Origin of the sequence: Rhizobium phaseoli (genome assembly GCF_003985125.1) — a bacterium.
In the GTDB taxonomy this organism is placed as follows: Bacteria; Pseudomonadota; Alphaproteobacteria; order Rhizobiales; family Rhizobiaceae; genus Rhizobium; species Rhizobium phaseoli.
In genome coordinates, this window is record NZ_ML133583.1 from 56,303 (window position 1) to 112,637 (window position 56,335).

Genomic DNA, 56,335 nt, shown 5'->3' on the forward strand with positions numbered 1-56,335 from the left:
CGCTGTCAGCCGCTCCTGAACGAAATCCTGTTTCAGATTGGTGCGAAGTTGGACCGAAGCTTTGCGCAACGGGATTTCGCCAGGCTTGCGCTCGACGACTCCGTTAAGCTGCCAGTAACCATCTTCCAACTTTGCCGTGGCGGCATCCTGTCTCAGAATGACTCGACCGCTTGAATCGAAATGGATCAACACGGCGTCGATCAGCTTGGTGCCGTTCTCCTGGACCGTCTGGGCGCCGATGATGACATCGTCGCGGCCGCTGATCTGGCGCAGCCACGGAATCTGCGGCGCCTTGCGCAGAACCGCGTTTTCGCCGCGCCAATCGGATTCGACGAGCAGCGCCTGACGCTGTCCCCAGGCGGCAAGCGGATTGAGCGCCGTTGTCGTCAGCACGCCGAGTGCCAGCGAGCCGGCGATGAAGGGAAACATGAACTGCCAGACCGAGATGCCGGCTGCGCGTGTGACGACAAGCTCATATTTCCGATTGAGACCGATTAGCACCGTCATGCCGACGAAGAGCGCGACGAACGGGATCGTCTGCTGCAGGATGAGGGGCAGGCGCACGGCCGTCATCACGATGCCGCCGCCGATGGTGTAACCGGGCAGGCCGGACATGCGCCCCGCCGTCTCGCTGAAATCGAGGAGAAAGGCGATCGCCGACGCGCCGATCAGGAACCAGCCCGTCGTCGCCAGGTAGCGGCGAAAGAAATAACGCGACAATGTTCCGAACATCATTGGGCGGCGCCCCCGCCGGACCTGCTGGTCGCGGCAAGCAGTCGTTCCTGCGTTCGTCTCCAGGAGGCCGATATCCGCTCCCAGACGAACGAAGGCATGACCAGTCGCTTGTGCAGGCTGAGGAAGATAATCGAGACGATGCTGCTGACGATCGGGAGACCGTAGAGAACGGCGATATATTCCGGATCGGTGTCGATCTGGTTTGCCGCGTAGAAAGCAGCCCACCGCAGCGCGAAGGCATAGGCGAGCGCGCTCACCATCGGATGCAGCCGCGCTTCGCGGTGCGAGCGTGCATCACCGGCGATAGCCAGCGAAAACAGGGCGAAGACGACAGGAAGAATCCAGTCCGTCAGCCGCCGATGCAGCTCCGCGCGATAGCTCTGCGGCCGGATCGTATAGTCCTTGTCGTTCGGATCCGGATTGAACAGGAACCACAGGTCGCGGTCGCTGGCTTTCAACGTCGCCTGGCCCCGGCTCTCCGTCATGTCCGAGAGATCGAAGGAATAGGAATCGAAATTGATGACCGAGACGTTGCCGTCCGGTGTTTTGCGATGCACCTCGCCGTCATGCATGATCAACGTCGTGCCGGTATCGTCGACCGCGCCTTCCTTGGCGTAATAGATCAGCTCGTAGGCCGGGTCCCGCTCGTCGGCGACGAATAGGCCCTTCAGCATGCGGCCCGCCAGACGCTTGGAGATCTGCACATAGAGACCCTCGTCGATCTTGCGAAAGGTCTTTTCCTCGATAACCGAGGAGAGAAGATCGGCATAGGTTTCGGCGATCATCTGGCGCGCCACGGTCTTTGCCCGCGGCTCGACGATATTGTCGACGAAAAACGAGAAGACACTGATAACGGCGGCAAGCAGCAGGATCGGGCGGACCAGAATGCTGCGCCGTGCCCCGGCCGCGTCGATGACCGTCAGCTCGGAATCGTTGTTCATCGTCGTCAGCGTCTGAGTGATGGCGATGACAAGCGCGAAGGGCAGCACGACAGGAATGATCGACGGCAGGATCATCGTCGCCAGCTTGGCGAACGAGCCGATCGACTGGCCGCTGTCGGTGACGAGGTTGATGCGCTGCAGCACCTGTGTCGTCCAAATGATCGCCAGCACGGGCAGGAGCGCCACGAGAAACATCTGGCCGACCCGCCGCAATATGTATGTCTCGAGTAGTTTCATGCCGGCCCTTGAAAGCACCTGCAGGCCCAAACGGCTTGCAGGAGAATCCCTCTACGCTCTTTGTCGCGCTTTTGCGACAAGCAGGTGTCAAAAATTCATTCAAATTTCAGAATTTTTTTGGCTCTGTTGCGACTCAGTTAATGCCAGCAGCGCTGCGAAGACGACCAGCGAGGAGAGCCATCCGAGCGTCACGTCGGAGAGATAATGCGCGCCGAAGGATAGCCGCATGGCCGGCGTCAGGATCGAGATCGCGACGACGGGTGGCACCAGCGCGTAGCGCAGCGATTTCGGGACGAAGAGCAGCAGGCAGAACAGCCAGCCGGCGCTCGCCGCCTCGCCGGAGACGAAGGAGCAGTTCGAGACGCATTTGCCGGCAAGCGAACCGGCCTCGACGAAATGCAGGGCGCCGCCGAAAATATCCGTCTGCACCGGCCGCGGCCGGCCCCAATGTTCCTTCAGGATGACATTGACGAGCAGCACCGGCCCGATCAGCAGGGTTCCGAGCGCAACTTTGAGCTTGCGCGCCCGATCGGCGTTGAAGGTCGCGCCGTGCTGCTGGTAGCATTCGATGAGTTTCCACGCCATCACGATCGCCACGACATAGGGAAGGCGGAAGAAGATGGTGCGCAGCAGGTCGAAGTTCCCCGAATCGCGATAGGGAAAGCCGCCGCAGATGCTTCCGGCAGCGACGGTCGCGTCACAACCGGTGCTCACGAAAAAAAGCTGGGAAAAATAGATGTCGATCCCGGGGAAGGCGCGGAAGACGATCAGCAGCCCCCACCAGGCCCAGAACAACAGCACGAATGCACCGAAAGTCGTCTTCGGCAGGCGGATCACCGGGCGCCGCCATCGATTTTTCGAAAAAACTGTCAACGCGAATATCTACGAAACTGACGAAAACATCTGGGCCTGGACGGCCGCGGGCGACCATAACAAGTGTCGCTAGCCATTGACAGACCCGGCAAACGCGAAATTATCCGCCGGGACGGATTTCCAAGAATCCCAGCGGAGAAGACATGTCAGCAAAGTTCGAAATTTCATTCTCGAAGTCGGCGAAGCTCAACAGTGGCCTGGCGATCCTGTTGAAGACCGCGGAGGCCGACGCCGCCGCCGGCGCTGAAACAGCCGATCCGGCGGGCGTTGTCGCCAAGGCTGCGAAGATCGCGCGATTCTCCGGAAAATCCATGGCCGCGCTCGATATCGTCGCCCCGGAAGGCGCACCGGTCGAGCGCATCGTCGTTCTCGGTCTCGGCAAGGCGGCTGAATTGACCGCTCATGACTGGCTGAAGGCTGGCGGCGCTGCGGCATCGAAAATCAAGAATACCGACAGGGCGGCCGTCTTCCTCGACGTCCCCGGCCTGACGACGGACGCGCGCGCGGCCGCCGATTTTGCGCTCGGCATGCTGCTGCGCGCCTACAGCTTCGATTCCTATAAGACAAAGAAGAATGATGACGAGGAAAAGCCGCCGAAATCTGTCAAGGTGACGATCGTCACCGCCGATGCGAGCGGCGCCAAGAAGGCGTTTTCCGATTCCGAAGCGATCGCAGGCGGCGTCAATCTTGCTCGTGACCTTGTCAACGAACCGCCAAATGCGCTTGGCCCCGTTGAATTCGCCGCCAGGGCGAAGGAACTGGAAACGCTCGGTGTCGAGGTGGAGATCCTGACCGAGAAGGAAATGCGCCGTCTCGGCATGGGCGCTCTGCTCGGCGTCGCTCAAGGGTCCGTGCGCCCGCCGCGCCTGGCGGTCATGCAGTGGAAGGGCGGCAGAGCCAAAGATCGTCCGATCGCCTTCATCGGCAAGGGCGTCGTCTTCGATACCGGCGGCATTTCGATCAAGCCGGCCGCCGGCATGGAAGACATGAAGGGCGATATGGGCGGCGCCGCAGCCGTGACCGGGCTCATGCATGTGCTCGCCTCCCGCAAGGCGGCCGTCAACGCCGTTGGCATCATCGGCCTGGTCGAGAACATGCCTGACGGCAACGCCCAGCGTCCCGGCGATATCGTCACCTCCATGTCCGGCCAGACGATCGAAGTGATCAATACCGATGCCGAGGGTCGCCTCGTGCTCTGCGATGCGCTGTGGTATTGCAACGATCGCTTCAAGCCGCAATTCATGATCAATCTCGCCACCCTGACCGGCGCGATCGTCGTCGCCCTCGGCAACGTGCACGCCGGGCTGTTTTCCAACGACGACCAGCTTTCCGCCCGGCTGACGGCAGCCGGCCTTTCGACCAACGAGAAACTCTGGCGTATGCCGCTCGGCAAGGATTACGACAAGCTGATCGACAGCAAGTTCGCCGATATGAAAAACACCGGTGGCCGCCACGCCGGCTCGATCACCGCCGCGCACTTCCTCAAGCGTTTCGTGCAGGAGACGCCCTGGGCGCATCTCGATATTGCCGGCACGGCGATGGGCTCGCCGCAGGACGAGATCAACCAGTCGTGGGGTTCCGGTTTCGGTGTGCGCCTGCTCGACGAACTCGTCCGCGCCCATTATGAATCCTGATGACCGACATTCTCTTCTATCATCTGACCGAAACCAGGCTGGAAGACGCGCTTCCGCCGCTCATCGACAAAAGCGTCGAGCGCGGCTGGCGCGTCGCCGTCCAGACGCGTGAGCCGGCGCGGCGCGATGCTCTCGATGCGCATCTTTGGACGTACCGCGAAGACAGCTTCCTGCCGCACGGCACCGACGAGGCCGATTTCGCCGAGAGCCAGCCGGTGCTTTTGACGGTGACGTCGGACAACGCAAATGCGGCGACGGTGCGTTTCATCGTCGACGGCGCCGAGCCGCCGCCGGCAGACCCTTACGAGCGCATCGTTTTCATGTTCGACGGTCACGATCAGGCGCAACTGGAAGCAGCGCGCGCGCAATGGAAGAGGCTGAAAGGCGAGGGGCATAATCTCACCTATTGGCAGCAGACGCCGGAAGGACGGTGGGAGAAGAAGGCCTGAGCAGACCCCCAGGAAGGATGGCCCTTGCCGTCGGGCTGACAGCAAGGACCGCCAAGTGGCTCAATCGTGGAAGGCTTCGACGAATTTCCGCTTGCCGAGCATGAAGGCGTCGGCGACATGCCGCAGCGGCGCCAGATCGACATCCGATTTGCCGGCCTTGATGATTTCGGCAAAGCGACGGTAGAGTGAGGGATATTCCTGCTCCGGTTCGGCGAAAGTCAGCGTGCCGTTGATCGAAAGCTTGGCGCCGCCTTCGGCAAGCACCATCTGGCCGGCCGCCGTTTCGGCGACAATGTCCCAGCTCTGCTTGCCGGTCTGGCGCCAGTCGAATTCGGCGCGAACCGGCAGGCCGTCGGCATTGCGGAAATGAATGTCGGCGGCGATCGGCGCATCGCGGTTTTCAGGGAATTCGAGCACTGCCTCGGTGATGAAGATCGGACGCGGCAGGATGTGGGTGACGATCGAAAGCGCATTGATGCCGGGATCGAAAACGCCGAGACCGCCGGCTTGCCAGATCCATTCCTGGTTCGGATGCCAGTGGCGGACATCCTCTTTCCAGATCACATGCACGCTTTTAATCGTCGTCGAAGCGAGAAACGCCTTGGCGGCTTCGACCGCCGGCGCATAACGCGAATGCCAGCTGGCAAACAGCGACGCGCCCTGCTTTGCGGCAAGCGCCTCGAGGTCGGCCACTTCGCTCAGCGTCGCGCCGGGCGGCTTTTCCAGGAAGACGTGCTTGCCGGCGACGAGCGCTTTATAAGCGGCCTCGTAGCGGTATTGCGGCGGCATGCACAGCGAAACGGCGTCGATCGAAGGCTCGGCCTCGAGCATCGCCTCGATCGTCGTATAGCTGTTGATGCCTTCGACCGTGCCATGGCGGCTGGCCGTGGCGACGAGCTTGAAATCGGCGTTCTTGGCGATGGAGGGGAGGTGCTGGTCGCGGACGATCTTGCCGACGCCGACGATGGCGAGATTGATAGGGGACATGGTGTTTCGCTCGAACCTGTGAAAAGTATGATTTATTGGGCTTCTTGTAGCAGAAAGAGGAGCGCCGACAAGCTCTCCCTTCCATTCTATTGCATCATCCTAACCCATGATGGCCCGTCTACCTCATGATAGTTTGGCGAAGGAAGCTGTAACCCAGCGCCGCGCGGGCGGCGCGCTCTTGCGAATTGCCGTCGCCGCCATGCCCGCCCAGGCCGAACTCATGGAAGAGCGGCTCGTGTCCTTCCTCCTCCAGCCGCGCGGCAAAACGGCGTGCATGCGAGGGATGCACTCGGTCGTCATTGGTGGAGCTTTCGATATAAATCGGCGGATAGGCGATCTCGCTCGCCGGCCTGACATTGTGAAGCGGTGAATAACCGAGCATGAAGTCCCGATCCACCGGGACCTCCGGATCGCCATATTCGTCCATCCAGGCCTGTCCTGCGCTGAACAGGTGGAAGCGTGTCATGTCGAGCACCGGCACCTGGCACCAGATCGCACCGAAATCGTGCGGATAGCGCGTCAGCATCACGCCGGTCAGCAGGCCGCCATTGCTGCCGCCCTGGCAGGCGATCCGCGCGGGCACGGTGTAGCCGCGGGCGACAAGATCGCGCGCGATGGCGACGAAATCGGCAAAGGCCCGGTCTCGCCCCTGCCGCTTGGCGCTGCGATACCAGTCGGGCCCGAATTCACCGCCGCCACGGATATAGGCCTGTACATAGGCGCCGCCTTGCTCAAGCCAGCGACCGGTCACGCCGGAATAATTCGGCGACAGCGCGACGTCGAAGCCGCCATAGCCGTAGATCAGCACCGGCAGCGCGCCCTTGGTCCAGTGTCGCGGCAGGACCAGCCGGTAGGCAACTCTGGTTCCGTCTTCGGAAATCGCCTCCAGCAGTTCGGATGACATGCCGGTGGCATCAAAATAGCTCGGCGCCGCGGCTGTGAAGACCGGCTCGGGCTGTCTGCTGCGATCGGAGAGTTCGAGGCGATAGCAGGTGGGCGGCTGCAGGAAACCCTGACCGACAATGTAGAGCGTGTCGTCGCCAAGATGCAGATCCGCATAGAGCGGCCTGAAATAAGCCGTCTGCATGTCCGGCGGCAAGACGATTTCTCGCTGTTCGGCATCGGGCTTCGTCAGGTCGAGCACCATGAGACGCGGATGCAGCCGGTCGGAGACGATGAACACACACCATTCACGCATCAGCATCATCTGCGAGACGGACTGGCCCTCGCCAGGCTGAAACAGGATCCGCTGCGGCCCGAGCGGCATCGTTTCCGACCTGGGATCAAAGCGTTGCAGCACGAGGCTGCCGGTCGCGACGCGCTCGTCGGTCTTAGCCCGCCAAAGGCAATGATCGCGATTGAACTGAAAATCAGCCTCTTTGGGCAGGTCGATGCGCCGTTGCCTGCCGTCATCGGAAATCAGGTAAGCGCTGGCGACTCCGATCTCGTGCGCGGCGACGAAGATGTCGATCAAGCCGGTATCCGCTGAGCTGCCCGATAGGGCAGGGTCGATAACGAGATCGAAGCCATAGACGTCCTCGTCGGCGGCTTCGAACAGGATGGCGGCATCTTCCGGCCGCCGGCCGCGTTTCAATCGCCGCCCGACGCGCGGCCATCCCGAACGGGTCGCCGAAAACCGGTCGATCGAACCGAAATAGCAAATCTCGTCGCGGCTTAGCCAATTGGCATGCGATCGTGCGGCCGGCGTGTCGAAGCCGCCCGTCACGATCTGCTTGCTCTCGGCGTCGAATTCGAGCAGGCGGACGAGGTCCGAGCCGCCGTCCGAAAGCGTGAGCAGCACGCGCGTCGGTTCCCAGGGGCAGGTGACGACGCCACGCCAGCTCCAGCGCTTGCCTTCGCCGAGGCAGAAGGCATCGAGATCGAAGACCACCTCCCAATCGGCCTCCGGCAACGGCTGCTGCTCGGCCGGCAGGCGCAGCCAGACGCCGAGCGGATTGTCCTTGGACTGGCGGAAATCGAACAGCCACCCGCCGCGGCGCATCGGCACGATCAGCCGGTCCTGCCGCTCGATCAGCGCTTTGATCGCATCACGATCCCTGGCGAATTCCGGCGTTCTCAACGCCGCATTGGACAGCGCATTATGTTCGTCGATGAACTGGCGGGTGCGCGGATCCTCGTCCGCTTCGAGATGAAGGTTCATGTCCAACCTGCCGGCTCCTGTTGGCGTCTTTTAAGATGCTGTAGCATTTTGAATTATGCAGGAGCCAATATTTCGTAGAGTTAGGGCGAAATTGGCGCAGGCCGCGTCAGGCCGAGATGATCGCGAAGCGTCGGGCCGCCATATTCCCTGCGGAACAGACCGCGTTCCTGCAGGATCGGCACGACCAGCTGCGTGAAGTCTTCCAGGCCTCCGGGAAAAAACGGCGGCATGACGTTGAAGCCGTCGGCGGCGCGGCTGTCGAACCATTGCTGCATCCTGTCGGCGATTTCGACCGGCGTGCCGAGGACGATGTGATGGCCGCGGCCGGCGGCAACGCGCAGCGCCAGCTGCCGGATCGTCAGATCCTCGCGTCTTGCCAGCGCCGTCAGCAGTTCGGCGCGGCTGCGCAACTGATCGGAGATCGGCAGATCCGGCAGCGGGCCGTCGAGATCGTATTCGGCAAGGCTGTGGCCGATGCGTTCTTCCAGAAGCGGCATGGCGCTTTTGATATCCGTCCACCTGTCGAGTTCTGCGAGCTTGTCCGCGGCCTCCTTGGTCGTGCGGCCGATCACCGGCAGGAAGCCCGGCATGACGGCGACGTCGTCCGGCTGACGCCCGAAGCGAGCGACACGCTCCTTGAGGCTTCTGTAAAAAGCCTGCGCCTCTTCGAGGCTCTGCTGCGCGGTGAACACCACGTCGGCGGTGCGGGCGGCAAGATCCTGGCCCGGCCCGGACGAGCCGGCCTGGATCAGGATCGGGTGGCCCTGCGGTGCGCGCGGAATGTTCAGCGGTCCCTTGACCGAGAAATACTTGCCCTTGTGATCGAGGACACGGAGCTTGGCCGGGTCGGCATAGACGCCGCTCTGCTTGTCCTTGACGAAGGCATCGTCGTCCCAGCTGTCCCAGAGCCCGCGCACGACGTCGACAAATTCCTCGGCCACGGCGTAACGCTCGTCATGCTCGGGATGGGCCTTGGAGAAATTGTTCGCCGTGCGGGCATAGGAGGTCGTGACGATATTCCAGGCGGCGCGGCCGTGGCTCAGATGGTCGATCGAGGCGAAGGCGCGGGCCGTGTGATAGGGCTCTCCGTAGGTCGTCGACGCCGTTGCCGCCAGCCCAATCTTGTCGGTCACTACGGCCAGCGCTGAAAGCAGCGTCAGCGGTTCAAAACGAGCGATCGTCGAGGGATGCGCATCGACGCCGCTGGTCAATCCGTCGGCCAGGAAGACCATATCGAATTTCGCCGCCTCGGCGATCTCAGACACGCGCCTCAGCAGGTTGAAATTCTCGCTTCCCGCCTCGGCGTCAGGATGACGCCAGCCGGATACGTGGTGGCCGGCCCCTTGCAGGAACAGGCCCAGATGGATTTCTCTCTTGCGGGTCATGGCAAAATCTTTCGTCAAACGAGGTTTTGGGCGGCATCTTGATTGAGCAGCGCCAGCAGTTTTCGAAGGTCGGCGGCGCTGTGCATGGTCCGGACGAGTGAGGGGATGTCGGCGAAGGCCGGATGGTGACCGGTCGCGTCACGAAATTTTTCCGTCGGATCGGTCAGCCCCGGCAGACCGTCGAAACGGCGCTGTATCGTGCTGCCGTCGGCAAGCGCGATATCGACGATCACGAAGCGGGTCCGTGGATCGCTCGACATGCGCGGCGCGGCTTCGTCATGATGGCGCCCGGCGCGCTTGGCGAGCGCCATCAGCCGTGGCGCGACCGGCAGCCCGTCAAAATGATCGAGCCGTAGGGCGCCATCGATCAGGGCCGCCGCGAACACGTATTCCGGGCTGAAGCGCGCCTCGATCCCGTTGGTCGGCTCGCTCACCACCAAGGCTGCATCGGCACCGGGCGGATAGGTAAAGGTGATACGCTCGATTGCCTCTGCGCGCAGGCCTTGCCCGTGGAGATCGATGCCGAGAGAAGCGACCGGATGGCTGGCTGTGCAACAGGGATAGGCCTTCAGCGTCAGCCCTGGCGCGACGATCTGCCAGGGCGAGCCCCAGTTCTCGGTCAAGGCTGACAGGCGTTCCGCTCCGAAGGCAAAGACCGAATGGAAGCCGACGGGGTTGTCGAGGAAATCGGACGCGCCGCCAAAACTGGCCGCCGCCAAACGCGCCGACAGGAGCCCCGATCGCGCCGCCATGCCGGCATGAAAGGGTTTGGCGTCCTTGCCGAACTGCAGCCGCAGGCCGGACGATTGCGTTGCCGCAAGGCCGAGTGCGACAGCGGTCTCGTCCACCGAGGCGCGCGTCAAATGGGCGATTGCGGCTGCCGCGCCCACCGTGCCGAGCGTTGCCGTGGCATGGAAACCCTTCTCGTAATGCTTCGAGCCGAGCGACAAACCCAGCCGCGCCATGGCTTCGAGCCCGACGATATAGGAGGCGACCAGCGCCTCCGCGGAAAATTTGCGCTCGGCGGCCAACGCCAGCAGCGCCGGGATGATCACCGTTGTCGGATGGCCGCGCACGCTTGCATGCACGTCGTCATAGTCAAGCACATGGCCGGCATAGCCGTTGACGACCGCCGCCGCCAGCGGATCGGTTCGGCGCGCGCTGCCGATCAGGATCGCCGTACCCGGCAGATCGGCTCCGACGGCATCGGACAGAAGGCCGGTCGTCCTGTCTCGGGCGCCGGCAATCGCGCAGGCGAGAAAATCGATGATCGCCAGGCGGGCCGCGTCCATCGCCGCGACATCCTTCAACGGGTCCGAGGCGATGATCGCCTCGGCGAATGCCGACGTTAAAGGTGCGAATGTTCTCGTCATGACAATATCCTAAATACCTTCGCCCCGCTCCATTCCGCGCCCGCCGGCAAGGCCCCCGACGAATTGGCGGATGCGGGGATTGTCGAACGTATGGAATACTTCCTTAGGGGAGCCGTGGCCGACGATGCGTCCGTTCTCGGTGAAGACGACGGTGTCGCTGATCTCTTCGGCGAAGCGCATTTCATGGGTCACCAGGATGCTGGTCATGCCGTCGCGGATGAGGTCGCGGATCACCCACAGCACTTCGCCGACCGTCTCCGGATCGAGCGCCGAGGTGACTTCGTCGAACAGCACCAGTTCCGGCTTCATCGCCAGCGCGCGGGCAATCGCCACGCGCTGTTGCTGGCCGCCGGAAAGCTGGCCGGGATAGGCGCCTGCTTTTTCGGAGAGCCGCACCTTTTCGAGCAGCTCGCGCGCCAGTTTTTCCGCCTCGCCCCGCGCGACACCGAGGATGCGGGTCGGAGCCAGGACGATATTGTCCAGCACCGTCAGGTGAGGAAAAAGATTATATTGCTGAAAGACGATGCCGACACGCTTGCGCAGCGCAATGCGCTCGCTTTCCGTGGCCAACTGGTCGACGCGGGTGCCGCCGACCGTGATGCTGCCGCGCTGCGGCGTGACCAATGCGTTGATGCAGCGCAGGATCGTCGACTTTCCAGAGCCGGATGGGCCGATAATGGAAACTGCATTGCCCTTGTTGACCGTCAGGTCGATGCCCCTCAGCACCTCGGTCTGGCCGAAGGAAAGGTGCACATCTTCCAGTCGTACGATCGCGTCGTCGGTTTTCATGTTCATCGTCTCAAATCCTGGAGCCCGCGTTGAAGTGCTGCTCGAGGCGTCGGGTCAGGCGGGCGATCGGGTAGCAAAGCGTGAAAAAGGCGGCCATCACCACGATGTAGGCGATGATCGTGAAATCGAGCCGGCGCACGGCCGTGCTGGCATCGGTTGCCGCATGCAGGAGTTCGTGCACGCCGACCAGCGAGGCAAGCGACGTGCCCATGGTGATGGACGCCAATATGTTCATCCATGGCGGCAGTGAGCGCCGCAGGCATTGCGGCAGAATGATCCAGCGCAGCGCCTGGCTGCGGGAAAACCCCAGTCCCTTTGCCGCTTCCCATTGCGTGGTCGGGATCGAAAGGATGGCGCCGCGGGTGATCTCGGCCACATAGGCGCTGGCCGGTATGGCAAGGCCGATTACCGCTTTCAGCCAGTCCGGGAAGGGCAGATAGTTGCCGAACACGACGATCTCGAAGGGAAAGATGTAAGTCGTGGCGAAAATCAGCACGAGATGCGGGGCATTGCGGAAGGCCTGAACATAGGCGACGACCGGGTAGCGCACCGGCCTGTAGGGCACCAGTTGGAGAATGCCGAATATGGTTCCGACCACCGTTCCCAATGTCATCGCACTGAGGCTGATGACGACGTTCATCAGGAAGCCGGAGGCGAGATAGGGAAGCCACTCCACCAGTTCGCGCCCAAGGGTGAGATCGGCCAGCGACCAGAGGAGAATGAGGGCAGGGAGTGCTGCGAAGCCGATATTGCGCAGCAGGTGGCCGCTCTTGCGCGGCTCGGAAAGCGCCACCGTCGTCATAGGCCATACCCCGGAACGGCGAGCTTGCGCTCTACCCATAGGCCGACGCGGGCGACGACTAGATTGATGAGACTGAAGAACAGCAGGATGACGATCATCAATGACACCACATTGTCGCGCTGCGTCCACACCATGATAGAGGCATAGGTGATCTCGCTGACTGCAATCGCATTGCCCACCGTCGTCAGTTTCACGAGGTTGATGAGGTTGTTGACGATCGCCGGCAGCGACGCCCGGAATGCCAGGGGAATTTCGACGTAACGAAGGATCTGCAGCTTGCTGAAGCCGATACCGCGCGCCGCCTCCACGGTCGAGGCCGGAACCGCTTCGATACCCGCTCGGATCGCCTCGGCATGCAAGGCGGCAATGTGCAGCCCGACCACCGCCACCACCCAGAAGAACGGCGTCAGCGGATTGTTCTGCGCGCCGCCGACCAGGTTCGACACGAAGGTATTGAGGACGAGGAAACTGAACATCAGTTGCACCAGCGTCGGCGTGTTTCGGGTGATTTCCACGGAAGCGCGCACCGGCGCGGAGAGCCAGAGCCTGTCCGATGTCAGGCAGGTGGCAAACAGCAGTCCGGCAATCAGGCTGACCGGGATCAGCAGGGCGATCAGATAGAGCGTGGTAATGAAACCGTCACGCCATATCTGCGCTTCGTAGCCCGTTGCCAGAAACTCGTAGTTCAGGCCAAGCCTGTTCGTCAGGTCGACGAACAGGCCGGTTATGCCGCTATTCCACATGTCGATCTACGACCGGTCTTATTTGCTGGCTGTCAGGGTCTTGCGCTCCTGCTCGAGATATTCGGTGTTGCTGAGCCTGTTCGCCTTGGCAAACTCCAGCAGTTTTCCGGAGGTATGAAGCTGCCGGACCGTCTTATCGAGTGCCTCGGCCGTTTCCTTTTCGCCTTTGCGAACCCAGATGACGGAATCGGAAGGGATCAGTTCCGTCGGGAAGAGAATGGCGTAGTCCTTCCAATCCTCAGGGCGATCCTGCAGCAACAGGCCAAGGGTTGCGCCGACATGCACCGCGACCACGCAATTGCCCCCCTGCAGCGCCAGCAGCGATTCCGGCTGGCTCGGCAGGCCTTTTACCTCGGCGCCGTATTTTTCGATCAGCGGCTGGGTGTAGTTCGACCCCTGCGAAACGCAGACCGGCTTCCCCTTGAGATCCGCCCAGTCCTTCAGGCCGCTGTCCTTGCGTCCGACGGCAGCGCCGCCGCTGCGGTCGTATGGCGTCGGCACCCAGTCAAGGACTTTGGCGCGATCTTCGGTGTATTGCATGTTGGCAATCAGAATATCGACCTTGCCCTGCTGGAGAAATTGCACCCGGTTCGGCGGCGTGACGGTGATCGTTTCGAGTTTGACTCCGAGATCGTCGGCCAGCGCTTTGGCGATATCGAGATTGTATCCCTTCTGCGTTTGCGAGGTCGGATCGATATAGCCGAAGGGCGCACCGGACAGGATGACGCCGACGGTGAGGGCGCCGCGGGCTTTGATGCGATCAAGCGTGGCATCCGCGAATGCCTGGGTCGCGGCCAGCAGCGAAATCGACATGGCGAAAAGCGCCTTTGGCAGAATTTTATGTGACATGTTTGAGCTCCATTACGAAACGAAGGAAGGAAAGAAAGGGATGGAAAAGAGAAGTCCGGACGACATCGAAGTCGGCGATGCGGTGGGCGCTTCGGGTATGATCTCGCTCATGCCTCGTCTCCGGATGCGTCGAAATCGCCGGCCTGAAGAAGAGCCGCGACCGCCTTTCGGGCAATCTCCACCGGCCTCGCTTCCGGTCGCAGGACCGATGCGGCAAGCATGCCTTCGTAGACGACAAGCAATTGCTCGCTGATCTCGTCGTGAGCCGGGCCTTGCGGGACAAGCCGGCCGAAGAGGGCGCGAAGAAAGGCCTTATGCGTGCGCGCCACGTCCCGGATCGCTGCCGAGCCGGGGTTTTCGGTCACCGCAATGAGGAAGGCGCAGCCCCGGAAGCTTTCGCTGCGGGTCTTGTCGGCCAGGCTATCGAAGATCGCGAAAATGGCCGGCGCACTGCTTTTGCCGGCGACGAGCTTCTCCAGTTGATCGCTGACCAAGGTATGGCGGTGGCTGAGATAGGTGACGATGAGACCCTCTTTGCCGTCGAAATGACGGTAGAGAGTGGCGCGGGCAATCCTTAGCTCCCGGACGATTTCATCGATGCCGACCAGATAGGTGCCACGCCGGTAGAAAAGGTCGCTGAGTGCCTCGACTATTCTTCCGCGGGTCGACATTTGGGCAGTTTTGAAAGGCATCGGTGACCGGTGAGAGAGAAGGAACGTTCTTTCTCGAAAAGATCACTATCACGATCGTTTTTGTAGATTTTATTTTTTCAAATTCATGGGAGCTTTGAAAAATCCTCCGCGCGAGACGCCGTTGATTGGCCTCTCGTCTAACGCGTCGTCACGAAATCGGCCGAGGCGACGAGATTGTTCGGCGCCTGCGTCTTCTTGAATTTCAGCGTCACCACCTTGTAGCCTTCGGCCTCGAGTTCCGAAAGCAGGGTCGGCAGCATCTTCGCCGTGCGCTTGTGGATGTCATGCATGAGAATGATGCCGTGGCCACGCTTGTGCAACTGGTCCATCGTCCGCTGCGTGACGGAGACCGGCGTCGTGGCGAAATAGTCCTTGCTGTCGATGTCGACGTCCATGACCACCATGTCGCGCATGGCGATGGCGGCACGCAGCCTGTGGCTCTCGGAAAGATAGGGGAAGCGGAAGAAGGAGACATCGGTTCCCGTCGCCTTGGTCACTGCCAACTGGCCCTTTATCACCTCCGCCATCGCCGCGTCGAAACCCAGTGAACTGAGGTTTGCGTGGTCATAGGTGTGGCTGCCGATCGTATTGCCGCCCATCGCAACTTTGCGGGCAAGTGCCGGATGCATCTCGGCCATCTCGCCGACCATCATGAAGGCGCCCTTGACGCCGAACTGGTCGAGGATCGTCAGCACCTTGTCGGTCCTGCCCGGGATCGGACCGTCGTCGAAGCTTAGGATCACTTCCTTGTCCTGCAGCTTGAGATCGGCGAGCGAGGAGACCTCGAGCGTCCGCCCGGAAAGATGATGCGGCCCGGCAAAGTCGGGCGTCGCGTCGTCAACGGCCGGGGCGGGTTTCCGCCCCTCGGGCTCGATCACCGAAGACGTCTTGATCGATGTGTCTGGGGCTTGTTTGGTTGTGCTGCAGGCGGAGAGGGTGGCTGTGACCGCCATAAAGGAAAGCAGGAAAAATCGGTGCATTGAAAGGGCTCAACAAATCAGTAACGAATGTTGAGACAACCTTTCGAATTATGGTTAACGATCGGTTGAGAGCGGCCGGAATTGTGCCTAAACGCGGCAGGTTGCCGCGGTTTCCCGAGCCACTGTGGCTATCCTGCCATCGCTTCTTCATATTGTGACGACAGCATCAGCCAGTCTTCCTCGGCGGCTGCGAGTTTTGCCGCGGCTTCACCGCGCTGCTTTGCCTTTTCGGCGGCTTTGGCAGGCGTCTTCTCGTAGAGAGCAGGATCTGCAAGTTCCGCATCAAGCGCCTGAATCTGTTTCTCCAGCTTCGCCGTCAAGGATTCGATTTCGTTGATCTTTTTCTTCAGCGGCGTCAGCGAGGCGCGCTTTTCCGCATTGAGCTTGCGCTGATCAGCCTTGGAGGTCGCATCGTCGGCCGGCTGCGGCTTTTCTTCTTTTTTCTTGCCGGAAGCGACGATCAGGTCGCGATATTCGTCCATGTCGCCTTCGAAGGCGGTGACCGTGCCGCCGTTGACCAGCCAGAGCCGGTCGACGGTGGCCTCGATGAGGTGACGGTCGTGCGAGATCAGGATGACGGCGCCTTGGTAGTCGTTCAGCGCCTCGATCAGCGCGCGGCGGCTGTCGATGTCGAGATGGTTGGTCGGCTCGTCGAGGATGAGCAGGTTCGGCGCATGGAAGGCGGCAAGCCCCATCAGCAGGCGAGCTTTTTCACCGCCGGAAAGATCCTTGGCGGCGGTCGCCATCTTCTCGGTCGCCAGTCCCATCTGGGCGACGCGGGCACGCACTTTGGCCTCCGGGTCGCCAGGCATCAGCCGCCGCACATGCTCCACCGCCGACTGCTCGGGGATGAGGTCGTCGAGCTGGTGCTGCGCGAAAAAGCCGATCTTCAGGGAAGGCGCAAGCTTCACTTCGCCGCTCTCCGGGGCAAGCCTGCCGGAGATGAATTTCGCGAAGGTCGATTTGCCGTTGCCGTTCGAACCGAGAAGGGCGATGCGATCGTCATTATCGATGCGCAGATTGAGGTTCTTCAGGATCGGCTTGCCGGGCTGGTAGCCGACGGCGCCGCCCTGGACCGCGACGATCGGCGAGGCCGGCTGCTTTTCCGGCTCGGGAAAGGTGATCGGCTGCACATGGTCTTCGATCACGGCCGCGACCGTTCCCATGCGCTCGAGCGCCTTGACGCGTGATTGCGCCTGACGGGCCTTGGAGGCTTTGGCCTTGAAGCGGTCGATGAAGCTCTGCAGATGTTTGCGCGCCGCCTCGTTCTTCGCCTTGGCCTTCGTCTGCAGTTCGTCGGCTTCCGCCTTCTGCCGCTCGAACTGGTCGTAATTGCCGCGGTAGAAGGTGAGCTTCTTCTGGTCGAGATGGACGATGGAATTGACCGCGTTGTTCAGGAGATCGCGGTCGTGGCTGATAATGATGACCGTATGGGGATAGCGGCGGATATAATCCTCCAGCCACATCGTGCCTTCGAGGTCGAGATAGTTGGTCGGCTCGTCGAGCAGAAGCAGGTCCGGCTCGGCAAACAGCACGGCGGCAAGGGCAACGCGCATGCGCCAGCCGCCGGAGAAGGAGGAGGCGGGCCGGGCTTGCGCTTCCCTGTCGAAGCCGAGGCCGGCGAGAATGCTCGCCGCGCGCGCTTCGGCCGAATGCGCATCGATATCGACGAGGCGCATCTGGATTTCGGCGATGCGGTGCGGATCGCTTGCCGTTTCCGCTTCGGCAAGCAGGGCGGCGCGCTCCTTGTCGGCGGCAAGCACGATCTCGATCAGCGGCTGCTCGGTTCCCGGCGCCTCCTGGGCCACCTGGCCGATACGCGCCGCCTTCGGGATCGACACCGATCCGCTCTCCGAGCCGAGATCGCCGGTAATGACGCGAAACAGCGTGGACTTGCCGGCGCCGTTGCGCCCGACGAGGCCCGCCTTGGTGCCCGAAGGCAGCGACAGGCTGGCATTGTCAAGAAGCAGGCGCCCGGCGATGCGGGCGGAAATTTCGGTGAGCGTGATCATGGCCGGCGTTTTGGCCGAAAGCGCCCGCCAAGGCAAGAGCAAGACCACTTGTCCGCACGCCGCCCTCAGCGGCCGAAGGCCTGCACCGGCTGGCGCGGGTTCGATTGCGCGGCGAGAAGGGCAACGCGGGCATTGGCCTGCAGCTGTCCCGGTGTTGAGGCGTCGGCGCTGAGCGCCACGCCGACCGAGATGGTCAGCCTGCCGCTATCGCCCTTGTCTGAGGTCGCGAAGACCAGATTGTCTTCGACGGAGGCGCGCAGGCGCTCGGCAATCGCCATCGCATCCTGCATGCCGACATTGGAAAACAGCAAGGCGAATTCGTCCGCCTCGGTGCGGGCGACGAAGTCGTTCTTCTTGATCGATTTTTGGAAGAGGCCGGCGAGCTTCTTCAAGAGCTTGTTGCCTGCCGGCGTGCCATATCTCTCATTGAGATCGGTGAAATTGTCGACATCGACCATGAACAGCGCGCTGCCGGCGGCCCCCTCTTCGCGCTCATAGAGGTCAGCCATCACGCGGTTGAGCGCGATGCGATTGGGAAGTCCGGTGATCCTGTCGGCGACGGCGGCCAACTGCATCGCCGAAATGCCGCGCTCGAGCGTTTCCAGCCTCTTGATGTCATCCGCCAGCCTCGCGCCGATTTCCGTCTCCGCCGACAGCACGCTCGTCAGCGAGGCCGAGAGGTAGTCGAGCTCGCCGATGAAGGCGGCAAGGCTCTGGTCTTCATGACTGGAAACGGATTTCAGGATCGTGTCGCAGGCGCGCGCGAAGGCGTCCCGATGCCGCAGCCCTTCGGCAAGCTTCTCCGCCACCTCGCGCAGCAACCGGCTCGCCTCGTTCCGCGACGTCTCGCCCGCCAGCCCGCAATGGCCGACGAGGTGGTATTTCAGCCCGAGTTCGTCAAGCATCGCCTGTTGCGGCTGAGGCCCGAGCGCAGCGATATCCTGTGCGAGGCCGCCGTTGAGACCGACGATCGCCTCATGGAAGAGCTCGTAATTGCGCGGCAGCCCGGCGACATTGAGACGTGCCATGTGCTGGGCGATCTTCTGGATGTCCGCGATGGGCCCAGCACGAACCGCCTCGCGTGGCACCAGTGCGTTTGCGCTTGCATTCTGCATGATGATCCCTCGCGGCCGGCCTTTTCCCTTCATTCCGCTATGCCCGCAAGCTTTTAAAAGAGGCTGAATCTCAGGGTGGGAAGCGCTGGATTCCAGGCGCAACCGGTAAAGGCGGTTAATGCCCTGTTGATGCGAAGACGCTCACATCCACGCGCGACCCTCGCTGCGCAGGAAATAGATGAGGTCGAGGCCGAGGCTCGGCTTACCGAGCGCCGTCAGCGTCATGTGGCACTGGCCGCGATGGTGGGTCTGGTGGTTGAAGAGGTGCGAAAGTGCTGTCCACAGCGGCTGGGTCATCGCGATCTGCTGCGTCACCGGCATATAGGTGAAGTTGCCCGCAAGAGTCGCCTCATCAAGCGTGCCCGTCCAGGCAATGATGCGTTCGTCCTCAGTCCTGCGCGCAGCGGCAAGCGCATCGAATTCCTCGAAGAGCACGGCATCGAGGGTCGTCGGCGCTTCGCCGATGCCGGTGAAGCGCTTCATCCATATTCGGTCGGCGACCATCAGATGATTGAGCGTGCGGTGTAGCGAGCCGAAGAAGGCGCCGCGGTCGCTGCGGAATTCCGCGTCGCTGAGCGCAGCCGCTGCCGCATAGACCTGGGCATTGGCCCAGCGATTGTAGGCGGCAAACATCCTGTATTGCCTGAGCATGCGCTCCTCCTGTCTTGAGAAGGTAATCTAGCTTGCTTCCGCAGAAATCGCAGTGATGACGCCATGAAATTTCCTGATTTGATCGCAGGCGGTTTATGTCGTCGAATGCAGGGAGTTGCGATCTCGAAAGGACTGTCATGACCAGAGCCCTCTATTCCCTGTGCGGCGCCGATGAGCGGCGCTTCTTTTCGCCTCATTGCTGGAAGGCGGTAATGGCGCTGGCGCATAAGGGACTCGATTTCGAAGAGATTCCGACGACCTACGCCCGCATCCGCGAAATCGGCGGCGGTGTCTCTCCGACTCTGCCCGTTCTCGACGACAACGGCCGACTGATCCCCGACAGTTTCGCCATCGCCCTCTATCTCGAAGAAGCCTATCCCGAGCGGCCGTCGCTGTTTGGCGGCGAGGGCGGCAAGGCGTTGTCGCGCCTGGTGGAAGGCTATTCGCAGATGATCATCCATCCGGCGATCACCCGCATCGCTCTTCTCGACATCCATGCGATCCTCGACGAAGGAGACAAGGCCTATTTCCGTGAAAGCCGCGAGGCCCGTCTCGGCAAATCGTTCGAGGTCATTGCCGCCGACTGCGAAGCGGAGAAGGCTGCTTTCGGCGCCAAGCTGGAGCCGATCCGGCATATGCTGAAGTTCCAGCCCTTCATAGGCGGGCAGACGCCGCTTTTTGCCGACTACATCGTCTTCGGCGCGCTGCAATGGCTGCGTGTCTGCACCGGCTTCAGCATGCTCGCCGCCGACGATCCCGTCCTGGCCTGGTTCGAACGCTGCCTCGATCTCCATGAAAGCCGCGGCCGGACTGTGACAGCGGCGTGAAATTGCCGCCGACCTCTTGTTTTCGCGCGTTGGGGCGGGTAAAGACCGCCCACTTTTCCCGAGAAAACAGAGGATTTGACTATGGCGATTGAACGCACCTTCTCGATGATCAAGCCGGATGCAACCAAGCGCAATCTGACGGGCGCCATCACCAAGATGCTCGAAGATGCCGGCCTGCGCGTCGTCGCTTCCAAGCGCGTCTGGATGAGCCGCCGCGAAGCCGAAGGCTTCTACGCCGTTCACAAGGATCGTCCCTTCTTCGGCGAACTCGTCGAAGGCATGACCTCCGGCCCGACCGTCGTTCAGGTTCTGGAAGGCGAAGGCGCCATCCTCAAGAACCGCGAAATCATGGGCGCGACCAACCCGGCAAACGCTGACGAAGGCACGATCCGCAAGGTTCATGCGCTCTCGATCGGCGAAAACTCCGTTCACGGCTCGGATGCTCCGGAAACGGCTGCTCAGGAAATCAAGTACTGGTTCTCCGATACCGAAATCGTCGGCTGAGGCCACGCTTCGGCATTTGCTCGCAATGCCTTGAATTGACTCTCGAAAGCCGGGGCCTCGCTCCGGCTTTTCTATTCTGGTTCTATCCCGGGCATTTGTCGGTATTCGAGAAATCGACGCTGCCGTCCGGCTTGAAGGCCTCCGGGTTCTTGTCATAAAGCGCACCAACGACGAGCGGCTTGCTCGGCAGCACGGTCTGATCGAGGTCGGAGCGGAACTGCGTCTTCAATTCCTGCAGCACCTTGCCGTCCTTGTCGACCAGCCGGATGCTGACGGAATAGGGACGGTCCTTGCGCACGCAGTGCAGGTTTTGGCTCTGCAGTGCGATCTTGTCGTCGATCGGGTAGATTTTCTGGTTCAGCACCAGCGGCGCGCCGCCTTGAGGATTTTCGAATTCGGCGATGATGACGGAACCGTCGGGAATGGGGCCGGTCTTCTTCAGCGTCAGCAGATAGGTGGCGCTCGCCACCCGATAGTTGAAGACGAAGAGGTGGCCGGTCACTTCGACCAGATTTTCGGCCTGGCGCTGGCAGGCTGACAGCAGGAGGCCGATTGCCGCCGCCGTGACGATCAGATGTTTCCTCATGGGATTTCCTCCTTCTTGCGGCGATAATGCCGGTTCGCCTTGGCGCGGTTGCCGCAGACCGCCATGTCGCACCAGGCCCGGCTCCTGTTCTTGCTGCGGTCGATGAACAGCCAGCCGCAATTGCCGCAGATCTTCATGCGTTCCGGATCGGGCATGGCGATCAGCCGCAGCACCGAATGGGCGGTCGCCGTTGCCAGGCTTGCAGGGTTTGCTTCGTGCAGAACTGTCGCCAGCGCATCCAGCAGCCCGGCGAGCAACCTGTTGTCACCGCCATCGAGTATACGCTTGCGGAAATACCGGTCGATCGCTTCCCGCAGCGCGATGAAATCAGCCGTGTTTTCCGCTGGCACCGGCGCGATGTCGCCGAACAGGGCGCGTTCGGCGCAGAATTCGGCGGCGGCTCGTGGAAAGCTCCGCATCTGGTCACCGGCCGCAAAGCGGTCAATCCGCCGCGCGGCGTCATGGCGCAAAACGACGCTGTTGGCGACATCGAGCGCCAGCGCGCCGCCGGCAAAGCGGTGAGGGGTCCAAGAAAAGCTCATGAGGAAAATATAACTGGCTAAATGCTTTTTGCCAGTTATATTTTATGGGATCCGGAGGATCTGGAATGGCCTACCTTCTGCAGCAGCTGGCGAATGCGGTTCCGCTTGCCGCCCTCTATGCCGCGCTCGCCTTCGGTTATGCCATCGCCTTCGGCGTCACCAAACGGGCCGATATCACTTATGGGGCGATCTTCGCCTTCTCCGGCCAGATCCTTCTGCTTTTCACCGAGCTCGCCTTCAACCGCTTCTGGCTGGTGTTGCCGGCGGCACTTGCCGTCGGCGCTGGCGCCGCGATCGTCTATTCGCTGGCGGCGGGCATCTGGATCGGCCGCTCGATCATGCTGCCGCTGGTCAGCAAATCGCCGAATACGGTGATCGTCGCCGCTCTCGGCATCATGATCGTGCTGATGGAGACCGCCCGGCTTGCCGCCGATACCAGGGCGATCTGGCTGCCGCCGTTTCTCAACGACACGGTCGTCTTCTGGAGCGACGGCCCGTTCAAGGTGACCCTCACTTATATCCAGCTGATCGACACGGCGCTGATGTCGGCCATCGTCGTGATCGGGACGCTGATCCTCAGGCGCACGGCCTGGGGCCGCATCTGGCGCGCCGTCACCGACGATCCGCTGGCCGCCGAGCTTTGCGGCACCAGCGCCAGCCGCGTCTACCTCGTCGCCTATGCGGCGGCCGCCCTCGTCGCCACGATCTGCGGCATCCTCGCCACCTTCTACTACGGCTCGATGGATTTCGGCGCCGGCCTGATGTTCGGGCTGAAAGTGCTGCTGATCGCCGCTGTCGGCGGCTATTCCGATCCGCTGCGCTCGGCCGGCGGCGCTGCCGGGCTCGCCGTCGTCGAAACCCTCTGGAGCGCCTATGGCCCCTTCGTCTGGCGCGATCTCGTTATCTTCTCGCTGCTCGTCCTATTGCTGGTCATGAGCCGCAGGGAGCGCGTGGTGCTCTGAGCAATTCCAGCAAAAGTCTGCAGCGGTTTTGCATCTGGACTTGCGCTGATTTATTTCCACTTGTCGCGCGCCGCATCGTCGGCGTCTTTCGCCGCGACCCAGTCGCCGGAGGCGCCGTCCTTGCCGTGCTCCTTCTTCCAGAAGGGCGCTGCGGTCTTTAGGAAATCCATGACGAAGTTGGCGCCGTCGAACGCTGCCTGCCGGTGCGGCGCGGCCGCGACGACGAGCACGATATTCTCACCCACGGCGATCTTGCCATAACGATGGATAGTGGTCAGCCCGAGCAGCCCGAAACGGGCGATGGCGAGTTCGCCGATGCGGGTCATCTCCGCTTCGGCCATGCCGGGGTAATGTTCGAGTTCGAGCGCCGCAAGCGTGCCGCCGTCATCGCGGCAGAGGCCGGAGAAGGTGACGATGGCGCCGACGCCGGGTTTACCTTTGGAGAGCAGGTCGACCTCGGCCTGCAGATCGAAATCTTCGTGTTGGACGCGGATGGTGGGTGCGACGGTCAATGCAACCTCCCCCTTCTCCCCGGCGGGGAGAAGATGTCCGAAGGACAGATGAGGGGGGTGAGCGGCAAAAGCCGCGAACGCACTGAGCGCAAGCGAAGGGCAGTCTGCCACGCGGCCCCCTCATCCGCCCTTCGGGCACCTTCTCCCCGAGGGGAGAAGGGGGAACACGCCTCACGCGACTTCATCCCGCATCACCCCCCCGTCATCGGCGGAAATATTCCAATTTCTCGCGCCCCCGCGATCGGCTCGTCATGCTCGACATGCTCCATATCGAGCGCCACGCGGATCACGTCTGGATATTGAAGTGCGGCCTCATATTCTTCGCCCAGCGTCTTCAAATGATTCAGAAGATCGGCGACGGTGACGACGGAGGAGGGGAGGTCGATTTCCTCCTCACCCTTGCCGATGCGCTCGCGCACCCAGGCGAAATAGACAAGTCGCGTCATTCCTCGTCATCCACGATATGTTTCAGCCCGGCGCGGAAATAGTCGTAGCCGGTATAGATGGTCAGCAGCGCGGCGATCCACAGCAGCGCGATGCCGGTCTGTGTCGTATAAGGGAAAATCTCATCGCCGGCCGGGCCGGCGAGCAGAAAGGCGATGGCGACGAGCTGCAGCGTCGTCTTCCATTTGGCGATGCGCGTCACCGGCACGCTGACCTTCAGCGCCGCCAGATATTCGCGCAGGCCGGACACCAGGATTTCGCGGCAGAGAATGGTGATCGCCGCCCAGATCGACCAGCCGGCGATGGTCTGGTCAGCCGCGACCAAGAGAAGGATCGAGGCGACGAGCAGCTTGTCGGCGATCGGATCGAGCATGCGGCCGATGTTCGACGTCTGGTTCCAGATGCGGGCGAGATAGCCGTCGAGAAAATCGGTGATCGAGGCGATGATGAAGATCCACAGCGCCACCCAGCGCGCCGTATTGCTGATCGACAATCTGCCTTCGATAAAGAAGCAGAGAACAATCACCGGCACGGCGAGGATGCGGCCGTAGGTCAGAAGGTTGGGGATGCTGTACGCACGCGATGCCATGGATCGTTTCTCTGAACTAATGCGCTGCGATAGCGCCGCGCGTCTTTGCGAAAATCGATTCCGATTTTCGGGGCCGATGCCGTAGATGACGGCTTTGACCGCAGACCGTCAACATTGTTTCTGTCTTTTCACTGCCTTTGCGTGGAATTTGCGACGGCCGCCGGCTATTTCGCGGCGTCGTCGTGGAAATGGTTGTAAACTTGCCTGGCGACGGCTTCCGAGATGCCCTCTACGGCCATCAGGTCGGAAAGAGCGGCGCGCGAAACCGCTTTCGCCGTGCCGAAATGCTGCAGCAGCGCCCGCTTGCGCGACGGGCCGATGCCGCCGATCTCGTCGAGCGGGTTCTTGACCATTTCTTTCTTGCGCCGCGCCCGGTGCGAGCCGATCGCGAAGCGGTGCGCCTCGTCGCGCATGCGCTGGATGAAGTAGAGCACCGGATCGCGCGGCGGCAGCGTGAAGCTTTCGCGTCCCGGCGGAAAGAAGCGCTCGCGCCCGGCATCGCGGTCGACACCCTTGGCGATGCCGATCGCCGTCACGCTGTCGGTGATGCCGAGTTCGGCGAGGATGGCGCGCACGGCCGTCATCTGCCCCTGGCCGCCGTCGATCAGGATCACATCGGGCCAGGCCGGGAAGGGCAGGTCGGCGGCGTCGGTGGCGGTTGCCTGCGCCATCCGGTCGGGAATGCCTTCCTCTTTGATCAGCCGCGAGAACCGTCGCGTCATCACCTCCTTCATCATGCCGAAGTCGTCGCCGGGAGTGATGTCGGTCGATTTGATGTTGAACTTGCGGTACTGGTTCTTCACGAAGCCTTCCGGCCCCGCCACCACCATGCCGCCGACGGCATTGGTGCCCATGATATGCGAATTGTCGTAGATCTCGATGCGCTGCGGCGCATGGGCGAGCCCGAAGGTTTCCTTGAAGCCTTCGAGCAGCCGTGACTGCGACGCCGTCTCGGCGAGCTTTCGCCCATGCGCCTCGCGCGCGTTGCCGACGACATGATCGACGAGATCGCGCTTTTCGCCGCGCTGCGGCACCAGGATCGAAACCTTGTGGCCGGCCTTTTCGCTGAGTGCCGCGGCGAGCAGCTCCAGTTCCTCGACGGTTTCCGACAGCATGATCTGCTTCGGCACCGGCTTGTCGTCATAGAACTGCGCCAGAAAGGCATTGAGTACTTCGGCGCCGGAAAGCTGCGGGTCGGCTTTCGGGAAATAGGCGCGGTTGCCCCAGTTCTGGCCGGTGCGGAAGAAGAACACCTGGATGCAGGAGACGCCGCCTTCGTGATGGATGGCGAAAACGTCAGCCTCCTCGACGCCGGCAGGATTGATGCCCTGGTGGCTCTGCACATGCGACAGTGCCGCCAGGCGATCGCGATAGATCGCCGCCCGCTCGAAGTCGAGATCCTCGGCCGCCTGGTTCATGGCTTCGGCCATATGCGATTTCACCTTCTGGCTTTTGCCCGAAAGGAAGTCCTTGGCTTCCTGCACCAGTTCGGCGTACCCCTCGTCGCTGACCTCGTGCGTGCAGGGCCCGGAGCAGCGCTTGATCTGGTAGAGCAGGCAGGGTCGCGTGCGCGTTTCGAAGACACTGTCGGTGCAGGTGCGGATCAGGAAGGCGCGCTGCAGCGAATTGATCGTTCGCCCGACGGCGCCGGCCGACGCGAAAGGTCCGAAGTAATCGCCCTTTCTGGCCCTCGCACCGCGATGTTTGAAGATCGCCGGCGCCCGGTGATCTCCCGTGATGAGAATATAGGGAAACGACTTGTCGTCACGCAGCAGAACGTTAAAGCGCGGCCGCAAGCGCTTGATCAGATTCGCTTCCAAGAGCAGCGCTTCGGTTTCCGTGCGCGTCGTCACGAATTCCATGTTCGCCGTCTGCCGCACCATCTGGGCGATGCGGTTGGAATGCACGCGGCCGACCGCGTAATTGCCGACGCGCTTCTTAAGGCTGCGTGCCTTGCCGACATAAAGCACGTCGCCTTCGGCATTGAACATGCGGTAGACGCCGGGGCTGTTCGGCAGCCGCTTGACGAATTCGCCGATCAGGTCCGCGCCGATGAGCCCGGTCTCGTTGAGGCTGCCGGCATTCCAGTCGACTGCTGCCGCGAGGGGGGCGGCGGCAACCTCGCCTTCCACCTCAATATCGTCTTCGTTCTCATCCGTGTCGTCGTAGAGAACGCCGCCATCCGGCAGCTTTCGTCCGTTCATTCCGTAATCTCCGCCACGTCGGGCGTCTGCCAGGCGAGGTGCTGGCCGCCGTCGAGGGCAATCATCTGGCCGGTGATCGAGGGCGTGTCGAAGAGGAAGCGAATCGTTCGTCCGAACTCGCCGAATCCCGGCCCCGCCTTCATGATAAGCCCGTCGATCTGAGCCTGGAAGTCCTCTTCCGATTGCCGCGTGCTGCGCACCGTCGGGCCGGGGCCGATGGCGTTGACGCGCAGCTTCGGCGCAAAGGTCTGCGCCATCGTCTGCGTCGCCGTCCACAGCGCCGCCTTGGAGAGCGTATAGGAATAGAAGCCCGGATTGAGCGCCCAGACGCGCTGGTCGATGATGTTGACGATCAGTCCGGTCGTGTCATCAGGCAGCTGTTCGGCAAAGGCTGCGGCAAGAATCGACGGCGCCCGCACATGGATGTCGAAATGCTGCGCCCATGCTTCCGCGTCGAAACTGCGAGCCGAATCCTGGCGGAAGATAGAGGCATTGTTGACCAGCAGGTCGATCGGACCGAGTTCTTCCGACGCTCTTTTTATCAGTTCGCTCGTTTCACCGATATCGGTAAGGTCGGCCTTGAGCGCGACCGCCCGATATGCCTTCCGCCGCAATTCCGCCGCCAGCTCTTCGGCTTCGCCGAGGGAGCCGTTCGCATGGATGGCGACGGAAAAGCCATGTGCAGCAAGGTCTTCGGCGATTGCCCGGCCTATTCTCTTGGCAGCCCCCGTTATAAGGGCCGCGCGAAGTCTTTTGTGGTTCAAAATCTTGCTTTCTGATCCCGCGAGTCTGTTGGCAGACTATATAGGAGGCCGGCGAGATTATATAAATAGGCCGCCGCGGTTGCCTTCATTGCCCTGATATTCTATGTATTAGTTAAGAATACGATTTCATAAAATAAGTATTTTAAGTTTAACCCTTCGGTATGGTTAATGAAATGTATGTTGCGCTTAAGCAACATCGAATTTCGGCCATGCGGCAGCCACAATGATATCACAATTTGGCTCTTTCAAATCCGCATTTCAGTTTCAATTTCAGTCTCGATCCGGAAGGGACATCTGGCAATTTCCCCGCCAATGCTTCGCTGATAGACAGATGAAAAGCGGCGCGGGACTGAAAGGAGAAAAGTATGCGTGTACTCATTGCTGGCCTCATGGCCTCTGCTTTTGCAATCGCGGGCGTCTCGGTAGCTCAGGCGGCCGACGCAGTCGATCAGGTTCCGGAAGCACCGGTCGCCCAGGAAGCCCCGGTCAAGCCGGCCGGCAACTGGGAAGGCTTTTACCTCGGCGGCGCCGGCACCTACAACATGGGTGACTTCGGTTCCGACCGCCACACCTACGGTTTCGGCGGCCAGGTCTTCACTGGTTACAACTGGCAGCAGGGCCAGATCGTTTACGGCGTTGAATCCGATCTCGGCTACAGCGGCGACGACGTTTCCTCGGGCGGCGTCAAGAACAAGTATGGCTGGAACGGCTCCGTCCGTGGCCGCGTCGGCTACGACATGAACCCCTTCCTGCTCTACGGCACGGCCGGTCTTGCCCTCGGCAACATCAAGGTCTCCGACGGCACCTCGGACGAAAGCAAGACGGCCTACGGCTATACGGTCGGCGCCGGCGTCGAAGCCTTCGTGACCAACAACATCACGACGCGCCTCGAATATCGCTACACCGACTACCAGAGCAAGGATTATGACCTCGACTCCGGCAGCTTCTCGCGCGGTTACGACGAGAACAGTGTCAAGCTCGGTATCGGCGTCAAGTTCTAAGCCGAACGGAATTATTCAAACATGGAAAAGCCGGGCACGTCGCCCGGCTTTTTGCTGCTCGCCTGTTGTTGCCAGGCGCTCAGGCCTGGGTCTTGAGTTCCTGATAGGCGGGGAATTTCTTTTCGAACTGCCGCAACCAGTCGATTAGCGGCGCGTGATCGGCTTCCCACTGGCCCTTGAAGCGCAGGTCGAGATAGCCGAGCGTGGCGGCCAAGGCGAAATCTCCGCCATGGAGTTTCTTGCCTGTCTTCGGCAGATTGGCACTTAGATGCGCAAGCCCGCTCGTCACCTTCTTCCATTGCCGGTCGATCCAGGGCTGGTGAACCTTTTCCTCCTCGCGGAAGCGCCGCTCGTACATGATCGTCAGGAGGCAGTCGCAGATGCCGTCGGAAAGCGCCTCCAGGACTTCCGCATCGGTGCGTTTGCCCTTCTTGGCAGGATAGAGCCGGCCCTTCGCCAGCCGGTCGAAATAGTGCATGATCGCCACGCTGTCGAAGACCGAGGCGCCATCATCGGTCAGAAGCGTCGGGATCTTGCCGAGCGGATTGTTGTCCACCAGGATTGCCGGCCCGGTATTGGTGTCGACCCGGATATCGTTCATCTCCAGGCCCAGGAAATGCGCGGCCATTCGCACCTTGCTGGAATAGGGTGAGGGGGGCGACCAAAGAAGCTTCATGCGACACCTGATTTGTGGAACTGCTCGGACTATTTCCGAAGCGGATTGTCCGGTCAATCGTCCTTCACCGTCTTGTTCTCGCCGCGCAGCCAGAAGGCGCGGTGCGAGGCGAAACGGTCCTGCGCCAGATGGTCTTTCAGCGCCGGCAGCAGCTGATGCAATTCGTCCTTGAGCGTGAAGGGCGGGTTGACGATGACAAGGCCCGAGCCCGTCAGTCCTGTCATGCCGCGATCGCTGCGCACGGTCAGCTCGGCGCAGAGCATTTTCGGAATGTCGAGCGCCTGCAGCGTCTCGTGGAATTCCTTGATCGGCGCGCCCTTCTTCAGCGGATACCAAAGGCAGTAGGTGCCGCCGGGAAAGCGCCGATAGGCCCGATCCAGCCCCTTGGCCAGGCGCTGATATTCGTCCTCTTCCTCGAAGGGCGGATCGACGAGCACGATGCCGCGTTTTTCTTTCGGCGGCAGATGCGCACCGAGCGCCAGCCAGCCGTCGAGTTCGGTGATGCGGGCATGATGATCGCCCTCGAACAGCCGGTGCAAACGGGCAAAGTCCTCGGGATGCAGTTCCATCGCCGATAGTCGGTCCTGGGGCCGGAACAGCATGCGCGCCAGTTTCGGCGATCCGGGATAGAAGCGGAGGCCACCCTCAGGATTGAGTTCGCGGATCGCCGAGAGGTAGGGCTCCAGCAACTCGGCAACCTGCGCTCCGAGCTCGGCCTCCATCAGCTTGCCGATGCCCTCGAGCCATTCGCCGGTTTTCTGCGCCTCCTCGGAGGAAAGATCGTAGAGCCCGATGCCGGCATGCGTGTCGAGCACGCGAAAGCCGCCATCCTTCTTCTGCATGTAGCGGATCAGCCGCGCCAGCACGGCATGTTTCAGCACATCGGCAAAATTGCCCGCGTGGTAGATATGGCGGTAGTTCATTTTCGCTGATGTCCGTATGAATTCGCGTCATGGGGAGTTTTTCTGGCTTTTGGCCATTCAAGGCTTGGAATATACAAATGCCATGAACATTGCGACCCCCATCGACGCCAAATCCCCGAAGCCGGATACCAGGCTGGGCCACACGGCCTGTCCGCACGACTGTCCCTCCACCTGCGCGCTGGAGGTCGAACTATCTGAGGACGGCCGCATCGGCCGCGTGCGTGGCGCCAATGATCATTCCTACACCTCGGGCGTCATCTGCGCCAAGGTCGCTCGTTATGCCGAGCGGCTCTATCATCCCGACCGGCTGATGCATCCCTTGCGCCGCAGCGGCGCCAAGGGGGCAGGGCAGTGGCAGCAGATTTCGTGGGACGATGCGCTGGATGAGATCGCCGAAGCCTTCGTCAAGGCCGAGGCCAAAGATGGCAGCGAGGCGATCTGGCCTTATTTTTACGCCGGCACCATGGGCTGGGTGCAGCGCGATTCGATCGATCGTCTGCGCCACGCCAAACGCTACTCGGGCTTCTTCTCGTCGATCTGCACCAATCCGGCCTGGACCGGCTTCACCATGGCGACCGGCGCGCTGCGCGGCCCCGATCCGCGCGAAATGGGCCGCACCGATTGCGTCGTCATCTGGGGCACCAATGCGGTCTCGACCCAGGTCAACGTGATGACCCATGCAATCAAGTCGCGCAAGGAGCGCGGCGCCAAGATCGTCGTCATCGACATATACGAAAATCCGACGATGAAGCAGGCCGACATGGCCTTGATCGTCAGGCCCGGCACCGATGCGGCACTGGCCTGCGCCGTCATGCACATCGCCTTCCGCGACGGCCATGCCGACCGCGACTACATGGCGCGCTATGCCGATGATCCCGCCGGGCTCGAAGCGCATCTGAAAACCAGGACACCGCAATGGGCGGCCGAGATCACCGGCCTTTCGGTCGAGGAGATCGAAGCCTTCGCCCGCCTCGTCGGCACGACGAAGAAGACCTTTTTCCGCCTGGGCTACGGCTTCACCCGCCAGCGCAATGGCGCGGTCGCCATGCATGCCGCCGCCTCGGTCGCCACCGTGCTCGGCTCCTGGCAATATGAGGGCGGCGGCGCCTTCCATTCCAACAACGATATCTTCCGCATGAACAATGCGGAACTGACCGGCCGCTCGATGAAGGATGCCGATATCCGCATGCTCGATCAGTCGCAGATCGGCCGCGTGCTGACCGGCGATCCGGTGGCCCTGCGCCACCGCGGCCCGGTCACGGCCATGCTGATCCAGAACACCAATCCGGCCAATATTGCGCCCGAGCAGCGCCTCGTCAGACGCGGTTTTGCCCGCGAGGACCTGTTCGTCGCCGTGCACGAACAGTTCATGACCGAGACGGCCGAGATCGCCGATATCGTCATTCCCGCGACGATGTTCGTCGAGCATGACGATATCTACCGGGCCGGCGGCCAGAACCATATTCTGCTCGGGCCGAAGCTGGTCGAGCCGCCGCCGACCGTGCGCACCAATCTCTTCGTCATCGAGGAACTGGCAAAACGCCTCGGCGTCGCCGATCGTCCCGGCTTCGGCTTCACCGCCCGCGAAATGGTCGATCGCTTGCTGGAATCGAGCGGCCTGCCGGGTTACGACCATTTCCTCGAGCACAAATGGTTCGATCGCCAGCCGGCTTTCGAGGAGGCGCATTTCCTGAACGGTTTTGCCCATCCGGACGGCAAGTTCCATTTCCGGCCGGACTGGATCAACCAGCCGGCGCCGAACAAGCCGCCGGCGGCGATCGGCGCGCTCGGGCCGTATGGGGAGCTGCCTGTCTTCCCCGATCAGGTCGATGTCATTGAGGTCGCGGACCCCGAGCATCCCTTCCGTCTGGCCACGTCGCCCGCCCGCAACTTCCTCAATTCGAGCTTCTCCGAAACCAAGACGTCGCGTCAGAAGGAAGGCCGTCCCGAAGTGATGATCAATCCTGTTGATGCCGAGGCCAATGGCGTTGCGCATGGCGATCTTGTCCGCATCGGCAACGGCCGCGGCGATCTGCGCATCCACGCCCGCATTACCACCGAGGTCAAACCGGGCGTACTGATCGCCGAGGGCCTCTGGCCGAACAAGGCGCATGTCGACGGTGAGGGCATCAACGTTCTGACCGGCGCCGACCCCGTCGCGCCCCATGGCGGAGCGGCCGTACACGACAACAAGGTCTGGCTTCGCAAGGACACGGTATGATGCAGCCGAAATCGCGGGTGAAGATCGTCGGCGAGGAAATCCTGTCGAACGGCTGGACGCGGCTGAGCAGCTATCTGCTTGACTATATCGACCGAAAGGGCGCGACACAGCGGCTGAAGCGGGAGGTCTATCACCGCACGCCGGCCGCTTGCATCCTGCTCTATGATCCGAAACGCGATCTCGTCGTTCTCGTCCGCCAGTTCCGTCTCGCCGTTCACCTGAACGGCGATCCCGCATGGATGATCGAGGTGCCGGCCGGCCTTCTTGACGACGATCATCCCGAACAGGCGATCCGCCGTGAGGCGATTGAGGAAACCGGCTACCGCCTGCGTGAGGCTCGCTTCCTTTTCAAGTCCTATCCTTCGCCCGGCGCTATCGCCGAGGTCGTCCATTTCTTCGTTTCCCTCATCGATACCGCCGACCGCGTCGCCGAAGGAGGCGGTCTGGCCGAGGAGCATGAGGATATCGAGGTTCTCGAAATTCCGCTGGACGAGGCGACCCGGATGATCGAAACCGGCGAGATCTTCGACACCAAGACGATCGTGCTGCTGCAATGGGCAGCTTTGAACAGGCACAAGATTCGATAGCGGATGAGGCGGTTTCCGGCGGCTTGGCGGTTGAGCCCACAAAGCTTTCCGCATTGAGATAATAGCGCTTACGATTTCATACGAATGTCATGGAGCGGTTCTATCCGCTGCGGCTTATCAATCATCGGATCGGTCAGGAGAAGGCCCATGTGGCTCAGCAATTTCACCATCGTTCTGCCAAACGAGGTGGTGGGTGAAGGTTCCGTGCGTATCGAGGATGGCGCCATCGCCGAGATCCGGCCGGAACCGGTTGCCGGTGCAGCCATCGATGGCGGCGGGCGGCTGCTGATGCCGGGATTCGTCGATCTGCACGGCGACATGATCGAGCGCGAGATCGCGCCGCGGCCGAACGCGACGATGCCGATCGATTTCGGCGTCCACGAGCTCGACAAGAAACTTGCCGCCGCCGGTGTCACCACCGCCTTTGCTGCCGTCTCCTTCGCCACCGAAAGCGTCTATGGCCACGTCCGCTCGCTGGAGACGACGTCGGCGGTGATCGAGGGCATCAACCGCCTGCGCGACGATCTGCTGATCGACCACCGCGTCCACGCCCGCTATGAAATCACCAATATCGGCGCCGCTGCCGCGCTCGAGCGCCTGCTGAATGCCGATCAGATCGACATGGTGTCGCTCACCGACCACACGCCGGGGCAAGGCCAGTACAACAACCTGCAAAACTACATCCTCAGCATTTCCGAGCGCCGCGCCATCTCCGAGGACATGGCCGCCGAGATCGTCGCCAAGCGCATCGCCATGCGCAGCAATCCCGACATCGAGGCCAAGCTGAAGGAGATCGTCGCGCTGTCGCTGAAGCACAAGCTGTCGCTTGCCTCGCATGACGACGACAGCATCGAGAAGGTCGCCGAAATGCACGATCTCGGCGTCACCATCAGCGAGTTCCCGGTGACCGCGCCCGCCGCAGAAGAGGCACGCCGCCGCGGCCTCTGGACGCTGATGGGCGCGCCGAATGCGCTGCGCGGCCAGTCGATGTCGGGCAATCTTAGCGCCCTCGATGCCGCCAGGGCCGGCCTGCTCAGCGTCATCGCCGCCGATTATCACCCGGCCGCCTTCGTGCCCGGCATCTTCAAGCTTGCCGACATGGTGGAAGGCGGCCTGCCGGCCGCCGTCGCCATGGCGACCGGCAACGCCGCCCGCTCCGCCGGCCTCCTGGACCGCGGCGAAATCGCCATCGGCCAGCGCGCCGATCTGGTGGCGGTCGAGCCTGGCGACATCCACCGCATCCGCGCCACCTTCCGCGCCGGCCGCTTCGTCTACAGCGACGGCACGCTGCATCCGCTGCGGGCGCTGGCGGCTTAAGCGCGATCGCCGATCAGCGAAATCAGATGGGCTTTGGGTGCAGTGCCCGAAGCCTCGACTCCGACGGCTTTGCCGCCTTGCATTGTCACGCGGCCTTCAGCGAAGAGCCGCAGTGCCTGTGGATAGATCTGGTGTTCGACGGTGAGCACGCGCGCGGCAAGGCTTTCGGCTGTGTCGCCGGAAAGAACCGGAACGGCCGCCTGGCCGATCACCGGGCCTTCGTCCATGCCCTCGGTGACGAAATGTACGGTGCAGCCGGCAATGCGCATGCCGGCGTCGATGGCGCGCTGATGGGTGTGCAGGCCCGGAAACAGCGGCAGCAGGGAAGGGTGGATGTTGAGCATCCGGCCTTCATAGCGCTGGATGAAGGTCGGTGTCAGCAGCCGCATATAACCGGCCAGGCAGAGGATATCGGGGGAAAGCTCGTCGAGTGCGGAAAAGATCGCCGCCTCATGCGCATCCTTGCTGGCATAATCCTTGCGGGGAAAGGCGAAGGTGGCAATGCCCTCGGCCGCTGCCTTGGCCAGGCCGCCGGCCTCGGCCTTGTCGGAGATCACGCCGACGATTTCGGCCGGATAATCGGCCGCCTTCGCCGCCGCGACCAGCGCCATCATGTTGGAGCCGCCACCCGATATGAAGACGACGACGCGTTTGCGCGGCGTGCTCATATGGCAAGCGTACCCTTGTAGACCGTGCCGGCAGCGCCTTCGGCGCGGGCGATCATGCGGCCGAGCGTGACGACCTTCTCGCCTTCAGCCTCAAGCGCCTGCGATACCGCGGCGACATTCTCTTCGGCAACGACGACGATCATGCCGATGCCGCAGTTGAAGGTGCGCAGCATTTCCTTTGCTTCGACGCCGCCCGTCCGGGCGAGCCACGAGAAGACCGGCGGAACCTTGACGGCCGCAAGGTCGATCTCGGCCGCCAAATGCTTCGGCAGGACGCGCGGAATATTCTCCGGGAAGCCGCCCCCGGTAATATGGGCGAGCGCCTTCAGCGCACCGGTTTCGCGGATCGCCTTCAACAGTGGCTTCACATAGATGCGGGTCGGCTCCAGCAGCGCTTCGCCAAGCTTCCTGCCTTCGGCGAACGGCGCCGGCGCGTCCCAGCCGAGGCCGGACAGTTCCACGATCTTGCGGACCAGCGAGAAACCGTTGGAGTGGACGCCGGAGGAGGCGAGACCGAGAATGAAGTCGCCTTCGGCAATGTCGCCGGAGGGGAGCAGCTTGCCGCGCTCGGCGGCACCGACGGCAAAGCCGGCAAGATCATAGTCGCCAGAGGAATACATGCCGGGCATCTCGGCGGTCTCGCCGCCGATCAGCGCGCAGCCGGCCTGCCGGCAGCCGGCGGCAATGCCGCCGACGATCGCAGCACCCTGGTCGGGATCGAGCTTGCCGGTGGCGAAATAATCGAGGAAGAACAGCGGCTCGGCACCCTGAACGACGAGATCGTTGACGCACATGGCGACGAGGTCGATGCCGACCGTGTCATGATAGTCCGCGTCGATGGCGATCTTCAGCTTGGTGCCGACGCCGTCATTGGCGGCGACCAGAACCGGATCGGTGAAGCCTGCGGCCTTGAGGTCGAAGAGCCCGCCGAAGCCGCCGATCTCGCCGTCGGCGCCGGGGCGGCGGGTCGAGCGCACCGCCGGCTTGATCTTCTCGACGAGGAGGTTGCCGGCATCGATGTCGACGCCCGCATCGCTGTAGGTCAGGCCGTTTTTCCCAGACTGGCTCATGCTGGTCTCCGATGGCTGTTTTCAGGCGGCGGAGGCGCCGCGTCATCTGCCGGTCGCAATTGCATGACAGGGGCCTTTATGCAAGCGCTGCATGGCAAAAGCCCCCAATTTCCCGCGTCTTCAACCGGCCTTTCCGGGATTTGTCGCGACAGGGTTGACCATCTTTGCGCCTGCATCCTATGTGCTGAATGGCCGCGTCGGATCGCATGCGGCGTTCGGCGGCGAGCGAAGCGGGGAAGCGATGCCACAGCATGTCAGCGGCAACAGCCTGAAACGCCAGATTTTCTTCTGGCTGGCGGTGCTCGTCTTCTTCATCGCCTTTCTCTATGTCTTCAGCTCGATCCTGCTGCCCTTCATCGCCGGCATGGCGATCGCCTATTTCCTCGATCCGGTCGCCGACCGGCTGGAACGCCTCGGGCTCAGCCGCATGATGGCGACGGTCGGCATCCTCATCGCCTTCGTCATCGTCTTCGCACTGGCGCTGATGATCCTCATTCCCGTATTGATCAGCCAGTTCAACGATTTCGCCGAGCGGCTGCCGGGTTATATCAGCCAGTTGCAGCAGTTCATCACCCAGACGCAGAATTCGCTGTTGCCGGACTGGGTCAAGAGCCAGGCCGGCACGATCAAGGACAATCTCTCCGGCATCCTCTCCGAAGGCATGGGCTTCCTGACCGGGCTCTTCGCGCAGATCTGGAATTCCGGCAAGGCGATCGTCGATGTCATCTCGCTGCTCGTCGTCACCCCCGTCGTCGCCTTCTATATCCTGCTCGATTGGGACCGCATGGTCTCCAAGGTCGATCAGTGGATTCCGCGCGATTATGTCGGCGATGTCCGCCAGATCGCCAAGGAGATCGATCAGGCGATCGCCGGCTTCATTCGCGGCCAGGGCTCACTCTGCCTCATCCTCGGCATCTATTATGCCGCCGGCCTCTCGCTCGTCGGCTTGAATTTCGGCCTGCTGATCGGCCTCTTCGCCGGCATGATCAGTTTCATTCCCTATGTCGGCTCGCTGGTCGGCCTCATTCTCGCCGTCGGCGTGGCGATCGTGCAGTTCTGGCCGGATTATCCCTGGATCGGGCTGGTGCTCGCTGTCTTCTTCAGCGGCCAGTTCCTGGAAGGCAACATCTTGCAGCCGAAGCTCGTCGGCTCCAGCGTCGGCCTGCATCCGGTGTGGCTGATGTTTGCGCTGTTTGCCTTCGGCGCGCTCTTCGGTTTTGTCGGGCTTCTGGTCGCGGTGCCGGCTGCCGCCGCCGTCGGCGTCCTTGTTCGCTTCGCGCTTTCGCGCTACCTTCAGAGCGATCTTTATTTTGGCGGGTCGCCGAGTGGCCGCGCTCAGAAGACGAAATCAGTTCCCAATGAATGACGTGAAGAACGCTGATCCGAAGCGCAAGGCCGGAGAGCAGCTGCCGCTGGTCTTTTCGCACGATGCCGCCAGCGGCCGCGACGATCTCCTGATCTCGGAACGTCTGGCCGCCGCCGTGTCGATCGTCGATGCCTGGCCGGCATGGCCGTCGCCGGTCGTCGTGCTTGCCGGTCCGGTCGGCTCGGGAAAATCGCATCTCGCCCGCATCTGGCGGGAATTGAGCGGCGCCGTCAGCATTCACCCCGAGCTTGGCTCGAATGCCGCCGTCGCCGCCGCCGCCGGCCCGGTGCTGTTCGAGGATGCCGACCGCCTCGGCTTCGATGACAACGCGCTTTTCCACGTCATCAACAGCGTTCGCGAACATGGCACCAGCCTGTTGATGACCAGCCGCCTCTGGCCGATCTCCTGGCCGGTTTCGCTGCCCGATCTGCGCTCGCGATTGAAGGCTGCGACGGTCGTCGAGATCGGCGAACCCGACGAGGCATTGTTGTCGCAGGTGATCGTCAAGCTCTTCGCCGATCGGCAGCTTTATATAGATGATAAACTCGTGCTCTATATCGTCAACAGGATGGAGCGGTCGCTGAACGCGGCCCAGACAATCGTCGAACGGCTCGACCGGCTGGCCCTGTCGCGGGGCACGAAGATCACCCGGTCCCTTGCCGCCGAGGTATTGAATGAATTGGGAAATTCGGAGCCGGCCGATTGACTGTCACAGTTCCGTCGTGAAACTGATATAATTGCCGTCGGCGATTGAAACGGGGTAAGCGGACTATGGATAGCGCAGTCGCAGAACATCAGGCACTCACTCCGGACACCAACGACAACACGCCCCCTCTGGAAGAGTTGCTGAGCAGCCCCGAGCGCTTCATCAACCGCGAATTCTCCTGGCTGCAATTCAATCGCCGCGTTCTCGAAGAGACACTGAATACCGAGCATCCGCTGCTCGAGCGCGTCCGCTTCCTGTCGATCTCGGCCGCCAACCTCGACGAGTTCTTCATGGTGCGTGTCGCCGGTCTCGAGGGCCAGGTGCGCCAGAACATCGCCATCCGCAGCCCCGACGGCAAGACGCCGGCCGAGCAGCTCGACTCGATTCTGCAGGAGATCGATCATCTGCAGATGGAGCAGCAGGCCTCGCTTGCCGTGCTGCAGCAATATCTCGCCAAGGAAGACATTCTGATCGTGCGCCCCGGCGCGCTCAGCGATGCCGACCGCCAATGGCTGGCCGCCGAATTCGAACAGTCGATCTTCCCGGTGCTGACGCCGCTGTCGATCGACCCGGCCCACCCGTTCCCGTTCATTCCCAATCTCGGCTTCTCGATCGGCCTGCAGCTCGTCAGCAAGAGCGGCCGCGAGCCGATGACGGCGCTCTTGCGCCTGCCGCCGGCGCTCGACCGCTTCGTCCGCCTGCCGGACGATGCGAACACGATCCGCTACATCACGCTGGAAGATGTCGCCAACATCTTCATCCATCGGCTCTACCCGGGTTACGAGGTGCAGGGCTCCGGTACCTTCCGCGTCATCCGCGACAGCGATATCGAGGTCGAGGAAGAGGCCGAAGATCTCGTCCGCTTCTTCGAAACGGCGCTGAAGCGGCGCCGCCGCGGCAAGGTCATCCGCATCGAGACCGACTCGGAAATGCCGGCCTCGCTGCGCCAGTTCGTCGTCCAGGCGCTCAGCATCCCCGATAACCGCGTCGCCGTTCTGCCGGGTCTTCTGGCGCTGAACACCCTGTCGGAGATCACCAAGGCGCCGCGCGACGATCTCCGGTTTCCTCCCTACAATGCGCGATTTCCCGAGCGCGTCCGCGAACATGCCGGCGACTGCTTCGCCGCCATCCGCGAAAAGGACATGGTCGTCCATCACCCCTACGAATCTTTCGACGTGGTCGTCCAGTTTCTTCTCCAGGCTGCGCGCGATCCTGACGTTCTGGCGATAAAGCAGACGCTGTACCGCACCTCCAACGACAGCCCGATCGTGCGTGCGCTGATCGACGCCGCCGAAGCCGGCAAATCGGTGACGGCGCTGGTCGAGCTCAAGGCCCGCTTCGACGAAGAGGCGAATATCCGCTGGGCGCGCGATCTTGAGCGCGCCGGCGTGCAGGTCGTGTTCGGCTTCATCGAGCTCAAGACCCACGCCAAGATGTCGATGGTCGTCCGCCGTGAGGAGGGCAAGCTCAGGACCTATTGCCACTTGGGGACCGGCAACTACCACCCGATCACCGCCAAGATCTATACCGACCTGTCCTATTTCACCTGCAATCCCGTCATCGCCCACGACATGGCGAACATCTTCAACTTCATCACCGGCTACGGCGAGCCGGAGCAGGGCATGCAGCTCGCCGTCTCGCCCTATACGATGCGGCCGCGCATCCTGCGCCACATCGAGGAGGAGATCCAGCACGCCAGGAACGGCGCGCCGGCGGCGATCTGGATGAAGATGAATTCGCTCGTCGATCCCGACATCATCGACGCGCTCTACCGCGCCAGCCATGCCGGCGTGGAGATCGATCTCGTCGTGCGCGGCATCTGCTGCCTGCGTCCGCAGGTGCCTGGCCTCTCGGAGAAGATCCGCGTCAAGTCGATCGTCGGCCGCTTCCTCGAGCACAGCCGCATCTTCTGCTTCGGCAACGGCCACGGTCTGCCGTCGGACAAGGCACTGGTCTATATCGGTTCGGCCGACATGATGCCGAGAAACCTCGATCGCCGCGTCGAGACGATGGTGCCGCTGACAAATCCGACCGTTCACGAGCAGGTCTTGTCACAGATTATGCTCGGCAACGTGATTGACAATCAACAAAGCTACGAGATATTGCCCGACGGTACGTCGCGCCGCATGGAAGTGCGCAGAGGCGAGGAACCGTTCAATGCGCAGCAGTATTTTATGACAAATCCGAGCCTTTCGGGCCGTGGTGAAGCTCTGAAGTCCAGCGCGCCGAAGCTCATCGCCGGCCTGCTCGAAGGCCGCAACAACAAGTAATACTGGACCTAAATGGTTGAATCTGAAGCCCAGGGGCGCCTTCCGGGGATCGCTCCGGTCTCCGTTGTCGACATCGGATCGAATTCCATTCGTCTCGTCGTCTACGAAGGCATGTCCCGCTCTCCGACCATTCTTTTCAACGAAAAGGTCCTCTGCGGCCTCGGCAAAGGCATAGCCGTCACCGGCAAAATGGATGAAGAGAGCGTCGGCCGGGCTCTGGCGGCGCTGCACCGTTTCAAGGCCCTGTCCGACCAGGCGCGCGCCGCCACCATGTATGTTCTGGCGACGGCCGCCGCCCGCGAGGCGAGCAACGGTCCCGATTTCATCCATCAGGCGGAAACCATTCTCGGGCGCAAGGTTCGCGTGCTGTCGGGTGAGGAAGAGGCGAAATTCGCCTCGCTCGGCATCATCAGCGGCTTCTTCAATCCCGACGGCATTGCCGGCGATCTAGGCGGCGGTTCGCTGGAATTGATCGACATCAAAGGCAAAGAGGTCGGCAAGGGCATCACGCTGCCGCTCGGTGGCCTGCGCCTGTCGGAATATGCCGGCGGCTCGCTTTCCAAGGCCAGGACCTTCGCCCGCAAACAGGTGAAGACGGCAAAGCTCTTGTCGAAGGGCGAGGGCCGCACCTTCTACGCCGTCGGCGGCACCTGGCGAAACATCGCCAAGCTGCACATGGAAATCACCCATTATCCGCTGCACATGATGCAGGGTTATGAGGTATCGCTCGAAGCGATGATGCTGTTCCTCGAACAAGTGGTGACTGCGCGCGATTCGCGCGAGCCGGCGCTGCAGGCCGTGTCCAAGCACCGCCGCTCGCTGTTGCCCTTCGGCGCCGTCGCCATGAAGGAAGTGCTGAGCGCCATGAAGCCGTCGATGATTTCCTTCTCGGCGCAGGGGGTGCGCGAGGGGTATCTCTACTCGCTGCTGTCGGAATCCGAGCGCCGGCTCGATCCGCTGCTGGCCGCCGCCGGTGAACTGGCGATCCTGCGTGCCCGTTCGCCCGAGCATGCCCGCGAACTGGCGGAATGGACCGGCCGGATGATGCCCTTCTTCGACGTCCAGGAAACCGAAGAGGAAAGCCGCTATCGCCAGGCCGCCTGTCTGCTCGCCGATATCAGCTGGCGCGCCCACCCTGATTATCGCGGACTGCAGGCGCTGAACGTCATCGCCCACTCTTCCTTCGTCGGCATCAGCCATCCCGGCCGTGCCTTCATCGCGCTGACCAATTATTACCGTTTCGAGGGTCTGCACGATGACGGCGCCACCGGCCCGCTGGCGCAGATCGCCACGCCACCCTTCATCGAGCGCGCCAAGCTGCTCGGCGGCATGCTGCGCGTCGTCTACCTCTTCTCGGCTTCGATGCCCGGCATCGTCAAGAATCTGACCTTCCGCAGATCCTCGAACCCCGACTTCGATCTCGAATTCGTCGTGCCGCCGGAATACCGCGATTTCGCCGGCGAACGCCTGGACGGCCGCCTGCAGCAGCTGTCGAGGCTGACGAACAAGCGGCTGGCGTTTGTGTTCGAGTAGGGCTTCGCAACGGCCGTTGTACCGTGTGAGCCCCCCTCTGCCCTGCCGGGCATCTCCCCCACAGGTGGGGAGATCATAAGCGGCTTGAACTTCCCGCCCATCTACCGTTTCGCCGTGCTGGATGCTCATTGTTTGGGGAAGCCGATAGGCCCAGCCAATCTCCCCACCTGTGGGGGAGATGCCCGGCAGGGCAGAGGGGGGCGGACACGGCGCGTCAAAAAAGGCGGCACTCCCGCACCGCCCTCTCTATCTCACATCAAACCCGAACTTACTTCGCGTTCAAAAACTCGCCGACCTCAAGCAGGCTGAACTCGTTATTGTCGGCCTTGTCGACGGCGCGGCCGGCGGAGAAGGGCAGGTTGTTGTCGTTGCCGATGATGATGTGCGTGGCGTCGGCGCGGTCGACGTTTTCGATCGTCACGAACGGCATGTCGTAGACGCCGTCCTTGGCTCCGGCCTTCTTCTTGTTGTCGGGGTCCTGGATGTTCAGGAGGTCGATATAGCCGATCTTGCGGACGGCCTTGCCGGCATTGGCGTCGTTGAACTCGATCTTGTAGACGCGCTTCAGCACGGCCGGCGCTTCGAAGCAATCCGGCTTCGGCTGCTTCGGATCGGCACAGGCCTTGTCGGAAGTGCCGGCGCCGCTGTCGCGCTCGATGACGAGAGCGGTCGTATCGTCGAGCATGTTGAAATCACCGATCGACACGCCCTTGTCCTCGAACGGATAGAGCCAGCTGCGGCCGGTCCACTTCTTGGCGGCGACGTCGAATTCGATGACGCGGACGGCGGTGTGGCCGTCGACCGATTCCATCGTGCCGTCATCCTTGTAGATGGCGCCTTCGAGCAGGCCGTAGAGCTTCGTGCCGTCCTTCGACATGGCGAGGCCTTCGAAGCCGCCGGAGCGCTTCAGGTTGAAGACCGGCATCTTCGCGGCCGGGTTGCTTGGCAGCTGGATCAGCGGATTGTCGGGCGACAGCACCGGCTTGCCGTCGAGCGTCGTCGCGATGACGTCGGTCAGGTGGCCTTCGGTATCGATTTTCAGGATGTAGGGACCGAATTCGTCGCCCAGCCAAAAGCCGTCGGCAACCGGCTGGATCGATTCGATGTCGAAGTCGGCGCCGGTGAGGTAACGTGTATCGGTGCCTTCGAGCACGATCGGGAACGGAGCGATCTTGTTCGGATCGGAGAGGAACAGGTTCTTGACGACGTCAGCCTTGTTGGCGGCCCAGTCGAACTTCATCTGGTGCAGGAACAGCATGGAGTCGGAAGAATTGGCCTTCGAGCCGAAGCCGTTGTCCGTCAGCGTCCAGAAGGTGCCGTCAGCCATCGTCTTGATACCTGAGAAGCCCTGGATCGCCTGACCGTCGAAGGGGAGCTTCAGGTCGGTGACGCGGGCGCCGTCCTTGCCGGGAACAGTGCCGAGCGCTTCGGTGCGCTTGCGGTCCGGCGTCGTGAACTTGCCTGAATGCTTGAGGAATTCGGGGGCGTCGGCCGGCGCCGCGACCACGGTGTTGGCCGGCAGGATCGCTTGGCCGGCGAGCTTGGCCGGGAATTGCTGCTGGTCGGCCGAAACAGGGCCGGCAATCAGGATGAAAAGCGATACGGAAGCAAAAAGGACGTTCTTCATAATATCCCCATGGAACGGATGCGAATGGCTTCCGCTTAGCAGGGCTTCCGTGTCAGCGAATTGACGGTTGGGTGAAGCTTTGGTGACGGGTGGTAAGAGCTTTGCTCAGCCGTGCAGAACGACTGCGGGCGTGTTCAGCACGGTCACCGCGCGCGAGGAAAGCGCCATGACGCCGAGCGCCTGGCCGCGTCCCTTGACGGCATGGATGCCGAGATCGTCGCAGGAGATGTCGTCGGGAAAGGTCATGCGCCCGGCAAGCTCCGTGGAGATCAGCACCTGCCGGTTGAGGCTGCGGCAGAGCGTCTCCAGCCGGGCGGTCGTATTCACCGTATCGCCGAAATAGCTGATCTTGTGGTGGTCGACGCCGACTTCCGCGGTGATGATCTCGCCGCCGTGAAGCGCGGCGCGAAGTTTCGGCACCTGTCCGTAATTTTTCTGCCAGCCGGCGGCATTGGCTTCGATATCGGCAAGGATGTCGAAGATACAGCGCACGCAGCGCGCATCCTTGACGCCGCGGGCAAGCGGCCAGGTAATGATCGCCGCATCGCCGACATAGTCGTTGATCATGCCCTTGTGGCGCCTGACCGGCTCGGCGAAAGTCGCAAACAGCGAGCTCAGCAGCTGCTGCGCCCTGAGATCGCCGTGCTTTTCGGCAAAAGCCGTCGAATCGACGAGATCGATGAACAAGAAGACGCGCTCTTCCTTGAGCGGATTGCGATAGCGGCTGATGAGCATGCTGATGAAGACTTCGCGGCCGAGCAGCTCCCGCACGCGCAGGATGAAGATCAGCGCCGAGCAGACGGCAAGCGCATAGAGGAAGACATTGAAGGGCATGATCACGAGATCGAGGAGCGGCGACGGCTTCAGCACCCCGAGCGAGCGAAGCAGCAGGCCGGCGCAGGCGAAACCGATGCTCATCAGGATCTCGTAGATCACCAACTCAGTGATGATGAAGACGAAGGTCGGCAGCTTCTGGATGCGCCTGTAGAGCCCGCGGAACAGTACCTTGCGCTCGAAGGCAATGATCGGCATGCCGATGAACAGCGCGAAGATCGCTCCGATGACTGGCGTCTGCTCGGAGTAGAACATCGAATCGTAAACGACGCCGCTCGCCGCGAGGACGATGACGATCAGAATCCAGTTCTGCGTCGGAGATATTTCCCGCATGCCGCCCCTTCGCTTCGCAGTTTCTCCGGCCATTGTTTCAGCTGGGAAAACAGCGTCAAGCGAATTCGATTTGGTGTCAGAGTGCGACGGTTTCAACCTTCCGGCCGGCGAATCGCAGTCCAATCTGGCCCTGAATCAGCTGCAGCGCCGGCTCGCCGAAAAGATCGCGCCGCCAGCCGTGCAGGGCCGCGACGTCGGCCTTCTCGCCATCGGCGGCGATCTTGTCGAGATCCTCGCTGTTGGCGATCACCTTCGGCGCTACGCCATGTTTCTCCGAGATCAGCTTCAAGAGCACTTTCAACAGCTCGACAGCGGCAGCTGCGCCTTCCGGCGCCTGTGTCTGCCGCGGCACATGCGGCATATCCGCCTTCGGAAGAGCGAGCGCCGCGTTGACGGCTTCGACGACTGCAGCGCCGGAGGCGGAGCGTTCCCAGCCTTTGGGAATGGTGCGCAGGCGGCCGAGCGCTTCGGCATCTTTCGGCTGCTGTTGGGCGATCTCATAGATCGCATCGTCCTTCAATACGCGCGAACGCGGCACATTGCGCGCCCGCGCCTCGCGCTCACGCCAGGCGGCGACATATTTCAGGATCGCCAGCTCCTGCGGCTTGCGCAGACGCATCTTCAGCCGCTGCCACGCGTCGTCAGGATGCATGTCGTAGGTTTCGCGCGCCTCGAGAATGTCCATTTCCTCGGAGAGCCAGGACGTGCGGCCTTCGCGGTCGAGTTCGGCCTTCAGCGACAGATAGACGTCGCGCAGATGCGTGACGTCGGCCAGCGCATATTCCAGCTGCTTGTCGGAGAGCGGCCGGCGGCTCCAGTCGGTGAAGCGCGACGACTTGTCGATATGGACGTTCTTGATGCGGCTGACCAGCTGATCATAGGAGACGCTGTCGCCGAAACCGCAGACCATGGCGGCGACCTGCGTGTCGAAAATCGGATGCGGAATGAGATTGCCGCGATTGAAGATGATCTCGATGTCCTGGCGCGCCGCATGAAAGACCTTCAGCACCTTAGTATCGGCCATCAGCTCGAAGAAGGGGGCGAGGTCGATGCCCTTGGCCAGCGGATCGACGAGAACCTCCAATGTCGGGCTTGCCATCTGGATCAGGCAGAGCTCCGGCCAAAAGGTCGTCTCACGCAGGAATTCGGTGTCGATGGTGATGAAGTCAGACTTGGCCAGCTCTTTGCAGGCGGCCGCCAAATCGGCGGTGGTTTCGATCATATCAATTCATTCGCAAGGAAAAGGTCGGTTGAACCTTCCTTCTCCTTTCGCTTCGATATGTCAATACAACAGCATAAGCTTCCCGCATTGCTGGCGAAGAATCACGTCCAAACTGAGGCAAGCGAATGCTTCAGCTCACTCTGACATAGCTGGTCATGCCCGTCTTCTGATGTTCGATGATGTGGCAATGCAGCACCCAGTCGCCGGGATTGTCGGCGACGAGGGCAAGCTGCACCTTCTCGTCCGGCTGAACAAGGTAGGTGTCGGAGATGAGCGGCACCACCTCCCGTGTCGAGGAGGAGATCACCGTGAAGCTCATTCCGTGCAGATGGATCGGATGGGCGTGCGGCGTGGTGTTCTCGAGATTGAAGACATAGCTCTTGCCGAGTTTCAGTTCCGCCAGCGGCGCCGTCGGATCGGGGGTGTCGCCGGGCCAGGGCACCTTGTTGATCGCCCAGAAGCTGTAACCGAGCGTGCCGCAGATACTCTCGACGGCAGCATTTTCCGCGGTGGCGCTGAGGATCAGCGGGATCTGTTCGGCCGTGGAGAGATCGGCCTTGGGAACGGGGTTTTCGGCAAGCGGGCCGAGATCGCCGATATTGCGTTTCAACGACTGTTCGACGGCACGCAGGCTGGCGATCGTCTTCGGCGTCGTGCCGCGGATATCTTCGAGCGTGGCGACGGCGCCTTCGCCGTCCGGCATGCGCACGACAAGGTCGAGCCGCTGCCCGGGCCCGATCCGCAGGAGCTCGAGGGGAAAGCGTTTCGGCATCGGGTTGCCGTCGATGGCGATGACGGTCGCATCAGCGCCTGCCATCGTCAGCGAGAAAATGCGGGTCACATCGGTGTTGGCGATGCGCAACCGCACCAACCCTCCGGCCGGCGCGTCATATTGCGGCTCCTGATGCCAGTTGGCGGTCCGCACCGTGCCGTAGGTACCGCTCTTGGCGGCATCGCGCGGCCGGAAGGGGGCGATGAACTGCCCGTCGCCGCCAAGGCGCCAGTCGCGCAGGTTCAGCAGCACCTCGGCATCGAATTCGGGATCGGCCGGATCCTCGACCACAAGCATGCCGGTCATGCCGTGGCCGATCTGCGTCAGCGTGTTGCAGTGCGGGTGATACCAGAAGGTGCCGGCATCGGGCGGCGTGAAAGCATAGTCGAAGCTGTCGCCGGTATAGATATAGGGCTGAGTGACGAAGGGTACGCCGTCCATGCGGTTATCGATGCGCAGCCCGTGCCAGTGGATCGTCGTCGGCTCGTCCAGCTGATTGTTCAGCCGTGCCGCGTAGGGTCGCCCCTTCGTCATTCTCAGGACCGGCGGCATGCCGTCATGGCCCCAGCTCATGATGTCTCGGGTCGGTCCCGCCTCGGTCAGCATGGCCTCGGTCTTCACAGCCGTCAGCAGCTGAGGCTCCGGTGCGGCCGCAGCAAGTCCGAATTTGCCGGCAAGGCCCATGCCGACGCCGTAGGCGCCCGCGACGGCGGATGCCTTGAGAAGGTTGCGGCGGGTGAGCAAAGGCATGCGGGGCTCCATGGTGAGAATGCACCTCCTTTTAAAGTTGACCGACATCTTCATCAATACGGCAGGCGCAGCCAAACTGCCGCAGCATACGGGCCGCAGCTTCGCCATAAACGCGTGCCAATCGCGTGCCGGGCACGCGCCAAGCCTTGACAAATCGGAGCGTCCATGCGCTTTTCCGCCCGATTTTCTTGTCGGCGCTTGAGGGCCTTTGAACCCTTGCTGCCGTCTTAAGCCACATGCCAGGAATTGAGATCATGCATCGCTATCGCAGCCACACATGCGCCGCCCTCCGCAAGACGGATGTCGGCTCGACCGTCCGTATTTCCGGCTGGGTTCACCGCGTTCGCGACCATGGCGGCGTTCTGTTCATCGATCTTCGCGACCACTACGGCATCACCCAGGTCGTCGCCGATCCCGACAGCCCGGCCTTCAAGCTGGCCGAGACCGTGCGCGGCGAATGGGTCATCCGCATCGACGGCCTCGTCAAGGCCCGTACCGAAGACACCGTCAACAAGACCATGGCGACCGGCGAGATCGAGCTCTACGCGCAGGAGATCGAAGTCCTCTCCGCCGCCAAGGAATTGCCGCTGCCGGTTTTCGGCGAGCCTGATTACCCGGAAGACGTCCGCCTCAAATACCGCTTCCTCGATCTTCGCCGCGAAACGCTGCACCGGAACATCGTCAAGCGCACCCAGGTCATCTCGGCGATGCGCCGCGAAATGGGCGCTGTCGGCTTCACGGAATATACGACGCCGATCCTGACGGCCTCCTCGCCGGAAGGCGCGCGCGACTTCCTGGTCCCCTCGCGCATTCATCCCGGCACCTTCTATGCGTTGCCGCAGGCGCCGCAGCAGTACAAGCAGCTGCTGATGGTTGCCGGTTTCGACCGCTATTTCCAGATCGCGCCGTGCTTCCGCGACGAGGATCCGCGCGCAGACCGCCTGCCGGGCGAGTTCTACCAGCTCGACCTCGAAATGAGCTTCGTCACCCAGGAAGACGTCTGGAACACGATGGGCCCGCTGATGACAAGCGTGTTCGAGGAGTTTGCCGACGGCAAGCCGGTCACCAAGGAATGGCCGCGTATCCCTTATGACGAAGCGATCCGCAAATATGGTTCGGACAAGCCGGACCTGCGCAACCCGATCGTCATGGAAGCGGTAACCGAGCATTTCGCCGGCTCCGGTTTCAAGGTCTTCGCCGGCATGATCGCCTCCAACCCGAAGGTTCAGATCTGGGCGATCCCGGCCAAAACCGGCGGCTCGCGCGCCTTCTGCGACCGGATGAACGCCTGGGCGCAGAGCCAGGGCCAGCCCGGCCTCGGCTATATCTTCTGGCGTAGCGAGAACGACAAGCTCGAAGGTGCCGGACCGCTCGCCAAGAATATCGGCGAGGAACGCACCGAAGCGATCCGCACCCAGCTCGGTCTCGGTGATGGCGACGCCTGCTTCTTCGTCGCCGGCGAGCCGGAAAAATTCTACAAGTTTGCCGGCGAGGCGCGCACCAAGGCCGGCGAGGAGCTGAACCTCGTCGACCGCGACCGCTTCGAGCTGTGCTGGATCGTCGACTTCCCCTTCTTCGAGTGGAACGACGAGGAAAAGAAGGTCGATTTCGCCCACAACCCGTTCTCGATGCCGCAGGGTGGCCTTGCTGCGCTGCAGAACCAGGATCCGCTGACGATCAAGGCCTTCCAGTACGATGCCGTCTGCAATGGCTTCGAAATCGCCTCTGGCTCGATCCGCAACCAGTCGCCGGAAACCATGGTCGCCGCCTTCGAGAAGGTCGGTCTCAGCCAGCAGGACGTCGAAGACCGTTTCGGCGGCCTCTACCGCGCCTTCCAGTACGGCGCGCCGCCGCATGGCGGTGCTGCATTCGGCATCGACCGTATCGTCATGCTGCTCGTCGGCGCCAAGAACCTGCGTGAAATCTCGCTGTTCCCGATGAACCAGCAGGCGCAGGATCTGCTGATGGGCGCGCCGACCCCGGCAACCCCGACGCAGCTGCGCGAACTCTCGATCCGGCCGATCCCGCCGGTCAAGAAGGACTGATATAACAGGCTGCAAAGCGCCGGTCGGCCTCCTTACGGCACGGCACCTCGATCAGCCCTCATCCTGAGGTGCCCCGCAGGGGCCTCGAAGGACGGGGGCGGGTGGCCGGGCGCTGTGCCAACATCCACGCTGCAAGATGAACCTCGGTGGCTAGCCTCGTCCTTCGAGGCCCCTGCGGGGCACCTCAAGATGAGGCCGCAGAGAGGTCGCCTTCAGAAAGATAAAAGGCCCGGCGGTGCGAACGGCCGGGCCTTTTCGTCATCAGATCAAAGCGATCAGTCGTTGGCCGAAACCTTGACGCCGAGCACCTGCGGCAGCGTGTTCGGAGCGCCCATGGCGGCGCCGACGATGGTCGGGAACGGCACCGGCTTCTCAGGAGCAGCCTTGACCGTCAGGCTCTTCGGATCGTCGAGGAAGGTGTTGACGGCGGCCGAAACGGCGTTCTGCAGTTCCGGGATGTTGAGCTGCGCCAGCATGATCGGCGTCATCGCCTTAAGCGAATCCGCCATCTGCTTGCCCGACATGTTCTGTTGCGAACCGGCATAATCGAGCGCACGCTTGGTGATCGAGGCGTCTTCGAAGCGCACCTGCGCGCCTTCGAAAGAGAGCTGCTGCATCAGGCCGAGCATGGCAAGGCCCAGCGCCTGCTGCGACTGTTCCTTGTTCGGGTTGGTTTCAGATTCTTTTATCGCATCCTGCATCGATTTCATGAAGGCCATCGTATAGCCCGAGATCTTGAAGCCGAGGTTCAGCTTGCCGATGTTGGTGAAGTCGAAGGCGAACTCCGAAACGTCGATCGTGCCGGGGGCGAGTTCCCAGGCGCCCTTCATGGTGATGTCGCCCTGGACGTGCTGCAGGGCGAGTTTCTCGATCGCTTCCTTGCTCTTGGGATCCTCGGCCTTGGTGAGATCGGCTTTCATGCTCTTGAAGGCGCCGTCGAAATCGAAGCCGGATTCGTCCTCGCGCAGCGTCAAATTCATGTCGCTTTGAAGCACCGAGAACACTTCCGCGCCGTCCTTGACCACTTTCAGCGGGCCGGTATGAGCCGTCTCGTAAAGCATCATGGTGTCGAGCGTGTCGCCGCCTGGCGTTGCCGGGACGGAGATGCCGCCGAGCGTCAGCTCCTGGGCCGTCACCGTTACGCCATCTCCCGTCTTGTTGATGTCGGGGAAGGCCGCCTCTTCGATGTAATAGCCGCCATCCTCGTCTTCTTCGACGCCGGTCAGGGTGACTTCGCCGATGGGCAGGCTTTCGCCGCCGGTCGGCTTGAGAGTGACATTCTTCAACGTCACGGTCGTGCCGTCGATGTTGACCCCGTCAGCCGAGATCGTTCCGCCCTGCGCTTCATAGGCGGCATTGATCTTCTTCAAGAGATCGGCGCCATCGAGAGCGAAGGCCGAGCCGGCGAGCGAGAAAAAGGCTGCGCCCGACAGCATCAGCCGCGTTGTCCGGTAAATGTTCATGGGGTGATTCCTCTGGTGGCGTGGTGGCGGTTGGAAATCTGCAGTTACGCTACTACGGATTGGGCCCGCTTTATATTTGCGGACTTCTAAATTTCCGTTGAAAGGAACGGCAAACGAAGTCCAAATTGCGGCGGAGGGTTTGTCTCATCCTTTGATGTCACTCCTAAGACTTCATCCACAGCTGCAATACCCCGGATTCCTTGCCCGCCGGCCTCTTCTGGGCTAGTCAAGACCCATGGGACAAGAGATTTTGCCGCCTTCCGGCGGAGACGACGACAATATCCAACCGGTTGACCTCAAGGCGGCGCTCGAGCAGCGCTATCTTGCCTATGCGCTATCGACCATCATGCATCGCGCTCTGCCTGACGTGCGCGACGGGCTGAAGCCTGTCCATCGCCGCATCGTCTACGCGATGAACGAGATGGGGCTGAGACCGACATCGGCTTTCAGGAAATGCGCCAAGATCGTCGGCGAGGTGATGGGTAATTATCATCCGCACGGCGACCAGTCGATCTACGACGCGCTTGCCCGTCTCGCCCAGGATTTCTCGCAGCGCTATACGCTGGTCAATGGCCAGGGCAACTTCGGCAATATCGACGGCGATAGCCCCGCCGCCATGCGTTACACCGAATCGAAGATGACGGCGGTCTCCGAACTGCTGCTCGAAGGCATCGATCAGGATGCCGTCGATTTCCGCGACACCTACGACGAATCGAATTCCGAGCCGATCGTCCTGCCCGGCGCCTTCCCGAACCTGCTCGCCAACGGCTCCTCCGGCATTGCCGTCGGCATGGCGACCTCGATCCCGTCGCACAACGCCCACGAACTTTGCGACGCCGCCCTGCATCTGATCAAGCATCCCGATGCCACCGTCGAAAAGCTCGTCGAATTCATTCCCGGCCCGGATTTTCCGACCGGCGGTATCATCATCGACAGCCGTGACAGCATCATCGAGAGCTATCGCACCGGCCGCGGCGGGTTCCGCGTGCGGGCGAAATGGCAGACCGAGGATCTCGGCCGCGGGGGCTACCAGATCGTCGTCACCGAGATTCCCTTCCAGGTGCAGAAATCACGGCTGATCGAGAAGATTGCCGAGCTGCTGATCGCGCGCAAGCTGCCGCTGCTCGAAGATATCCGCGACGAGTCGGCCGAGGACATTCGCATCGTCCTGGTACCGAAATCCAGGACCGTCGATCCGACGATCCTGATGGAATCGATGTTCAAGCTGACGGAGCTCGAAAGCCGCTTTCCGCTCAACATGAACGTTCTGTCCATGGGCCGCATCCCCAAGGTCATGGCGCTGAACGAGGTGCTGAAAGAGTGGCTGGATCACCGCCGCGAAGTTCTGCAGCGCCGTTCGCGCTTCCGTCTGGCCGCGATCGACAAGCGTCTCGAAATCCTCGGCGGCCTTCTGGTCGCCTATCTGAATATCGACGAAGTCATCCGCATCATCCGCGAGGAAGACGAGCCGAAACCGGTGATGATGGCGCGATGGGATCTGACCGACAATCAGGTCGAGGCGATCCTCAACATGCGGCTGCGCGCCCTGCGCAAGCTGGAAGAATTCGAGATCCGCAAGGAGTTCGACGAACTCACCAAGGAGAAGGGCGAGATCGAGGCGCTGCTTGCCTCCGACGACAAGCAGTGGCAGACGGTCGCTTGGGAAATCGGCGAGGTGAAGAAGAAATTCGCCAAGGCCACCGAGGTCGGCCGCCGGCGCACCCAGTTTGCCGACGCGCCGGAAGCCGACGAGGAAGCGATCCAGCAGGCGATGATCGAGAAGGAACCGATCACCGTCGTCATTTCGGAAAAGGGCTGGATCCGCGCCCTCAAGGGCCATATCGCCGACACGGCGACGCTGACCTTCAAGGAGGGCGACGGCCTGAAGGTGGCCTTCCCCGCGCAGACGACCGATAAGATCCTGATCGTCACGACAGGCGGCAAGGCCTTCACCCTTGGCGGCGATAAGCTGCCGGGCGGTCGCGGCCACGGCGAGCCGTTGCGCATCATGGTCGACATGGACAACGACCAGGCGGTGCTGACCGCTTTCGTCCACGATCCCGCGCGCAAGCAGCTGATCGTCTCGACCGCCGGAAACGGCTTCGTCGTTGCCGAGGCCGAGCTGATCGCCAATACCCGCAAGGGCAAGCAGATCATGAATGTCGCGCTGCCCGAGGAGACGCAACTGCTCGTGCCGGTCAGCGGTGACCATGTCGCTGTCGTCGGCGAAAACCGCAAGCTGCTGGTCTTCCCGCTAGCGCAGGTGCCGGAAATGACGCGCGGCAAAGGCGTTCGCCTGCAGCGTTACAAGGACGGCGGCATTTCCGACGTCCGCTGCTTTGCGATGTCAGATGGCCTCGTCTGGGAAGACAGTGCCGGCCGCACCTTCACCAAGAACAAGGACGAGCTTGCCGAATGGCTGGGCGACCGCGCCAGCGCCGGCCGCACCGTCCCGAAGGGTTTTCCGCGTAGCGGCAAATTCGCCGGCTAAAGTGATTGCGGCAAAGCTGCACGGCGGTTTTTCCTTCGGAACTGCCTGAAAACAAAGAGACCGGCATTTCTGTGCTCGAATGCTCCGAGCTATAAAAATTCCGCGCCCGTCTCTTGGCGGGCAGCGGAACTTCTCTATCTCTTTGCTGTTACCCAAAAGAAGAGAAGGCCGGTTCTGTGGGCGGACGGAACGGCCGTGGGTCGTGCGTCTGGGAAAGGCGCGCGTGCCGTACCGGAGGAAAATCGATGCCCGCCAGCACCATCAAATTGCATGTCAGCCACACCTATAGAGTGCCGCCCGCTGTCGTCTACGACGCCTGGCTCAACCCCGAGATCGCCCGCCGCTTTCTGTTTGCCACCGATGACGGCCACGTTATCCGCGCCGATATCGATCCGCATGTCGGCGGCCGCTTTTTCATTGTCGACCGCCGCCCGACCGGCGACGCCTTTCACCAGGGTGTCTTCCTGGAACTGAAGCGCCCGCGACGGATGGTCTTCAGCTTTTCCGTCGAGGATCACGACCATAATTGCGACCGCGTCGAAATCGATATCGAGCCGCTCGGCGGCGGCAGCCGATTGACGCTGACCCACGAAATGTGCGCCGAATGGGCTGAACACGAGGAAAAGACCCGAAAAGGCTGGGCACATGTCGTGGAAGGGCTCGGCCGCGAGCTGGAACAGCAGCAGATGAAGGCTACGGGTTGAGCGGCACGCTGAAATCCCTGAGGAAGCGGGCGGCACCTTCTTCTTCGATCTCGCCGGCTGCGACGTCTAAGACGAGTGCAATGACCTGCGCGTTATCTGCCTCGATGATGTACCGGTTGAGGTAGAGAAACGCAAACGCCGCGAGGTAGCCCGTACGCTTGTTTCCATCCACGAATGGGTGGTTTCTAACGATGTCGTAGAGATAGGCTGCGGCGAGCACGAAGATATCGGTCTCGCCATATGCAGCCTTGTTGAGTGGACGTGCCAAGCTGGTTTCCAATGCATTGGCATCTCGCAGACCAGACAAACCGCCATGCTCGGCAATCTGCTCACCATGCATATTTTCGACTGCTTGGCGGCTGAGCCATTTAAGCCGTATCATTTTGCGAGTTCGCGCAACGCCACTCGATATTTTTCCATGCCGATGCGGGCTGCCCGCATTTGTTCGGCGAGGTCTGCTGATTCCGGCACGAGGTGGATGTTACCCTCGATCTCCCGCAGTTCGAGGCTGTCGCCGCTGCTGAGACCCAACCGCTGCAACACCTCTTTAGGAATGATAACCCCTTCGGAATTGCCGATCTTGCGGATCGTGACGTTCATCTGCTCATCCTCTGATGTGGTAACGCAGTTATAACATGAGGGACAAACAGGCGGCAACGTCTATTCCGCCAATGGCCTGACGCTCCTTCCCCGCACCATCCAGAAGCAATGCCCGGCAATCGCCGCCACCAAAATTCCCCCGCCAAGGAGCGTCATCGTCGCCGGCGTTTCCGCAAAGATCAGCCACACCCAGATCGGCGCGAGCACGGTTTCGAGCAGGTAGAACATGCCGACCTCAGGTGCGGAGAGATAACGCGGCCCCGTGGCCAGACACCAGAAGGCGACGGGCATTACGATGGCGCCGTTGAGGAGGATCCAGCCGGGATGGACGATGGAAAGCCCCGTAGGCAGAGCTTGCGCGAGCCCGAGCGCGGCCGGCAGGATGGCGGCAAGCAGCGGCACGAAGCCCATGTCCCGGCGGGAGGCACGACCGATGGTAATGGCTGCGGCAAGAATGAGCGCGCTGAGGAGCGCCATGGCGTCGCCAAAGAAATGGCCGCTGGAAAGGCCCTCGCTCACGATCAGTCCGACGCCGAAGATCATGAACAGCATGGCGATCAGCGTTGCGGCCTGCGGCTTCTCCTTGAGGAAAATCCAGGAAAGAAGCGCTCCGAACATCGGGTTGAACGCGACGATAAAGACGACATTGGCTGTCGTCGTATTGAAGACGGCGAGCACGAAGGTCAGCGACGAAAGGCCGTAGAGCAGACCCGTCATCAGGCCGGGTCGCCCGGGAATGAGGATCGGCCATTTGCCGGAGGCAAGGCGCATTGCCCCGAGGATCACGAGCGTAGCGAGAACGGTGGCTGCGCTTCGCACTCCGAGGATCGACCAGATGTCGCCATCGCCGAGCCGGACGAGCGGGATATCCATGGAAAGCGCCAGCCCGCCGATTGCCGTCAGCAGCAGACCTTTCCGGTGGTCGGAAAGAGTGGGGGACATTTCAGTCTTGATTGCTCTCGCGCATGGAGGAGGGATCGAAACGCTCCCAGCCGCGCGGGGTCAGGTGTTCCTGCGGCTGGAAGCGCGTCTTGTAGTCCATTTTCCGCGATCCTTGCACCCAGTAGCCGAGATAGACATGCGGCAGTCCCAGCGCTTTCGTGCGCCTGACATGGTCAAGAATCATGAAGGTGCCGAGCGAGCGCCGGTCGAGCCCCGGATTGAAATAGGAATAGACCATCGAGAGCCCATCGCTCATCGTATCGGTCAGCGCTGCGGCAAGCAGCTCGCCCTTCGGCCGCTCCTCCAGTCCCGAACCTTCCTCGCGCCGGCGATATTCGACGATTCGCGTATTCACATGCGTGTCTTCCACCATGATCGCGTAGTCGAGCACGGTCATGTCGGACATGCCGCCCTGCTGGTGGCGATAATCGAGATAGCGTCGGAAGAGCGAATATTGTTCGCTGGAAGGCTGTGCGGTGAATTCGGTGGCGATGATGTCGGAATTGGCGGCAAGCACCCGCTTCATCGATTTCGTCGGCTTGAATTCCTGGGCGAGAATTCGCACGGAAACGCAGGCGCGGCAGGATTCGCAGGCCGGGCGGTAGGCGATGTTCTGCGAGCGGCGGAAGCCGCCCTGGGTCAAGATGTCGTTCATCTCGGCGGCCCGCGGGCCGACCAGATGGGTGAACACCTTGCGCTCCATCTCATGCGGCAGATACGGACACGCAGCCGGAGCCGTCAGATAAAACTGCGGGGATGGCGTCGTCTGCGTATTCATTTGTCGCGGAAATTTCCTTGTCGAGACAGTGCCGTTTTCTGACAGCATGACCTAAGAATAGAAAACGTCAACAGCGCGGCGGTCTCCGCCCTTC

52 protein-coding genes and 1 pseudogene (1 of these 53 only partly in view) are annotated in these 56,335 nt (G+C 62.0%); 16 read left to right on the forward strand and 37 right to left on the reverse strand.

What is annotated here, in order from left to right:
- The 3 genes from lptG to EFD56_RS24745 form a co-directional block, all read right to left on the reverse strand.
- Positions 1 to 735, reverse strand: the 5' portion of a protein-coding gene (lptG, locus tag EFD56_RS24735) for an LPS export ABC transporter permease LptG (protein ID WP_004680515.1). Its footprint begins 354 nt before the window's first position; the window shows 735 of its 1,089 coding nt (coding positions 1–735); it begins with the start codon at positions 733 to 735; the stop codon falls past the left edge of the window.
- The gene (locus EFD56_RS24740; RefSeq protein ID WP_037118868.1) at positions 732 to 1,913 is read right to left on the reverse strand and encodes an LptF/LptG family permease; all 1,182 of its coding nucleotides are present in this window, start codon (positions 1,911 to 1,913) and stop codon (positions 732 to 734) included. Before EFD56_RS24740 ends, lptG begins: the two co-directional genes overlap by 4 nt.
- A 99-nt stretch (positions 1,914 to 2,012) precedes the next feature.
- Positions 2,013 to 2,786, reverse strand: coding sequence for a phosphatase PAP2 family protein (locus EFD56_RS24745; RefSeq protein ID WP_037118858.1), 774 nt, complete (start codon positions 2,784 to 2,786; stop codon positions 2,013 to 2,015).
- 143 nt (positions 2,787 to 2,929) lie between these two features.
- Between EFD56_RS24745 and EFD56_RS24750 the strand changes: the two genes are divergently transcribed.
- Together EFD56_RS24750 and EFD56_RS24755 are read left to right on the forward strand one after the other, a co-directional pair.
- Complete coding sequence (locus EFD56_RS24750; protein WP_126906551.1) at positions 2,930 to 4,420, forward strand: leucyl aminopeptidase; 1,491 nt, start codon at positions 2,930 to 2,932, stop codon at positions 4,418 to 4,420.
- Positions 4,420 to 4,869: a DNA polymerase III subunit chi gene (locus EFD56_RS24755; protein WP_004680519.1), complete on the forward strand. Its 450-nt coding sequence runs from the start codon at positions 4,420 to 4,422 to the stop codon at positions 4,867 to 4,869. The genes EFD56_RS24750 and EFD56_RS24755 overlap by 1 nt, the downstream gene beginning before the upstream one ends.
- 60 nt (positions 4,870 to 4,929) lie before the next feature.
- Here the strand turns inward: EFD56_RS24755 and EFD56_RS24760 are convergent, their stop codons facing one another.
- The 13 genes from EFD56_RS24760 to EFD56_RS24820 form a co-directional block, all read right to left on the reverse strand.
- Complete coding sequence (locus tag EFD56_RS24760; RefSeq protein ID WP_064821742.1) at positions 4,930 to 5,856, reverse strand: Gfo/Idh/MocA family protein; 927 nt, start codon at positions 5,854 to 5,856, stop codon at positions 4,930 to 4,932.
- 118 nt (positions 5,857 to 5,974) lie between these two features.
- Positions 5,975 to 8,023, reverse strand: coding sequence for a prolyl oligopeptidase family serine peptidase (locus EFD56_RS24765; RefSeq protein ID WP_342635161.1), 2,049 nt, complete (start codon positions 8,021 to 8,023; stop codon positions 5,975 to 5,977).
- A gap of 74 nt (positions 8,024 to 8,097) precedes the next feature.
- Positions 8,098 to 9,402, reverse strand: coding sequence for an LLM class flavin-dependent oxidoreductase (locus EFD56_RS24770; RefSeq protein ID WP_004680525.1), 1,305 nt, complete (start codon positions 9,400 to 9,402; stop codon positions 8,098 to 8,100).
- A 14-nt stretch (positions 9,403 to 9,416) separates the two neighbouring features.
- The gene (locus tag EFD56_RS24775) at positions 9,417 to 10,775 is read right to left on the reverse strand and encodes an MmgE/PrpD family protein (protein WP_126906553.1); all 1,359 of its coding nucleotides are present in this window, start codon (positions 10,773 to 10,775) and stop codon (positions 9,417 to 9,419) included.
- A 9-nt stretch (positions 10,776 to 10,784) separates the two neighbouring features.
- On the reverse strand, positions 10,785 to 11,570 hold the full coding sequence (locus EFD56_RS24780; protein ID WP_126906554.1) for an amino acid ABC transporter ATP-binding protein: 786 nt from the start codon (positions 11,568 to 11,570) through the stop codon (positions 10,785 to 10,787).
- A 4-nt stretch (positions 11,571 to 11,574) separates the two neighbouring features.
- The gene (locus EFD56_RS24785; protein WP_088936678.1) at positions 11,575 to 12,366 is read right to left on the reverse strand and encodes an amino acid ABC transporter permease; all 792 of its coding nucleotides are present in this window, start codon (positions 12,364 to 12,366) and stop codon (positions 11,575 to 11,577) included.
- Positions 12,363 to 13,109: an amino acid ABC transporter permease gene (locus tag EFD56_RS24790; RefSeq protein WP_126906555.1), complete on the reverse strand. Its 747-nt coding sequence runs from the start codon at positions 13,107 to 13,109 to the stop codon at positions 12,363 to 12,365. Before EFD56_RS24790 ends, EFD56_RS24785 begins: the two co-directional genes overlap by 4 nt.
- An 18-nt stretch (positions 13,110 to 13,127) precedes the next feature.
- A complete protein-coding gene (locus tag EFD56_RS24795; RefSeq protein WP_126906556.1) occupies positions 13,128 to 13,958 on the reverse strand; it encodes a transporter substrate-binding domain-containing protein in 831 nt (276 codons plus the stop codon).
- Positions 13,959 to 14,065: 107 nt separating this feature from the next.
- Positions 14,066 to 14,629 carry a TetR/AcrR family transcriptional regulator gene (locus EFD56_RS24800; protein ID WP_225882815.1) on the reverse strand — a complete coding sequence of 188 codons (564 nt, stop codon included), beginning with the start codon at positions 14,627 to 14,629 and terminating at the stop codon, positions 14,066 to 14,068.
- Between the two features lie 158 nt (positions 14,630 to 14,787).
- Positions 14,788 to 15,630: a polysaccharide deacetylase family protein gene (locus EFD56_RS24805; protein ID WP_126906558.1), complete on the reverse strand. Its 843-nt coding sequence runs from the start codon at positions 15,628 to 15,630 to the stop codon at positions 14,788 to 14,790.
- A gap of 128 nt (positions 15,631 to 15,758) precedes the next feature.
- On the reverse strand, positions 15,759 to 17,642 hold the full coding sequence (locus EFD56_RS24810) for an ABC-F family ATP-binding cassette domain-containing protein (RefSeq protein ID WP_126906559.1): 1,884 nt from the start codon (positions 17,640 to 17,642) through the stop codon (positions 15,759 to 15,761).
- Between the two features lie 65 nt (positions 17,643 to 17,707).
- On the reverse strand, positions 17,708 to 18,757 hold the full coding sequence (locus EFD56_RS24815) for a GGDEF domain-containing protein (protein WP_126906560.1): 1,050 nt from the start codon (positions 18,755 to 18,757) through the stop codon (positions 17,708 to 17,710).
- 141 nt (positions 18,758 to 18,898) lie between these two features.
- Positions 18,899 to 19,408 (reverse strand): DinB family protein, encoded by a 510-nt coding sequence (locus EFD56_RS24820; RefSeq protein ID WP_126906561.1) that lies wholly within the window; start codon positions 19,406 to 19,408, stop codon positions 18,899 to 18,901.
- 137 nt (positions 19,409 to 19,545) lie between these two features.
- On the opposite strand from EFD56_RS24820, the gene EFD56_RS24825 reads away from it, so the two are divergent.
- Positions 19,546 to 20,235 (forward strand): glutathione S-transferase family protein, encoded by a 690-nt coding sequence (locus tag EFD56_RS24825; protein ID WP_041683590.1) that lies wholly within the window; start codon positions 19,546 to 19,548, stop codon positions 20,233 to 20,235.
- An 81-nt stretch (positions 20,236 to 20,316) separates the two neighbouring features.
- Complete coding sequence (ndk, locus tag EFD56_RS24830; protein WP_004680549.1) at positions 20,317 to 20,739, forward strand: nucleoside-diphosphate kinase; 423 nt, start codon at positions 20,317 to 20,319, stop codon at positions 20,737 to 20,739.
- An 82-nt stretch (positions 20,740 to 20,821) separates the two neighbouring features.
- Here ndk and EFD56_RS24835 read toward each other — a convergent pair whose 3' ends face one another.
- Complete coding sequence (locus tag EFD56_RS24835) at positions 20,822 to 21,325, reverse strand: hypothetical protein (protein WP_126906562.1); 504 nt, start codon at positions 21,323 to 21,325, stop codon at positions 20,822 to 20,824.
- Positions 21,322 to 21,867 carry a CGNR zinc finger domain-containing protein gene (locus tag EFD56_RS24840; protein ID WP_004680553.1) on the reverse strand — a complete coding sequence of 182 codons (546 nt, stop codon included), beginning with the start codon at positions 21,865 to 21,867 and terminating at the stop codon, positions 21,322 to 21,324. Before EFD56_RS24840 ends, EFD56_RS24835 begins: the two co-directional genes overlap by 4 nt.
- Positions 21,868 to 21,932: 65 nt before the next feature.
- Between EFD56_RS24840 and EFD56_RS24845 the strand changes: the two genes are divergently transcribed.
- Positions 21,933 to 22,829, forward strand: a complete 897-nt coding sequence (locus EFD56_RS24845) for a branched-chain amino acid ABC transporter permease (protein ID WP_126906563.1) — start codon at positions 21,933 to 21,935, stop codon at positions 22,827 to 22,829.
- Positions 22,830 to 22,879: 50 nt separating this feature from the next.
- On the opposite strand, the gene EFD56_RS24850 is transcribed toward EFD56_RS24845, so the two are convergent.
- The 6 genes and pseudogenes from EFD56_RS24850 to EFD56_RS24870 form a co-directional block, all read right to left on the reverse strand.
- Entirely contained in the window at positions 22,880 to 23,341 is a 462-nt protein-coding gene (locus EFD56_RS24850; RefSeq protein WP_126906564.1) for a molybdenum cofactor biosynthesis protein MoaE, read from the reverse strand.
- A gap of 77 nt (positions 23,342 to 23,418) precedes the next feature.
- Positions 23,419 to 23,511, reverse strand: a pseudogene (locus tag EFD56_RS33735) (endonuclease domain-containing protein); the annotation flags it as partial.
- A gap of 21 nt (positions 23,512 to 23,532) precedes the next feature.
- Positions 23,533 to 23,787, reverse strand: a complete 255-nt coding sequence (gene moaD / locus EFD56_RS24855) for a molybdopterin converting factor subunit 1 (RefSeq protein ID WP_004671843.1) — start codon at positions 23,785 to 23,787, stop codon at positions 23,533 to 23,535.
- Positions 23,784 to 24,374 carry a CDP-diacylglycerol--glycerol-3-phosphate 3-phosphatidyltransferase gene (gene pgsA, locus EFD56_RS24860; RefSeq protein ID WP_004671846.1) on the reverse strand — a complete coding sequence of 197 codons (591 nt, stop codon included), beginning with the start codon at positions 24,372 to 24,374 and terminating at the stop codon, positions 23,784 to 23,786. Before pgsA ends, moaD begins: the two co-directional genes overlap by 4 nt.
- 164 nt (positions 24,375 to 24,538) lie before the next feature.
- A complete protein-coding gene (gene uvrC / locus EFD56_RS24865; RefSeq protein WP_126906565.1) occupies positions 24,539 to 26,578 on the reverse strand; it encodes an excinuclease ABC subunit UvrC in 2,040 nt (679 codons plus the stop codon).
- Positions 26,575 to 27,342: an SDR family oxidoreductase gene (locus EFD56_RS24870; protein ID WP_064830828.1), complete on the reverse strand. Its 768-nt coding sequence runs from the start codon at positions 27,340 to 27,342 to the stop codon at positions 26,575 to 26,577. Before EFD56_RS24870 ends, uvrC begins: the two co-directional genes overlap by 4 nt.
- 365 nt (positions 27,343 to 27,707) lie before the next feature.
- On the opposite strand from EFD56_RS24870, the gene EFD56_RS24875 reads away from it, so the two are divergent.
- Positions 27,708 to 28,343, forward strand: a complete 636-nt coding sequence (locus tag EFD56_RS24875) for an outer membrane protein (protein WP_126906566.1) — start codon at positions 27,708 to 27,710, stop codon at positions 28,341 to 28,343.
- A 79-nt stretch (positions 28,344 to 28,422) separates the two neighbouring features.
- On the opposite strand, the gene EFD56_RS24880 is transcribed toward EFD56_RS24875, so the two are convergent.
- Both EFD56_RS24880 and EFD56_RS24885 read right to left on the reverse strand, forming a co-directional pair.
- Positions 28,423 to 29,019 (reverse strand): glutathione S-transferase family protein, encoded by a 597-nt coding sequence (locus EFD56_RS24880; protein ID WP_126906567.1) that lies wholly within the window; start codon positions 29,017 to 29,019, stop codon positions 28,423 to 28,425.
- Between the two features lie 53 nt (positions 29,020 to 29,072).
- On the reverse strand, positions 29,073 to 29,942 hold the full coding sequence (locus tag EFD56_RS24885; RefSeq protein ID WP_004671855.1) for a 23S rRNA (adenine(2030)-N(6))-methyltransferase RlmJ: 870 nt from the start codon (positions 29,940 to 29,942) through the stop codon (positions 29,073 to 29,075).
- A gap of 16 nt (positions 29,943 to 29,958) precedes the next feature.
- Between EFD56_RS24885 and EFD56_RS24890 the strand changes: the two genes are divergently transcribed.
- From EFD56_RS24890 to EFD56_RS24900, 3 genes are all read left to right on the forward strand, one after another.
- Entirely contained in the window at positions 29,959 to 32,163 is a 2,205-nt protein-coding gene (locus tag EFD56_RS24890; RefSeq protein WP_126906568.1) for a molybdopterin-containing oxidoreductase family protein, read from the forward strand.
- Positions 32,160 to 32,750: an NUDIX domain-containing protein gene (locus EFD56_RS24895; RefSeq protein WP_037114141.1), complete on the forward strand. Its 591-nt coding sequence runs from the start codon at positions 32,160 to 32,162 to the stop codon at positions 32,748 to 32,750. The genes EFD56_RS24890 and EFD56_RS24895 overlap by 4 nt, the downstream gene beginning before the upstream one ends.
- Before the next feature lie 147 nt (positions 32,751 to 32,897).
- Positions 32,898 to 34,067 (forward strand): alpha-D-ribose 1-methylphosphonate 5-triphosphate diphosphatase, encoded by a 1,170-nt coding sequence (locus EFD56_RS24900; RefSeq protein WP_126906569.1) that lies wholly within the window; start codon positions 32,898 to 32,900, stop codon positions 34,065 to 34,067.
- Here the strand turns inward: EFD56_RS24900 and purN are convergent.
- Positions 34,064 to 34,735, reverse strand: a complete 672-nt coding sequence (purN, locus tag EFD56_RS24905; protein WP_004673734.1) for a phosphoribosylglycinamide formyltransferase — start codon at positions 34,733 to 34,735, stop codon at positions 34,064 to 34,066. The genes EFD56_RS24900 and purN overlap by 4 nt on opposite strands.
- Positions 34,732 to 35,805 carry a phosphoribosylformylglycinamidine cyclo-ligase gene (gene purM, locus EFD56_RS24910; RefSeq protein ID WP_004673735.1) on the reverse strand — a complete coding sequence of 358 codons (1,074 nt, stop codon included), beginning with the start codon at positions 35,803 to 35,805 and terminating at the stop codon, positions 34,732 to 34,734. Before purM ends, purN begins: the two co-directional genes overlap by 4 nt.
- Positions 35,806 to 36,046: 241 nt before the next feature.
- Between purM and EFD56_RS24915 the strand changes: the two genes are divergently transcribed.
- The 4 genes from EFD56_RS24915 (at position 36,047) to ppx (ending at position 41,680) form a co-directional block, all read left to right on the forward strand.
- Entirely contained in the window at positions 36,047 to 37,171 is a 1,125-nt protein-coding gene (locus tag EFD56_RS24915; RefSeq protein ID WP_029531539.1) for an AI-2E family transporter, read from the forward strand.
- Complete coding sequence (gene hdaA, locus EFD56_RS24920) at positions 37,164 to 37,877, forward strand: DnaA regulatory inactivator HdaA (protein ID WP_126906570.1); 714 nt, start codon at positions 37,164 to 37,166, stop codon at positions 37,875 to 37,877. Before EFD56_RS24915 ends, hdaA begins: the two co-directional genes overlap by 8 nt.
- 65 nt (positions 37,878 to 37,942) lie before the next feature.
- A complete protein-coding gene (locus EFD56_RS24925) occupies positions 37,943 to 40,147 on the forward strand; it encodes an RNA degradosome polyphosphate kinase (RefSeq protein ID WP_004673738.1) in 2,205 nt (734 codons plus the stop codon).
- A 12-nt stretch (positions 40,148 to 40,159) separates the two neighbouring features.
- A complete protein-coding gene (ppx, locus tag EFD56_RS24930; RefSeq protein ID WP_004673739.1) occupies positions 40,160 to 41,680 on the forward strand; it encodes an exopolyphosphatase in 1,521 nt (506 codons plus the stop codon).
- Positions 41,681 to 41,948: 268 nt separating this feature from the next.
- Here the strand turns inward: ppx and EFD56_RS24940 are convergent, their stop codons facing one another.
- From EFD56_RS24940 to EFD56_RS24955, 4 genes are all read right to left on the reverse strand, one after another.
- Positions 41,949 to 43,307: an esterase-like activity of phytase family protein gene (locus EFD56_RS24940; protein WP_126906571.1), complete on the reverse strand. Its 1,359-nt coding sequence runs from the start codon at positions 43,305 to 43,307 to the stop codon at positions 41,949 to 41,951.
- A 105-nt stretch (positions 43,308 to 43,412) separates the two neighbouring features.
- Positions 43,413 to 44,474 carry an adenylate/guanylate cyclase domain-containing protein gene (locus tag EFD56_RS24945; RefSeq protein ID WP_126906572.1) on the reverse strand — a complete coding sequence of 354 codons (1,062 nt, stop codon included), beginning with the start codon at positions 44,472 to 44,474 and terminating at the stop codon, positions 43,413 to 43,415.
- A 76-nt stretch (positions 44,475 to 44,550) separates the two neighbouring features.
- Positions 44,551 to 45,696 (reverse strand): ribonuclease D, encoded by a 1,146-nt coding sequence (gene rnd / locus EFD56_RS24950; RefSeq protein WP_126906573.1) that lies wholly within the window; start codon positions 45,694 to 45,696, stop codon positions 44,551 to 44,553.
- Positions 45,697 to 45,826: 130 nt separating this feature from the next.
- Positions 45,827 to 47,218, reverse strand: a complete 1,392-nt coding sequence (locus EFD56_RS24955; protein ID WP_126906574.1) for a multicopper oxidase family protein — start codon at positions 47,216 to 47,218, stop codon at positions 45,827 to 45,829.
- A 254-nt stretch (positions 47,219 to 47,472) separates the two neighbouring features.
- Here EFD56_RS24955 and aspS point away from each other — a divergent pair, with 254 nt between their 5' ends.
- Entirely contained in the window at positions 47,473 to 49,263 is a 1,791-nt protein-coding gene (gene aspS, locus EFD56_RS24965) for an aspartate--tRNA ligase (protein ID WP_004669587.1), read from the forward strand.
- 275 nt (positions 49,264 to 49,538) lie between these two features.
- Here the strand turns inward: aspS and EFD56_RS24970 are convergent, their stop codons facing one another.
- Positions 49,539 to 50,726, reverse strand: coding sequence for a hypothetical protein (locus EFD56_RS24970; protein ID WP_126906575.1), 1,188 nt, complete (start codon positions 50,724 to 50,726; stop codon positions 49,539 to 49,541).
- A 235-nt stretch (positions 50,727 to 50,961) separates the two neighbouring features.
- Between EFD56_RS24970 and parC the strand changes: the two genes are divergently transcribed.
- Both parC and EFD56_RS24980 read left to right on the forward strand, forming a co-directional pair.
- Entirely contained in the window at positions 50,962 to 53,217 is a 2,256-nt protein-coding gene (gene parC / locus EFD56_RS24975) for a DNA topoisomerase IV subunit A (RefSeq protein WP_004673831.1), read from the forward strand.
- Between the two features lie 245 nt (positions 53,218 to 53,462).
- Positions 53,463 to 53,921: an SRPBCC family protein gene (locus EFD56_RS24980; RefSeq protein WP_004673830.1), complete on the forward strand. Its 459-nt coding sequence runs from the start codon at positions 53,463 to 53,465 to the stop codon at positions 53,919 to 53,921.
- On the opposite strand, the gene EFD56_RS24985 is transcribed toward EFD56_RS24980, so the two are convergent.
- Genes EFD56_RS24985 through EFD56_RS25000 form a run of 4 tightly spaced genes read right to left on the reverse strand, consistent with a single transcriptional unit; the run spans position 53,911 to position 56,241 of the window.
- The gene (locus tag EFD56_RS24985) at positions 53,911 to 54,303 is read right to left on the reverse strand and encodes a type II toxin-antitoxin system death-on-curing family toxin (RefSeq protein ID WP_037115202.1); all 393 of its coding nucleotides are present in this window, start codon (positions 54,301 to 54,303) and stop codon (positions 53,911 to 53,913) included. The two genes, EFD56_RS24980 and EFD56_RS24985, sit on opposite strands and share 11 nt — an antisense overlap.
- On the reverse strand, positions 54,300 to 54,521 hold the full coding sequence (locus EFD56_RS24990; protein ID WP_004673828.1) for an AbrB/MazE/SpoVT family DNA-binding domain-containing protein: 222 nt from the start codon (positions 54,519 to 54,521) through the stop codon (positions 54,300 to 54,302). Before EFD56_RS24990 ends, EFD56_RS24985 begins: the two co-directional genes overlap by 4 nt.
- A gap of 60 nt (positions 54,522 to 54,581) precedes the next feature.
- A complete protein-coding gene (locus EFD56_RS24995) occupies positions 54,582 to 55,463 on the reverse strand; it encodes a DMT family transporter (protein WP_004673827.1) in 882 nt (293 codons plus the stop codon).
- Position 55,464: 1 nt separating this feature from the next.
- The gene (locus tag EFD56_RS25000; RefSeq protein ID WP_004673826.1) at positions 55,465 to 56,241 is read right to left on the reverse strand and encodes an arginyltransferase; all 777 of its coding nucleotides are present in this window, start codon (positions 56,239 to 56,241) and stop codon (positions 55,465 to 55,467) included.
- Positions 56,242 to 56,335 lie beyond the last annotated feature (94 nt).

Coding starts and splice junctions, on each gene's coding strand:
- EFD56_RS24945 (WP_126906572.1), bottom strand. CDS start 44,474: ATGCGGGAAATATCTCCGACGCAGAACTGGATTCTGATCGTCATCGTC.
- EFD56_RS24900 (WP_126906569.1), top strand. CDS start 32,898: ATGTGGCTCAGCAATTTCACCATCGTTCTGCCAAACGAGGTGGTGGGT.
- EFD56_RS24925 (WP_004673738.1), top strand. CDS start 37,943: ATGGATAGCGCAGTCGCAGAACATCAGGCACTCACTCCGGACACCAAC.
- EFD56_RS24890 (WP_126906568.1), top strand. CDS start 29,959: ATGAATTCGCGTCATGGGGAGTTTTTCTGGCTTTTGGCCATTCAAGGC.
- EFD56_RS24820 (WP_126906561.1), bottom strand. CDS start 19,408: ATGCTCAGGCAATACAGGATGTTTGCCGCCTACAATCGCTGGGCCAAT.
- pgsA (WP_004671846.1), bottom strand. CDS start 24,374: ATGGCATCGCGTGCGTACAGCATCCCCAACCTTCTGACCTACGGCCGC.
- EFD56_RS24770 (WP_004680525.1), bottom strand. CDS start 9,402: ATGACCCGCAAGAGAGAAATCCATCTGGGCCTGTTCCTGCAAGGGGCC.
- EFD56_RS24825 (WP_041683590.1), top strand. CDS start 19,546: ATGACCAGAGCCCTCTATTCCCTGTGCGGCGCCGATGAGCGGCGCTTC.
- EFD56_RS24845 (WP_126906563.1), top strand. CDS start 21,933: ATGGCCTACCTTCTGCAGCAGCTGGCGAATGCGGTTCCGCTTGCCGCC.
- EFD56_RS24875 (WP_126906566.1), top strand. CDS start 27,708: ATGCGTGTACTCATTGCTGGCCTCATGGCCTCTGCTTTTGCAATCGCG.
- EFD56_RS24880 (WP_126906567.1), bottom strand. CDS start 29,019: ATGAAGCTTCTTTGGTCGCCCCCCTCACCCTATTCCAGCAAGGTGCGA.
- EFD56_RS24760 (WP_064821742.1), bottom strand. CDS start 5,856: ATGTCCCCTATCAATCTCGCCATCGTCGGCGTCGGCAAGATCGTCCGC.
- uvrC (WP_126906565.1), bottom strand. CDS start 26,578: ATGAACGGACGAAAGCTGCCGGATGGCGGCGTTCTCTACGACGACACG.
- EFD56_RS24970 (WP_126906575.1), bottom strand. CDS start 50,726: ATGAACATTTACCGGACAACGCGGCTGATGCTGTCGGGCGCAGCCTTT.
- EFD56_RS24985 (WP_037115202.1), bottom strand. CDS start 54,303: ATGATACGGCTTAAATGGCTCAGCCGCCAAGCAGTCGAAAATATGCAT.
- purN (WP_004673734.1), bottom strand. CDS start 34,735: ATGAGCACGCCGCGCAAACGCGTCGTCGTCTTCATATCGGGTGGCGGC.
- parC (WP_004673831.1), top strand. CDS start 50,962: ATGGGACAAGAGATTTTGCCGCCTTCCGGCGGAGACGACGACAATATC.
- EFD56_RS24895 (WP_037114141.1), top strand. CDS start 32,160: ATGATGCAGCCGAAATCGCGGGTGAAGATCGTCGGCGAGGAAATCCTG.
- purM (WP_004673735.1), bottom strand. CDS start 35,805: ATGAGCCAGTCTGGGAAAAACGGCCTGACCTACAGCGATGCGGGCGTC.
- EFD56_RS24990 (WP_004673828.1), bottom strand. CDS start 54,521: ATGAACGTCACGATCCGCAAGATCGGCAATTCCGAAGGGGTTATCATT.
- EFD56_RS24800 (WP_225882815.1), bottom strand. CDS start 14,629: ATGTCGACCCGCGGAAGAATAGTCGAGGCACTCAGCGACCTTTTCTAC.
- EFD56_RS24980 (WP_004673830.1), top strand. CDS start 53,463: ATGCCCGCCAGCACCATCAAATTGCATGTCAGCCACACCTATAGAGTG.
- EFD56_RS24815 (WP_126906560.1), bottom strand. CDS start 18,757: ATGCAGAATGCAAGCGCAAACGCACTGGTGCCACGCGAGGCGGTTCGT.
- aspS (WP_004669587.1), top strand. CDS start 47,473: ATGCATCGCTATCGCAGCCACACATGCGCCGCCCTCCGCAAGACGGAT.
- EFD56_RS24995 (WP_004673827.1), bottom strand. CDS start 55,463: ATGTCCCCCACTCTTTCCGACCACCGGAAAGGTCTGCTGCTGACGGCA.
- EFD56_RS24750 (WP_126906551.1), top strand. CDS start 2,930: ATGTCAGCAAAGTTCGAAATTTCATTCTCGAAGTCGGCGAAGCTCAAC.
- EFD56_RS24740 (WP_037118868.1), bottom strand. CDS start 1,913: ATGAAACTACTCGAGACATACATATTGCGGCGGGTCGGCCAGATGTTT.
- EFD56_RS24790 (WP_126906555.1), bottom strand. CDS start 13,109: ATGTGGAATAGCGGCATAACCGGCCTGTTCGTCGACCTGACGAACAGG.
- EFD56_RS24805 (WP_126906558.1), bottom strand. CDS start 15,630: ATGCACCGATTTTTCCTGCTTTCCTTTATGGCGGTCACAGCCACCCTC.
- EFD56_RS24755 (WP_004680519.1), top strand. CDS start 4,420: ATGACCGACATTCTCTTCTATCATCTGACCGAAACCAGGCTGGAAGAC.
- EFD56_RS25000 (WP_004673826.1), bottom strand. CDS start 56,241: ATGAATACGCAGACGACGCCATCCCCGCAGTTTTATCTGACGGCTCCG.
- ndk (WP_004680549.1), top strand. CDS start 20,317: ATGGCGATTGAACGCACCTTCTCGATGATCAAGCCGGATGCAACCAAG.
- EFD56_RS24955 (WP_126906574.1), bottom strand. CDS start 47,218: ATGCCTTTGCTCACCCGCCGCAACCTTCTCAAGGCATCCGCCGTCGCG.
- EFD56_RS24780 (WP_126906554.1), bottom strand. CDS start 11,570: ATGAACATGAAAACCGACGACGCGATCGTACGACTGGAAGATGTGCAC.
- ppx (WP_004673739.1), top strand. CDS start 40,160: ATGGTTGAATCTGAAGCCCAGGGGCGCCTTCCGGGGATCGCTCCGGTC.
- hdaA (WP_126906570.1), top strand. CDS start 37,164: ATGAATGACGTGAAGAACGCTGATCCGAAGCGCAAGGCCGGAGAGCAG.
- EFD56_RS24835 (WP_126906562.1), bottom strand. CDS start 21,325: ATGAGGAAACATCTGATCGTCACGGCGGCGGCAATCGGCCTCCTGCTG.
- moaD (WP_004671843.1), bottom strand. CDS start 23,787: ATGACGCGACTTGTCTATTTCGCCTGGGTGCGCGAGCGCATCGGCAAG.
- EFD56_RS24840 (WP_004680553.1), bottom strand. CDS start 21,867: ATGAGCTTTTCTTGGACCCCTCACCGCTTTGCCGGCGGCGCGCTGGCG.
- EFD56_RS24785 (WP_088936678.1), bottom strand. CDS start 12,366: ATGACGACGGTGGCGCTTTCCGAGCCGCGCAAGAGCGGCCACCTGCTG.
- EFD56_RS24775 (WP_126906553.1), bottom strand. CDS start 10,775: ATGACGAGAACATTCGCACCTTTAACGTCGGCATTCGCCGAGGCGATC.
- EFD56_RS24885 (WP_004671855.1), bottom strand. CDS start 29,942: ATGAACTACCGCCATATCTACCACGCGGGCAATTTTGCCGATGTGCTG.
- EFD56_RS24915 (WP_029531539.1), top strand. CDS start 36,047: ATGCCACAGCATGTCAGCGGCAACAGCCTGAAACGCCAGATTTTCTTC.
- EFD56_RS24810 (WP_126906559.1), bottom strand. CDS start 17,642: ATGATCACGCTCACCGAAATTTCCGCCCGCATCGCCGGGCGCCTGCTT.
- rnd (WP_126906573.1), bottom strand. CDS start 45,696: ATGATCGAAACCACCGCCGATTTGGCGGCCGCCTGCAAAGAGCTGGCC.
- EFD56_RS24795 (WP_126906556.1), bottom strand. CDS start 13,958: ATGTCACATAAAATTCTGCCAAAGGCGCTTTTCGCCATGTCGATTTCG.
- EFD56_RS24940 (WP_126906571.1), bottom strand. CDS start 43,307: ATGAAGAACGTCCTTTTTGCTTCCGTATCGCTTTTCATCCTGATTGCC.